This window comes from Paenibacillus sp. PK3_47 (genome assembly GCF_023520895.1).
In the GTDB taxonomy this organism is placed as follows: domain Bacteria; phylum Bacillota; class Bacilli; order Paenibacillales; family Paenibacillaceae; genus Paenibacillus_AQ.
Map to the genome: position 1 here is coordinate 6283749 of NZ_CP026029.1, position 57671 is coordinate 6341419.

39 protein-coding genes (1 of these 39 only partly in view) are annotated in these 57671 nt (G+C 49.1%); 28 read left to right on the forward strand and 11 right to left on the reverse strand.

Annotated elements, in window-relative coordinates; translation table 11 throughout:
- Positions 1–35, forward strand: partial view of a gamma-glutamyl-gamma-aminobutyrate hydrolase family protein gene (locus C2I18_RS27310; RefSeq protein WP_249898838.1) — the 3' end only. It extends 679 nt beyond the left edge of the window; 35 of the gene's 714 nt are visible here — the last part of the coding sequence; its start codon lies off the left edge, out of view; it ends in the stop codon at positions 33–35.
- A gap of 40 nt (positions 36–75) precedes the next feature.
- On the opposite strand, the gene C2I18_RS27315 is transcribed toward C2I18_RS27310, so the two are convergent.
- On the reverse strand, positions 76–1773 hold the full coding sequence (locus C2I18_RS27315; RefSeq protein WP_249898839.1) for a glycoside hydrolase family 13 protein: 1698 nt from the start codon (positions 1771–1773) through the stop codon (positions 76–78).
- Positions 1774–2008: 235 nt separating this feature from the next.
- Between C2I18_RS27315 and C2I18_RS27320 the strand changes: the two genes are divergently transcribed.
- The 4 genes from C2I18_RS27320 to C2I18_RS27335 all read left to right on the forward strand — a co-directional run bounded on the left by C2I18_RS27320 (position 2009) and on the right by C2I18_RS27335 (position 11642).
- Positions 2009–2158, forward strand: a complete 150-nt coding sequence (locus tag C2I18_RS27320) for a lmo0937 family membrane protein (protein WP_249898840.1) — start codon at positions 2009–2011, stop codon at positions 2156–2158.
- Positions 2159–2315: 157 nt separating this feature from the next.
- Positions 2316–3380, forward strand: coding sequence for a phosphotransferase enzyme family protein (locus C2I18_RS27325; protein WP_249898841.1), 1065 nt, complete (start codon positions 2316–2318; stop codon positions 3378–3380).
- Positions 3381–3413: 33 nt separating this feature from the next.
- Positions 3414–4394, forward strand: a complete 981-nt coding sequence (locus C2I18_RS27330; RefSeq protein ID WP_249898842.1) for an aldo/keto reductase — start codon at positions 3414–3416, stop codon at positions 4392–4394.
- 843 nt (positions 4395–5237) lie between these two features.
- Positions 5238–11642 (forward strand): rhamnogalacturonan lyase family protein, encoded by a 6405-nt coding sequence (locus C2I18_RS27335; RefSeq protein ID WP_249898843.1) that lies wholly within the window; start codon positions 5238–5240, stop codon positions 11640–11642.
- 81 nt (positions 11643–11723) lie between these two features.
- Here C2I18_RS27335 and C2I18_RS27340 read toward each other — a convergent pair whose 3' ends face one another.
- The gene (locus tag C2I18_RS27340; RefSeq protein WP_249898844.1) at positions 11724–12674 is read right to left on the reverse strand and encodes a helix-turn-helix transcriptional regulator; all 951 of its coding nucleotides are present in this window, start codon (positions 12672–12674) and stop codon (positions 11724–11726) included.
- A 109-nt stretch (positions 12675–12783) separates the two neighbouring features.
- Here C2I18_RS27340 and C2I18_RS27345 point away from each other — a divergent pair, with 109 nt between their 5' ends.
- Positions 12784–13266, forward strand: coding sequence for a GyrI-like domain-containing protein (locus C2I18_RS27345; protein WP_249902269.1), 483 nt, complete (start codon positions 12784–12786; stop codon positions 13264–13266).
- A gap of 93 nt (positions 13267–13359) precedes the next feature.
- On the opposite strand, the gene C2I18_RS27350 is transcribed toward C2I18_RS27345, so the two are convergent.
- Entirely contained in the window at positions 13360–14217 is an 858-nt protein-coding gene (locus C2I18_RS27350; protein WP_249898845.1) for a helix-turn-helix domain-containing protein, read from the reverse strand.
- Between the two features lie 103 nt (positions 14218–14320).
- Here C2I18_RS27350 and C2I18_RS27355 point away from each other — a divergent pair, with 103 nt between their 5' ends.
- The 5 genes from C2I18_RS27355 to C2I18_RS27375 all read left to right on the forward strand — a co-directional run bounded on the left by C2I18_RS27355 (position 14321) and on the right by C2I18_RS27375 (position 21302).
- A complete protein-coding gene (locus tag C2I18_RS27355; protein ID WP_249898846.1) occupies positions 14321–17179 on the forward strand; it encodes a sugar-binding domain-containing protein in 2859 nt (952 codons plus the stop codon).
- Positions 17180–17212: 33 nt separating this feature from the next.
- Positions 17213–17506 carry a discoidin domain-containing protein gene (locus C2I18_RS27360; protein WP_249902270.1) on the forward strand — a complete coding sequence of 98 codons (294 nt, stop codon included), beginning with the start codon at positions 17213–17215 and terminating at the stop codon, positions 17504–17506.
- A 218-nt stretch (positions 17507–17724) separates the two neighbouring features.
- Positions 17725–18996, forward strand: coding sequence for a BNR-4 repeat-containing protein (locus tag C2I18_RS27365; protein ID WP_249898847.1), 1272 nt, complete (start codon positions 17725–17727; stop codon positions 18994–18996).
- Between the two features lie 246 nt (positions 18997–19242).
- Positions 19243–19596 (forward strand): hypothetical protein, encoded by a 354-nt coding sequence (locus tag C2I18_RS27370; protein WP_249898848.1) that lies wholly within the window; start codon positions 19243–19245, stop codon positions 19594–19596.
- A gap of 599 nt (positions 19597–20195) precedes the next feature.
- On the forward strand, positions 20196–21302 hold the full coding sequence (locus C2I18_RS27375; RefSeq protein ID WP_249898849.1) for a hypothetical protein: 1107 nt from the start codon (positions 20196–20198) through the stop codon (positions 21300–21302).
- 27 nt (positions 21303–21329) lie between these two features.
- Here C2I18_RS27375 and C2I18_RS27380 read toward each other — a convergent pair whose 3' ends face one another.
- Entirely contained in the window at positions 21330–22859 is a 1530-nt protein-coding gene (locus C2I18_RS27380; RefSeq protein WP_249898850.1) for a glycosyltransferase, read from the reverse strand.
- 120 nt (positions 22860–22979) lie between these two features.
- On the opposite strand from C2I18_RS27380, the gene C2I18_RS27385 reads away from it, so the two are divergent.
- The 4 genes from C2I18_RS27385 to C2I18_RS27400 all read left to right on the forward strand — a co-directional run bounded on the left by C2I18_RS27385 (position 22980) and on the right by C2I18_RS27400 (position 26010).
- The gene (locus tag C2I18_RS27385) at positions 22980–23846 is read left to right on the forward strand and encodes a glycosyltransferase family 2 protein (protein ID WP_249898851.1); all 867 of its coding nucleotides are present in this window, start codon (positions 22980–22982) and stop codon (positions 23844–23846) included.
- A gap of 39 nt (positions 23847–23885) precedes the next feature.
- The gene (locus C2I18_RS27390) at positions 23886–25031 is read left to right on the forward strand and encodes a DegT/DnrJ/EryC1/StrS family aminotransferase (RefSeq protein ID WP_249898852.1); all 1146 of its coding nucleotides are present in this window, start codon (positions 23886–23888) and stop codon (positions 25029–25031) included.
- The gene (locus C2I18_RS27395; RefSeq protein WP_249898853.1) at positions 25028–25669 is read left to right on the forward strand and encodes an acetyltransferase; all 642 of its coding nucleotides are present in this window, start codon (positions 25028–25030) and stop codon (positions 25667–25669) included. The genes C2I18_RS27390 and C2I18_RS27395 overlap by 4 nt, the downstream gene beginning before the upstream one ends.
- 80 nt (positions 25670–25749) lie before the next feature.
- Positions 25750–26010 (forward strand): hypothetical protein, encoded by a 261-nt coding sequence (locus C2I18_RS27400; protein ID WP_249898854.1) that lies wholly within the window; start codon positions 25750–25752, stop codon positions 26008–26010.
- Between the two features lie 567 nt (positions 26011–26577).
- On the opposite strand, the gene C2I18_RS27405 is transcribed toward C2I18_RS27400, so the two are convergent.
- Complete coding sequence (locus C2I18_RS27405) at positions 26578–26913, reverse strand: winged helix-turn-helix transcriptional regulator (RefSeq protein WP_249898855.1); 336 nt, start codon at positions 26911–26913, stop codon at positions 26578–26580.
- Positions 26914–27035: 122 nt separating this feature from the next.
- Here C2I18_RS27405 and C2I18_RS27410 point away from each other — a divergent pair, with 122 nt between their 5' ends.
- Positions 27036–27950, forward strand: coding sequence for a DsbA family protein (locus C2I18_RS27410; RefSeq protein WP_249898856.1), 915 nt, complete (start codon positions 27036–27038; stop codon positions 27948–27950).
- A 100-nt stretch (positions 27951–28050) separates the two neighbouring features.
- On the opposite strand, the gene C2I18_RS27415 is transcribed toward C2I18_RS27410, so the two are convergent.
- Positions 28051–29304, reverse strand: a complete 1254-nt coding sequence (locus C2I18_RS27415) for an MFS transporter (RefSeq protein WP_249898857.1) — start codon at positions 29302–29304, stop codon at positions 28051–28053.
- A gap of 90 nt (positions 29305–29394) precedes the next feature.
- On the opposite strand from C2I18_RS27415, the gene C2I18_RS27420 reads away from it, so the two are divergent.
- From C2I18_RS27420 to C2I18_RS27430, 3 genes are all read left to right on the forward strand, one after another.
- Entirely contained in the window at positions 29395–30219 is an 825-nt protein-coding gene (locus C2I18_RS27420; RefSeq protein ID WP_249898858.1) for a MerR family transcriptional regulator, read from the forward strand.
- Positions 30220–30335: 116 nt separating this feature from the next.
- A complete protein-coding gene (locus tag C2I18_RS27425; RefSeq protein ID WP_249898859.1) occupies positions 30336–32399 on the forward strand; it encodes a beta-galactosidase in 2064 nt (687 codons plus the stop codon).
- Positions 32400–32610: 211 nt separating this feature from the next.
- Positions 32611–35904, forward strand: coding sequence for a chitobiase/beta-hexosaminidase C-terminal domain-containing protein (locus C2I18_RS27430; RefSeq protein WP_249898860.1), 3294 nt, complete (start codon positions 32611–32613; stop codon positions 35902–35904).
- Between the two features lie 316 nt (positions 35905–36220).
- Here C2I18_RS27430 and C2I18_RS27435 read toward each other — a convergent pair whose 3' ends face one another.
- The gene (locus tag C2I18_RS27435; RefSeq protein WP_249898861.1) at positions 36221–37573 is read right to left on the reverse strand and encodes an MATE family efflux transporter; all 1353 of its coding nucleotides are present in this window, start codon (positions 37571–37573) and stop codon (positions 36221–36223) included.
- A gap of 133 nt (positions 37574–37706) precedes the next feature.
- Between C2I18_RS27435 and C2I18_RS27440 the strand changes: the two genes are divergently transcribed.
- The 3 genes from C2I18_RS27440 (at position 37707) to C2I18_RS27450 (ending at position 40313) form a co-directional block, all read left to right on the forward strand.
- Positions 37707–38387: a TetR/AcrR family transcriptional regulator gene (locus C2I18_RS27440; protein ID WP_249898862.1), complete on the forward strand. Its 681-nt coding sequence runs from the start codon at positions 37707–37709 to the stop codon at positions 38385–38387.
- A 220-nt stretch (positions 38388–38607) separates the two neighbouring features.
- Positions 38608–39072 carry an RNA polymerase sigma factor gene (locus C2I18_RS27445; protein ID WP_249898863.1) on the forward strand — a complete coding sequence of 155 codons (465 nt, stop codon included), beginning with the start codon at positions 38608–38610 and terminating at the stop codon, positions 39070–39072.
- The gene (locus tag C2I18_RS27450) at positions 39036–40313 is read left to right on the forward strand and encodes a DUF4179 domain-containing protein (protein WP_249898864.1); all 1278 of its coding nucleotides are present in this window, start codon (positions 39036–39038) and stop codon (positions 40311–40313) included. The genes C2I18_RS27445 and C2I18_RS27450 overlap by 37 nt, the downstream gene beginning before the upstream one ends.
- 38 nt (positions 40314–40351) lie before the next feature.
- Here the strand turns inward: C2I18_RS27450 and C2I18_RS27455 are convergent, their stop codons facing one another.
- The gene (locus tag C2I18_RS27455; RefSeq protein WP_249898865.1) at positions 40352–41176 is read right to left on the reverse strand and encodes a cytochrome c oxidase assembly protein; all 825 of its coding nucleotides are present in this window, start codon (positions 41174–41176) and stop codon (positions 40352–40354) included.
- The gene (locus tag C2I18_RS27460; RefSeq protein ID WP_249898866.1) at positions 41169–41636 is read right to left on the reverse strand and encodes a DUF2243 domain-containing protein; all 468 of its coding nucleotides are present in this window, start codon (positions 41634–41636) and stop codon (positions 41169–41171) included. Before C2I18_RS27460 ends, C2I18_RS27455 begins: the two co-directional genes overlap by 8 nt.
- 205 nt (positions 41637–41841) lie before the next feature.
- Between C2I18_RS27460 and C2I18_RS27465 the strand changes: the two genes are divergently transcribed.
- Both C2I18_RS27465 and C2I18_RS27470 read left to right on the forward strand, forming a co-directional pair.
- Complete coding sequence (locus C2I18_RS27465; protein ID WP_249898867.1) at positions 41842–42030, forward strand: hypothetical protein; 189 nt, start codon at positions 41842–41844, stop codon at positions 42028–42030.
- A gap of 160 nt (positions 42031–42190) precedes the next feature.
- The gene (locus C2I18_RS27470; protein ID WP_249898868.1) at positions 42191–43597 is read left to right on the forward strand and encodes a right-handed parallel beta-helix repeat-containing protein; all 1407 of its coding nucleotides are present in this window, start codon (positions 42191–42193) and stop codon (positions 43595–43597) included.
- A gap of 339 nt (positions 43598–43936) precedes the next feature.
- On the opposite strand, the gene C2I18_RS27475 is transcribed toward C2I18_RS27470, so the two are convergent.
- Positions 43937–45055, reverse strand: a complete 1119-nt coding sequence (locus C2I18_RS27475) for an IS4 family transposase (protein ID WP_249898869.1) — start codon at positions 45053–45055, stop codon at positions 43937–43939.
- Between the two features lie 490 nt (positions 45056–45545).
- Entirely contained in the window at positions 45546–46439 is an 894-nt protein-coding gene (locus C2I18_RS27480; RefSeq protein ID WP_249898870.1) for a helix-turn-helix transcriptional regulator, read from the reverse strand.
- Between the two features lie 230 nt (positions 46440–46669).
- Here C2I18_RS27480 and C2I18_RS27485 point away from each other — a divergent pair, with 230 nt between their 5' ends.
- The 4 genes from C2I18_RS27485 (at position 46670) to C2I18_RS27500 (ending at position 57077) form a co-directional block, all read left to right on the forward strand.
- Positions 46670–48070 carry an ABC transporter substrate-binding protein gene (locus C2I18_RS27485; protein ID WP_249898871.1) on the forward strand — a complete coding sequence of 467 codons (1401 nt, stop codon included), beginning with the start codon at positions 46670–46672 and terminating at the stop codon, positions 48068–48070.
- 69 nt (positions 48071–48139) lie between these two features.
- Positions 48140–49063 (forward strand): carbohydrate ABC transporter permease, encoded by a 924-nt coding sequence (locus C2I18_RS27490; RefSeq protein WP_249898872.1) that lies wholly within the window; start codon positions 48140–48142, stop codon positions 49061–49063.
- A complete protein-coding gene (locus C2I18_RS27495; RefSeq protein WP_249898873.1) occupies positions 49060–49929 on the forward strand; it encodes a carbohydrate ABC transporter permease in 870 nt (289 codons plus the stop codon). The genes C2I18_RS27490 and C2I18_RS27495 overlap by 4 nt, the downstream gene beginning before the upstream one ends.
- 56 nt (positions 49930–49985) lie before the next feature.
- The gene (locus C2I18_RS27500) at positions 49986–57077 is read left to right on the forward strand and encodes a DUF5695 domain-containing protein (protein ID WP_249898874.1); all 7092 of its coding nucleotides are present in this window, start codon (positions 49986–49988) and stop codon (positions 57075–57077) included.
- Positions 57078–57671: the final 594 nt, after the last annotated feature.

Genomic DNA, 57671 nt, shown 5'->3' on the forward strand with positions numbered 1-57671 from the left:
TGTTCTCAGCGTTCGTTAACTCCTGTAAAAGTTAAGAATAAACAACGGACCCTTCTCAACGAAGGGTCCGTTTCTTTACTTATTACGGCGGTATACAAGACCCTCATAAGGCTTAAGCGTACCCGTCCGGTGGCATGGAGACTTGTTCTCCTCCGGATAACTTCCGAAGAGGAAGGACGCGCCTTCGAGACGTTCGGCATCTTTGTCCGGGAGCTCCCAGTGTGCTTCTTCTCCAGTGAAGTTAAGGAGAATCAGCCATTCCTCATCCCCGTCATAACGCAGATAAGCAAAGATTTGCTCATGCTCCTCCAGCAGCACGTCGAATTTCCCATAGACCATTACCGGGTGCTCTTTACGCAGCCGTATCAGCTTTTTATAAAACTGCAGCACCGAATCCGGATCTTCCTGCTGGGCTTTCACATTGACTTCGCGGTAGTCGGGATGTACCGGCAGCCAGGGCTTGCCTTCCGTGAAGCCGGCGTTCGGACTGTCATCCCACTGCATCGGTGTACGACCATGATCCCGTGATTTCCGGCGGATACGCTCCATAATGAGCTCCTCGGGTTCGCCGCGCTCTTTTACCATCACATCGTAATAGGCATGAGCCTGCTGTTCATTAAAATCCTCAATCCGGGTCAGGCCGGGATGATTAGTCATTCCAAGCTCTTCTCCCTGGAGGATAAATGGCGTACCCTTTAACGTATGCAGCATAATAGCCAGCATTTTGGCGGATTCCACACGGTATTCCCCCTGATCGCCAAAGGTGGCCACCATGCGGGGCTGATCATGATTGCTCAGATACAATCCGAACCAGCCGCCCGGATCGCCGACATCCTTTTGCCATTGCAGCATAACTTTCCGCAGGTCGCTTAAGTCCCATTCCTTGCTCTGCCACATGTCCTCCTCAACATCCGAGAGCTTTGCCGCTTCAGCCGACAGCACCATGCTCAACTCCCGGCGCTCCGGTTTTGTGTACATCAGCACATCATTGTCATCCACCTTAGAGGTCTCACCTGCTGTGAAAATAGGGTAGTTCGAGAAGACCTTATCATTCATTTCACGCAGGATTTCATGGATGCGCGGCCCGTTCTTGGTATAAGGCTCGCCGTTCGCCTGGAGTTTAGTCTCCTCAGTATCCGGAAAACGCTGGTCTTTGGAAATCGAGTTAACCGCATCGACCCGGAACCCGTCAATCCCTTTATCCAGCCAGAAGGTCATCATCTTGTGCATCTCGGCCCGCAGCTCCGGGTTGTCCCAGTTAAGATCAGGCTGCCTGGAGTTATATAAATGAAGATAATATTCGCCGCTCGCTTCGTCAAAGGTCCAGGCGGGCTTGCCGAGATAAGAGGTCCAGTTATTCGGAGGCCCGCCGTCTTCAGCTGCCGGGCGCCAGATATAGAAATCACGGTACCGGCTGTCCCGGGATTTCCTCGCATCCACGAACCAGGGGTGCTCGTCCGATGTATGATTCAGCACCAGATCCATAATCAGGCCTATACCGCGCTTATGCAGTTCTTCCAGCAGCAGCTCCCACTGCTCCATGGTTCCGTATTCCGGCTGTATCGCGTAATAATCTTTAATATCATAACCGTTATCTACATTAGGGGATAAATAGATGGGAGACAGCCACACTGCGTCAATCCCGAGTTCGGCCAAGTAGTCCGCTTTTGAGATCAGGCCGTTCAGATCACCGACCCCGTCTCCATCGCTGTCTTTGAAGCTTCGCAGATAGACTTCATAGATTACATTTTCTTTCCAGTGTGTTTTGTGCATGGTCTGCTCCTTCCGCTATCATTCTCGTAGTTCATTACCCAAAATAACCAGGTTAAACCTCCGGTTTGAACGGATGAATTGGTTCCTTTGTACTAATAGCCGGACAAGAGAGAAGCAGGGGAATGAAGTCAGACCTAGTGCCTGAATGGACAAGGCAAAGAAGCATAAGTTTGATTTTGCCTGCATACGGGTAAAATAGATACAAATACCCCTAAGAAGAAAGGTGGTAATTCTTATGCTATGGGGCTTAATCGGACTGGTCATTGTAGTATGGCTGTTAGGTTTTATCTTTGATGTTGTAGGCGGTTTGATTCATCTTTTGCTCATTGTCGCCGCGGTACTTTTCGTGATTAATCTGTTCCGGGGACGTTCGAGGAATTTATAGCTTTCTGCAGGCATAAACCAGGCAAGAAACCACAGTCCTTATGTATATAAGGGGCTGTGGTTCTTTTTTTCTATAATCATTTTCGCCCGTACAGGTATAAGGAGAATCTGGTAATCTGGTTATAGAACATTCACTTAGTGAACAAAGGGGAGATTGCATGACCAATAACGAAGCTGCAAAAATCATTGAAACTAACTTTCTTACAGTAATATGCGGACTGTTCGGGCTCGAAGGCTATGAATTTGCACGGATTAAACCGCATGCCGAAGGCCGGAATATCGTTTACAACTGCGAGAAAACCGGAGCGGACCCCAAAATAATCAGAATCGCCTTCTTGAACGACAGGAGCCGGGAAGACTTGCTGGCAGAAATTGAATATATGAGATATCTTTTCGGGAATGACGGCAGTGTACCGGAGATATTCCGCTCTAAGCAGGGGAATCTGCTGGAGGAGATTAGACATCATCATCAATCTTTTTACGTCTGTCTGTTTGCAAAGGCCATAGGTAATACGTTTGCAGACAATCATTATCAATACCGTGAAGGTGCTGATATCACCGAATATTATTATAATTGCGGAAAAACACTGGGAAAGCTGCACCAATTATCAAAAGAATATACACCTGCCCACCGCCGGTATGATTTTTTTGACATATATAATACCCGTACTCTTGAGACACTGCTCCCCGGATCATTCCCTCTGTTGAAAGAGAAGCTCCAGGCGCTGATAAAATCGTTAGAAGGGCTGGAGCGCAGCCGGGAAACTTATGGCATGATCCATTTAGATTACAATGACGGGAACTATATGATCGATTTCGATACCGGCCGGATCACTGTATATGATTTTGATAATTCATGCTTTGGCTGGTATATGTATGACCTGGCTGATCTATGGAGAAACGGAACAGGCTGGATAGCAGGGGAGCCTGATGCAGATAAACGCAGATCTTTTATGGCTGATTATTTTAAAACTGCGCTGGAAGGATATAAATCTGAAACCGGCATTGAAGAGACGGCGCTTCAGAATCTGCCGCTATTTATTAATGTACTTTTAATGGAACAAATCCTGGATCAATTTGAGTATGTGCGCAGGAATGGCGAAGAGTATGAGTGCGATGAGGAACTCTCCTATTACATAAAATGCCTGGAAGATGGCATCCCCTATATGGGATTCTTTCATGACATTTACTCTTGTGAGGAGCCTTTTGAGTATGAGGCATGATAGGTTACCTGTGATTGAATGGAGGTATATTTTGTGGAATACATCAAGTTTGGCAATACAGGTATGGATGTTTCGCGGATTTGCCTGGGCTGTATGAGCTTTGGAGAGGTGCTGCCGGGAGGGCATCAATGGGTGCTGAATGAAGAGAACAGCCGTCCGATTATCAAAAGAGCGCTGGAGCTCGGCATCAATTTTTTTGATACAGCGAATGTCTATGCAAATGGTACCAGTGAAGAAATTACCGGACGGGCTCTGAAGGACTACGCCAACCGGGATGAGATCGTCATCGCTACCAAGGTGTGGGGACGTATGCACCTAGGTCCGAACGGCGGGGGATTGTCCCGCAAAGCCATTATGGGTGAAATCGATAAAAGTCTGAAAAGACTGGGCACCGATTATGTAGACCTCTACATCATCCACCGCTGGGACTACAGCACGCCTATCGAAGAAACCATGGAAGCTCTGCACTATGTGGTGAAGTCCGGAAAAGCCCGGTATATCGGCGCTTCAGCGATGTATGCCTGGCAATTCCAGAAAGCCCTGCACGTGGCAGAACAGCATAATTGGACCCGCTTTGTGTCCATGCAGAACCACCTGAATCTTATCTACCGCGAAGAGGAAAGAGAGATGCTTCCGCTCTTAAAGGACCAGAAAATCGCTTCTACTCCTTATAGTCCGTTAGCCTCAGGCCGCCTGATCCGCGACTGGTCCGAAACGACACACCGTTCTGAAACCGATCAGATCCAAAAAGCCAAATACGACTCCACAGCTGAGGCAGACCGGCTGATAATTGAACGGGTTGCATCTCTTGCCGAGAAGCGCGGCGTCCCCCGTATTCACATTGCACTATCCTGGCTCCTGCAAAAGGAAACAGTTGCTGCCCCTATAATAGGTGCAACGAAGCTGTCCCAGCTTGAAGATGCGGCAGGTGCGCTGGATGTGAAGTTAACGCCTGAAGAGATTATTTTCCTCGAAGAACTGTATGTTCCGCATCCGGTGGTAGGCGCCCAATAGGTTAACAGTTGTTTTGCATAAACGGTCTGGATTAATCCGATGAGCCTTGAAGAAGGGCCTGCTGAAAGCAGGCTCTTTTTGTGCAACGTTGTGCCAGAGGATTGCGTGAACATATCATCAAAGCAATAGTTATAGTCTGGATCATACGATTTAGATGTGCCATTCCCTCTGCAATCACCTGAGCGGAGTACCGGGGACAAATAGTGACGTACAAACACCTCAGCAGTGATTACTGTAAGCACAATAATTATGTGAGCCAAATGTACTCGTTTTTTTACGTACATTAGGCCCGATTCCCTCCGCAGTGCCCCATTGTACTCGGTTTTTCATGTACATTAGGCTCGATTCCCGCCGCAGTGACCCATTGTACTCGGTTTTTCATGTACATCAGGCCCGTTTCCCTCCGCGGTGACCCATTGTACTCGGTTTTTCACGTACATTAGGCCCGATTCCCTCCGCGGTGACCCATTGTACTCGGTTTTTCACGTACATTAGGCCCGATTCCCTCCGCGGTGACCCATTATACTCGGTTTTTCATGTACATTAGGCCCGATTCCCTCCGCGGTGACCCATTAAACTCGGTTTTTCACGTACATTAGGCTCGTTTCCGTGTAAGGGGGCAAATTAATTATTTTAAAATTAAAAAAGTCGAATTTAGGTCTAAAATGGATTTTATTGCTAAGAATCTCGTACCATTATCTGATACACTCTGTGCATAAATTCGAGACGGGGGTTTTTAAGCAGCAGAACCCGCCCAGGAAAGGAGGAGCACTCCGCAAGCTTAACGATCTGTATTCCCTGATTTCTAAAATGAATTTTAGATCAAGAGGAGGAGTAATGTACATGGGTCTAAAAGCTGTGTCCTTCAAAAAATCTGTGCTGGCTTCCGTTTTATCATTTTTTATGGCGGCATCGCTTATCGTTCCGCCGGCTCCGGGATATGCGCAGTCACCGCAGGCTGCTGATCATCTCCCTGCACGCCAGGCGGAATATCTTGACCGCGGATTGGTTGCTGTTCTGACAGACGGCGGTGTGTTTTTGAGCTGGAGGTACTTAAATACGGATTCAGATGATACCGCTTTCAATGTCTACAAAAACGGATTTAAAGTGAATCCGGCGCCAATCAGCGGCTCCACAAATTATATTGATACAACGGGTGCAGACAGCTCACAGTACCAGATTTCCACCGTCATCGGCGGCAGGGAAGAAATGCAGCCGGAGACCGTTTCGGTGTGGCACAACAACTATCTGCCTATACCGCTGGATAAGCCGGCCGACGGCCGCACCAAAGACGGAGGCACCTATACTTACGCAGCCAGCGATGCTTCCACAGCAGATTTGGATGCCGACGGCGAACTTGAAATCGTTTACTTGTGGAACCCCAGCAATGCTAAAGACAATTCCCATGCCGGCTATACCGGCAATGTCTACATCGACGCCGTGAAACTGGACGGCACGAAGCTATGGCGGATTGATCTGGGCGTTAACATCCGTGCGGGAGCGCATTATACACAGCTGATGGTGTATGATCTCGACGGCAACGGGAAAGCCGAAGTTGTGGTCAAAACAGCGGACGGCACGCGCGACGGCCAAGGCATGGTAATCGGCGACGGCTCCAAAGACTACCGCAACGATGGCGGATATATCCTGACGGGGCCGGAATATCTTACACTGTTTAACGGAGAGACCGGAGCAGCCGTGTCCACCGTTGATTACGACCCGCCACGGGGCGATGTGAACGCATGGGGTGACGGATACGGCAACCGTGTAGACCGCTTCCTGGCCGGAATTGCCTATCTGGACGGAGTGACACCAAGTGTTGTCATGGCCCGCGGTTACTATACACGCACCGTTCTGGCAGCTTATGACTATATCGGCGGCCAACTGGTGAAGCGCTGGACGTTCGACACCAATGAAGCCGGCCAAGAGTATCAGGGACAAGGCAATCACAATTTGAGTGTGCTGGATGCAGACGGTGACGGTAAAGATGAAATTATGTACGGTGCACTAGCCATTGACGATAACGGCGAATTGCTGTACAGCACCGGACTTGGACACGGCGATGCGATGCACGCGGGCAAGCTCGATCCGAACCGGGACGGCTTCCAGATTGTCAGTGTACATGAACACACCAATGCCGAATACGGCCTGGAGATGCGGGATGCCGGCACAGGCGAAATCCTGTGGGGCCAATACACCGGCAAGGATACCGGACGCGGGATGTCGGCTGACATCGACCCGAACTATCCGGGGTATGAGTCCTGGGCTTCCACCATTGTCGACGGGCAAATGGCCCCGTTAACCCGCGTATATTCAGCCAGCGGAGAAGCCATTTATGAAGCAAGCGAAGTGCCGAAAAGTGCCAACTTTGCAATCTGGTGGGATGGAGACCTCCAGCGGGAGCTGTTCGATCATGAATGGGATAACAACGCGGCAAAAGGAATTCCGCTCATCTACAAATGGGATACTGTCAACAAGCAGCTGAAGGAGATTTTCCGGGCAAACGGCGCTTTGACCAACAATCACACCAAAGGAAACCCTGCCCTTCAGGCGGATATTCTTGGTGACTGGCGCGAGGAGCTGCTGCTGCGCAGCGAAGACAGCAGTGAGTATAGACTATATACCACAACAATCCCTACAGAATACCGTATTCCAGCACTGATGCAGGATCCCGTCTACCGACTGGGCATTGCCTGGCAGAATGTCGGCTACAACCAGCCGCCGCATACCGGATTTTATCTCGGTGAGGAAGCCGCTGAATTCCCCAAAGCCAATGTAACCTTAACCGGATCCAAAGAACTGCCTGAGCAGGTCTACCACTTTGATTTCGGTACAGACGCGGCAGCAGGCACCACTTCCGTGCAGGATACACTGTATGATCAAACAGCAGGGTACGGATTTGAAAGCACTGGCGGAATTACGGTCGGGGCAGGCAATGTTTCCCTGCCTGAGAATGCCAAGTTTGCTGTAGACCTGCCCAATGCCAATTACAAGGTAACCCTGAAGCTTGGCGATGAGACGCGGAACTCGAGTGTTGGCGTCAAATCCGAGTTTGTGCAAAAATTAGCTGTAACAAGCGTAAACGCAGGTGTACCGCGCGAGTTCTCCTATAATGTCGCACTGGTAGACGGACAGCTGGAGTTCATCTTCACCGGTACGGCCATTGACGTACAGGAGATAATTATCTCGAAATATCCTGAGAAAACAGCAGGAACAGGAACAACAATCTACATGGCCGGCGATTCCACCATGCAGTCCTACAGCAGTATCCAGGCTCCGCAGGAAGGCTGGGGACAGCAATTCGGCCGTTATTTTGCCAACGGCGTAACGGTCCAAAACGATTCGATCGGCGGCAGAAGCAGCAAATCCTTCATGGCGGACGGACGTCTGGATACCATTCTGCAGCGCATTAAGCCTGGGGACTTCTTCTTTATCTCCTTCGGGCACAATGATGCCAGTGCAGGCATTCCGGAAAGATATGCGTCGCCTGAGGATTATAAGACCTATTTAGCCCGTTATGTAAACGGTGCCAAACAGCGTGGAGCCACGCCGATTCTGCTGACTCCGGTAGGGCGCAGAGATTTTAATACGATCACCCAGGAGTTTAATGTAAGCTTCCCTGAGTATGTGCAGGCTGCCAAAGAAGCAGCCGAAGAGCTGAACGTCCAGCTGATTGATCTGAGCCAGCTGAGTATTGCGTACTACGATCAAATCGGTTTAGCTGCCAGTGAGAAGGTTTTCCTGTATGCTAATCCGGGTGAATTCCCAAAATACCCTAATGGTGTGAACGATAATACGCATTTCAGCAGCTACGGTGCACAGGTTATTGCCGGACTGGTTGCGGGAGCGGTTAAAGAGCTGGAGTTAAGCATCTCACCGTTCGTCATCGATCCCGACATCACTGAACCGGAACCGGAGCCGGAAATTCAGGTCTATGAGGAAGACTTCGAGGGCGATCCTGCCGCATTCGAATATGCGATGGTCAATGCCACGGGCATCGGCGGGCAGATGTCGGGAACAGTCGTCGACCAGAACGGAAATAAGGTATTATCCGTTGCCGGTTCCGGCTCCGGCCACCGGGCCAAAGTATTCCGTTTGTTCGATGCGGTCAACGGCGACATTGTTAATGTTAATTTTGACTGGCATTCCGGCAATGTGAGCGCGTTCCCGTCGGAAGGTCACTTGAGTCTTCAGGACGCGAACGAAAACATTATTTTGACTCTGGCTGCCAAAACCGGCACAACCGATCCGGGTACGAAAATTCATTATTATGCCGGTCCTTACACGCCTGATTACGGAACCGGCAGTACTGCCCTTCCGGAAGGCGGAACGGCTACCAGCATCTCCAAGAATCAGTGGGTCAATGTGGATGCCAATATTAACTTTGCCGAGAAAACCATTGACTTGACCTTAACAAGCCTGGCTAACCCTGGTGTTACACAGACGATTGAGGATATCCCAATGAGTCCGGGCGTCTATGCCAATAACGTAAGAGCACTGCGCTTTCTCGGAACGAGAAAAGGCGGAGGCGGCACGCTTAACTGGACCACGCAGATTGATAATGTGAAGCTTGAAGGCATGAAGCTTCCACCGGTTGCCGGCGATCAGACAGCGTTAATAACATTGCGCGATGAGGCCAAGGCCTTGGATCTGTCAGCTTACACTGAAGGTTCCATAGCTGTGCTTAACAAAGCATTGGCAGCTGTGGAGGCGGTTATCGGTACAGAAGCTACCCAGGCCCAGGTGGATCATGTCTTCAACATGCTGACGGTTGCCAAGAACTCTCTGACCAGTGAGCCGGCTGGCGATATCAGCGAATACCTTTTTGACTTTGGCTCCGGAAGTGCAGCTGAAGGATATGCGAAGGTTGATGCCACGCGGGCATACGTGGAAGGGAACGGTTATGGATTCAGTGATACCGCACTGGTTAAGGATGAGAACCGTGAGACCGGGGATGACCTCACAGAGGACTTCACCAGCATGAACGGCAGCTCCTTCCTGGTAGAAATGGAACCCGCTAACTACCGGGTAACGATGACCATCGGCGATGCCCAGGAATCCACTAACGCAGGCGTTACAGTTGAACAAATGCCTAAATTACCGGCCACAACAGTGGCTAAGGGTGAATTCAAAGAAATATCTTATGACATTGCGCTGATTGACGGCATCTTCAACTTTGAATTTGCCGGCAGCACACCGAAGATTAATGTTCTGAAGATCGAGCGCCTGCCGGGCAACGGTGCAGGTCAAGAACCGGTCATTTATCTGGCGAGCGATTCTACAGTTGCCAATTACGCAGAAGGTTACCGCCCGCAGGCCGGATGGGGCGAGACCCTGGGCAGTTACTTCGACCTGGAACAGATCAGTATCGATAATCGTGCAGTGAGCGGTTTAAGCAGCAAAACATTCCTGGTGGGCGGATATCTCAACGACATTCTGCTGGATATCCATGAAGGGGATTACCTGTTCATGCAGTGGTCCCATAATGATTCCACGCCTTCCCGTCCGGAACGTTATCTGACACCGGAGCAATTCAAGGTGTATCTGAAGGATTATATTAACGGCACTGTGCAGCGGGGAGCAACCCCGGTGCTGGTTACACCGGTGAACAGACGCGACTTTACCGGAGAAGTATTGAATAAGAGCTTCCCGGAATATGTACAGGCAATGAAGGATACCGCGCAGGAGACCGGAACCTTGCTGGTAGATTTGAACCAGGCCAGCTGGGAATATTTCCAGGAGCTCGGTCCGGAAGGAACCAAGGACATCTTCATGTGGGTAGGTACGACGGAAGACAACACGCATCTGCAGATGAACGGGGCAATCAAGGTATCCGAGATGGTGGCAAAGCTGGTACAGGAGCTGAATATTCCGCTGTCTGCCTTGGTTACACTGGACGGCGGGCCTTCCGGCGAGGAAGCACCGCGTACAACTGCAGAAGTGAAGGGAGAATTGCGTAACGGCTGGTATACTTCTGCCGCAGAAGTACTATTTACCGCAACAGATGAAGCTCCTGGAGTCGATGCAACCTATTATCAGGTTAACGGCGGCGAGATTGCGGGCGGCACGAAGCTTTCATTAAGCGAAGAGGGTACACACCATGTGGCGTACTGGAGCGTAGATCTGGACGGCAACAAAGAAGCGGAACAGACACTTACCGTGCAGATTGATCTTGCACCGCCGACCATTGATATCCAAGGACAGACGGAATACACCATTGATCAGCAGGTGGCTATAAGCTATTCTGCTTCTGATACAGTCTCCGGTGTGGCACAACCCAACGGTGAATTGCTCAACGCTCCGGCTTATACTTTAGAACCCGGGCTGCATGAGGTGAACGCGAAAGTCTCTGACCTGGCAGGGCATGAGAGCAGTGCTCAATTCAGCTTCGGAGTTACGGCCACCTTCGCAAGCCTGGCTGAACTGACACGGGCCTTTGCGGCTGAATCCGCCGATCCGGGCGCAGGTGCGCTTGCCGAGCAGCTCGGTGCGAAGCTGCAGCAGGCTGAACAAGCGGCCGCGGCGCATGAAGGTGCCAAGGCACGTCAGGCGCTTGCTGCATACGGCAATGAGGTCAATGCCGCTAACGGTACAGTATTTACGGCTGAACAAGCGGCTGCGCTGGGCAAGTGGGCATCATGGCTCAGCCAGGCAACACCGCTGGCAGGCAGCGCTCCAGGTACTCCGGTGCTGTCCGATAATAACGGGCATGACACAGGCCTGAGAGACGGAGATTACACCATTACGATGAATCTGTGGTGGGGCAATAACGGCACACAATTCAAGCTGTATGAGAACGGTGAGCTGATCCAGGAGATTCCTTTGGCTGACCAGTCTCCATCCGCACAGTCTGTCCAAATAGACATTGCCGGCAGAAAGAACGGCACTTATGTCTATACCGGCGAGCTGATCAATTCGCTGGGCATAACCAAGAGCGCGCCTTTAACTGTTGCTGTAACGGATGCCTCTCCGGGTAAAGCGGTATTGTCGAACGATAACTGGGACGGAGACGGCAGCTTTCAAGTCAGCATGAATCTGTGGTGGGGGACAAATGCCAGCGAATATGAGCTTTATGAGAACGGGGTTCTGGTAGATACACAAGCGCTCCAGGCGCGTACGCCTGGCGCACAGTCTGCGGTTACAAGCATCTCCGGCAAGGCCGCGGGAACCTACGAATATGAAGCTGTATTACGCAATCATGCAGGAGAAACCAAATCGCAGAAGATGGTAGTTACCGTACGCAAATAAACCGGATTAGAGAGCATCAACTTACCAGGCAGTCAGCAAAGAAGCCCAATGCAGCGGCCGTGCCGTCTCATTGGGCTTTTTTTATAGACCGTAGAGACCAAGCCTTGCTTGTAAAGCTGCCAAAATTTCATCAGGCATTCTCTTAATCTTGACATCATCACCAAGGAACAGCAGCCAATTGACCAATTCAGCTACCTCTTCAGGGTTATTCACATCGGTAAAGGATCTTAAGCGTGCTGCAGTCTGGTAAGGATTTGTATAGGAAAGCGGCACTTTGACAGGATGGTACTTTTTAAACTGGGCAATCGCTTTCGGGCCAAGCTCAAGTTCAAGATTGATGATTTCTTTCTGATTACCCAGTTTTTCTAAAATCTTTTTGCGGCTTAATCTCGTTTTTGCCGGGCAGGGGATCACATCGGTGAGATGGTCGACAGGATAAATCCGCTTTTGCTCTTCCTCTAAATCAAAACCTTCAATCAGCCAGACACTTTTTTCACGGTATAGATGCAAGAGGTATATGGAGTACACCTTCTCATTAACGGTAATTGATAAGTATCTGTCCGCAAGAAGGAGTTGAATCAGCTTTTCCAGCATGGAATGGGGAAGGTCAGAAAGATCAAGCAGATCGGGGTTATAGGGATTGGTCCCTTCAAAAAGCAAAATTTGATTCAACAGAAACAGATCATCCTGCTGATTTTCGGAAATAAGGCCCAGGAGCTTCTCCGTTAGGGACTGGCGGCTCTTCAGGTAAGGAAGCTGCTGATTTCTGGTGGCCATAAAGGCAATGAACAGCGCTTTGAGCTCATTATCTGTAAAGTGGACGACCGGAAGAACCGAGTTGCGCATGACAAAATAACCGCCGTCTCTGCCAACCTCAGCTACCAGCGGCATTCCCAAGGATTCAATTTCCCGGATGTCCCTGATCGCTGTGGAACGGGAGATGCTGAATTCCCGCATGATTTCAGTGATCGTAAAATGGGCACGATTATTGATGTACCGCATGATGATGTTAATCCGCTCAACTTTTTTCATCGCCGCTCCTAAACAGTATCATTTTTTGACATGGTTTAAAGTTATCATAGCCTTAGCAAGTGAAAAAGACAAAGCATTAAACAAATTAATGTTAAAGGAGTTTTTGAACATGGCAGCGTACACGTTGGAGCAGAAAGAGAGTTTTACAGTTATTGGTTTAGGTACAGAGCTTAAGAGCGATTATACGGACTATGCCGGTATCAACAAGGAAAAGGCCGATTTCTGGCAGGCCGCCAGCCAAGATGGAAGGCTTGATTATTTAAAAAGCATTGCCGCGAATGACTACATTTTTGCAGTAAATGAAGCGGTGAACAACAAGATGATGCACTATGCCGGCGTAATGTCCGGAGCGGCTGCGCCGGAAGAAGCGAGAGTCATCCAGTTCCCCAAGGGCGAATATCTGGTCGTAAAAGGTGAGGCGCAGACAGCTGGTGAATTGAACAATATCCTTGCCGGAATTGCCTTTGGTCAAGCCTTGCCGGAAGCAACGGATGTCGCTTATGTCGGAGGGCCGAATGCTTCTGTTGAGATGGGGAAGAGGGACGGACTGGTGTACGGGGAAATGTGGATTCCAGTTGTAAGGAACAGCTAGAAGAAGGGACAGGCGCTAAAGCTTTGATTGATTTAAATAAGAAGAAGCCGGACAAATCCGGTTTCTTTTTTTGCGTTTCAAAGGCGATATCAGCTAGTTGACTCTGTCCCTTTGCTGTTTGCGGTAGTTCGAGGGGTTGCTTCCGAAATAACCGGTGAACTTCTTTGTGAAATAGTCCGGGGTGTTAAAACCGACGGCGAGAGCAATCTCAGTGATCGGGCGCACCGTATATTTGATCAGCTTCTCGGCCTGGTTTAACCGGTATTTGATCAGGGTTTCAATAATGGAGTCGCCAACCTGCTGTTTAAACAAATGGGAAAGCCTTGAAGGAGAGAGGCAGACTTTAGCGGCCAGGTCTTCGACTGCATGTTCTTCCATGTAATTTTCGGCAAGCATGTCCAGCACTTCGCTGATGCGGGGGTCCAGCTCCTTCTTCCGGAGATTCTGGCTGGCAACCAGAAGAATGATCTCCTCAAGGGCATTCAGGGTGAGTTCGTCCCGCAGCAGCACATCCCTGTACAGCCTGTAAGAAAGCACTCTCCGGAAAGCCGACTCAATGGCAAGACTGGTGTTGTCATCCTCAATTTTCAGTTGAAAAACAGGACCCTGCGTATTGCTGGAAGGCAGCCAGTCCATCCAGTTCAGCCGCGGCAGGAAGTGTGCCCAAAGCTTCTCCCACGTATAGCCCACTTCCATAAAATAATCCTGGGGTGTTCCGGGTGACACAATCGTCAGCATCCGTTCTGTACAGGCAAGATATTCACCATTTCCATTATATATGGAGCCTTTACCGGATAAAGTATACATGATCAGCCAATCCTTGGTCCCTTCCGGCCTGTAGCAGGTATATCCGTAAGGTTCGCTGTAGTAATCCGATACAAGGATGCCGGCGGGATGCGTATACTGGGTGTCTGCTGCCTGTATAGCAGAATAGTTAGGGTTTTCAGCCATATCCTCATTCCTCCCAGAAGCGCAGTGACTTACAATTGTATACGAGTCTATCATAACACGAAAGCGTTTACTAGCCATTTGACATTGAAGAAGGAGCGGCAGGATGACAAATATGACAAATACACTTCAGGCAAACACGCTTAATCTGGAGGGGATATGGAAATACGCTCTCGATCCTGGGGACAAGGGGGAGACAGAGCGTTGGTATGCTCCTCAACTGTTCCAGACTCAGGGAAATGTGAGGCTTCCAGGTACGTTGACTTTGAACGGGATAGGAGATGTACAAGAGTGGAGCGATGAGATGAACAGGGAATCTGTCCGCTCTTTGCGCCAGCGCTATGCCTACTATGGTGCTGCATGGTACGAATACGAAACGTCAGTCCCGGAAGAATGGGCAGGCAGGCAGTTCAGGCTGTTTCTGGAAAGGGTCATGTTTCAATCTACGTTATGGGTCAATGGACAGCTTGTCAGCCAGCAGGATAGTCTGTCTGTTCCGCATGAGTTTGATGTGACCGGATACATTCAGACGGGAGTGGCCAACCGGTTCACCATCCGGGTAGATAACCGGGATATACAGAATCTTGGCACCTACCCCAGCGCCTACACAGAAGAAACTCAATCCATCTGGAACGGAATTGTCGGGCGAATTGAACTGCAGGCTCTGGAGCCGTTCCTGATTACGGATCTGCAAATCTATCCCCAGCAGGGGCTGCGCTCAGTCATCATTAAAGGCGCTTGTCATAACACAACTGATACCGAGATGTCGGGAACATTAGATGTATCCGCTGCTGTCTGCCACGGCAAAAATCAGCATAGTGCTCCAGCTATCCGGCAAACTTTGCGGCTTCCCGCTTTCTCCTCGGAGTCCTTCGAATGGTTATATGGAATGGGAGATGAACCGCTGTTATGGGATGAGTTCCATCCCAACATATATGAGATGAAAATAGAAGGAAAAGTTACTGCTGGCAGGCTGCAGACCGGTGTGGATACCAGGCAAACGTTCGGTTTGCGGAGTTTTCAAAGAAACGGAAACGTACTGGAGATCAATAACCGGCCGGTTTTTTTACGGGGAACCCTGGAATGCTGTATCTTCCCTTTAACAGGTCATCCTCCAATGGATGTGGCAGCCTGGCTTAACCTTTTCGGAACAGCTAAGGATTACGGATTGAATCATATCCGCTTTCATTCCTGGTGCCCGCCGGAAAGTGCTTTTGAAGCCGCTGACCGGTTGGGTATATATCTGCAGGTTGAATGTCCGATGTGGATGGATACATGGAACTCACCGGTCGGGGCCTATCCCGAACACTACACGTATCTGCCTCAGGAAGCACGGCGTATAGTAACTAAGTACGGGAATCACCCTTCTTTCTGTATTTACAGTAACGGGAATGAACTGAACGGTGATTTTGACTTGCTTCAGCGCATAGTTTCGGAATTAAAGGTTCTCGATAATAGACATTTGTATACGCTGACAACAAATTGGGACCGGCCGCTGGATCCGGCAGATGATCTGTTCTGTGCCCAGACAATAGATGAAGCCGGAGCACGCGGACAGTATTTTCTTGATGAGCTGACCCATTCCACGCTTATTGACTTTCGTGATGCAATAGCCAGAAGACCTGTTCCCGTAGTTACTCACGAAGTAGGACAATATACTGTTTATCCGGATGTCGAAGAGATCGGTCTCTATCACGGAGCCTTGCGCCCGGTCAATCTGGAGGTCATCCGGGCAGATCTGGACCAACGCGGAATGCTCAGCGATATCCGTAAACTGGTTCACGGCTCAGGCATGCTTGCGCTCCAATTGTACCGGGATGAAATCGAAGCAGCGCTGCGGACCCCTGAGCTGGGCGGGTTCCAGCTGCTGGATCTGCATGACTTTCCAGGCCAAAGCACAGCTACTGTCGGTATATTAAATGCATTCTGGGAGTCCAAGGGGCTGATTGAACCACAGCAATTCCGTAATTTCTGTAGCGCTACCGTATTACTTCTGAGGATGCCAAAGCGGATATATACTACCGGGGATTCCTATTCAGCAGACATAAATATTGCACATTTTGGCCAGAGCGAGCTGACAGAGGCCCGTATGAAATGGAGTATTACGGATGAGGAAGGGAACCTTCTCGATCATGGTTTTGCAGAAGCAGAAAAGATCCCCTTTGGTTCCGGCATTGCGCTTGGACAATTCACGACAGAAGCGCTGAGACAAATCCGCATCAGCAGCCGGCTGACTGTTTCATTGGAATTGCTGGGTACGGAAATCCGTAACGAATGGCCAATCTGGGTATACACACCTGCAGAGGAGCGGACGGATCTTGAGCCGGGCATTACAATTACAAGCACGCTGGATGATGATCTGCTGCATAAGCTGGCAGGCGGGGAGCGGGTTCTGTTCCTGCTCAAAGAGGAGGAGTTAGAACATACGGCCAGAGGAAAGTTCCACCCGGTCTTCTGGAGTCCGGTACACTTTGCAACAGAGAACCCATGCGGGATTATCGTGAATCCTGTTCATCCGGCACTTAAAGGATTTCCGACAAGGGAGTATGCAGAACATCAATGGAAGGATTTGCTCGATCATTCCGTCTCACTTATAATTAATCATGATCTGCCCTTCGAACCGGTCGTCCAGGTTATTCCTAACTTCTATCATAACCGGAAGCTGACTAATCTGGCAGAGTACAAAATCGGCAGGGGGAAGCTGCTCCTCTGCGGCATTAACATTGAGGACGCATTGGAGAATAGGCCTGCAGCAGCACAGCTCCGCGCAAGCCTGATTGAATATATGTCCACTGATGCATTTGAACCCACTTTATCCCTGGAGACTGGCGAACTCCGCGAGCTGCTGAAGAAGAAAGAAACTAACTTGTCTTCAGAAACAGCTCTGCCTCCTCAAGGACAAGAGCTGGCTTTGGGGAAACCATCGACCTGTGATAGTGCAAAAGATAACAGTCACGAAGCTTAAAAAGGCAACGACGGTATAGGCCATACATATTGGCTGGCCGGGGATGATCTCGCGGGACATTGGTGGCAGGTCGATCTGGGAAGGGAACAGTCTCTTACAGGCATCCGGGTGAAGTTTTATCAGGAAGGGAATTTCCTCTATGTCATTCAAACCTCTGTTAACGGGATGGACTGGAATGTAGCCTCGAATCAGACGGGTCAAACTTTGACTGATCAGATCCGGACCGACCGGTTCAATGCCGGCGCAAGGTATGTAAGAATAGTCTACAACGGATTACCCAAGGGCTTGAGTGCGGGGCATTATTCATTTGAAGTCTACGGAAATTAATCCGGTATTACTCAAGCCCGATCCGGGCTTTTTTTTATTGCAGTAAAATATCTCATATGCTCTCCAGTACAGCAATCCTGCAATAGTACAGTAACAATTCCGCCTGCAGCATGCTATTCTTGGGCCTGCGGGACCTTATAAACAGATAGGAAAGGAGGAAAGGCTGAGTAGTTTTGAATACGTTTACAAAAAAGTGGATATCTAAGGAGGCGGAACGAATGAAGGGAATAAACAAATGGAAGCTCAGTTTGGTAATGCTGGCACTGATGACACTGCTGCCGGCAGGAACGGGGAGCGCTGCCGCCGTGCTGGAAGAGGTACCCTTTCCGATGGATGCCAGCAACCAGGCCGGATGGTGGTCTCCTCTTGATACTTACGGGCAGGGCTTCGAATATGCTTATATGGCCTATAATGCACCGGGCATTACATCCACCAATAAACATACAATCGCTATAGCAAGACGGGACAACGACGGCAACTGGAGCAAGCTTCCGCTTATGAACGGCACCACTCCTGCAGAATATATTAACGATCTCGGCCATAATCAGCCCTCCATGGCCAGAGACGGCAGCGGACGGTTCCATGTGTTCGCCTCCATGCACAGTAATGAATGGCGGTATTTCCGCTCGGATACAGTCGGCGGGATTCCCCAGAATCACTCGGATGAACTGCCTCAAGGGATGACTGTAACCTATCCGGTGGTGACTACCGCACCGAACGGTGATTTATACCTTATGGTCCGTGCAGACAAAGATCCGGCAGGCAAAAGGGAAGCCGTACTGTTCCGCTGGAATAATGCCGATTCTGTATGGAGTCAGGTCAAAGTCATTGCCGCCCACCTTAACCGTTCGGTTTACCCTGACGAGCTGGTTTTCGATGGTAACGGTGATCTGCATATCTTGTTCGAATGGGCACATTTTGCCGCCAGCCCCCTCAGGCACCAGTTATCCTATCTGAAATACAGCCCTTCCACACAGGTATTTACCAAAGCGGACGGAACGCCTGTATCCCCGCCTGTGTCACTGACTACTGCAGATATTGTACAGCCTTTGGCTCCTGGAGAAACTTATGTGCAAAGCGGCAGTGATCCGGGCGGACCAGGTGTGCAAAGCGCCAAGATGACGGTGGATTCCGCGAACAGCCCGGTTATCGCTTACCGCTACCGCGAAGAGGGCAGTAACATTTTCTCGGTGAAGCAGGCTACTTATGGAACAGGCGGCTGGTCATTGCAGACTGTCTATAATACCGCTCCGACCAATGCAGCTATCGATGTGACCTGGACAGGCGAGTCTTCGAGAATTTATTATGTCAAAAGCAGCGGAACCGACCGGGCATTTATGGCAGTAAACAGCGGCGGCGGCTGGACAGAAACTTCACTTGCCCCTGGCATTCCGGTCGAGCGGCTTGCAGTGGACCGCAGTCCCAAGAACATTGATATTTTGTATTTGGTGGATGTAATGAATAAGAAGCTTTACTATGGGCGGAACTGAGCGGAACTGAGCAGAATATGGGAATTTAAGTGGTGAGATTCATAAAAAGCACTCCTGACTGATAGTGATGGTGTGCTTTTTTTATGTTTTTACAGACCAACAATGCCTATTCAAAGAATATTCCATACAGGTAAACAAACAAGCATACATAATACGTTATTAATATAATACATAGAAATAGCCAGTAATCTTTTTTATAACCGGCATTAAATTTATTGAAAATTATAGTAAAGGAGGGTTGGATGAATGGCATTGTTATCCACTGGGCCTGTTGCTAACGATCCGGTTAACGGGATAAGACAAATTCAACAAGTTACTGTTAAAATCGTTAACCGTGATTCTGCAAATGCTACTGCAATTTTGATTCAAGGGTATATTTTAGACGGCGTAAGAACCCTTTATGTACTGGAAGAATTAGTTGTAGCCCCCAATGCTGTGATTACAAGAAATTATGGAGCAAACTTCAATGCATATGAATTCGTGTTTACAACAAGCGGTTCAGCAGAAGCCAGTACTGATGTTTCAGTCTGGGGTAGAAGCGGAAGCGGAGAAATCATTGATGTTCAGCGTATTGTTGCAGAAGAACAGCTGGAATTTTAAAATCAGCAGGCGTGCAGAGGACATGACCACAATCATATCAACAGTTGATAAATAGAATATTGGGAGCAGAGTTCAATTCAAAGAATTTTCTGTTCACTTTAAAAAATCAGATTTACATTAATGCTGAAAGGAGGGATGCTTAGTGCCATTATTATCAACAGGACCCATTGCAAACGAACCAGTTAGCGGAGTCAGACCTACTCAAACCGTTCTGATTAAAATGGATAACCGTAGTGCTGCGAATTCTTCTTTCGTTTTGATCCAGGGTTACACTTTGGATGGTACCAGAACACTTTATGTCCAAGAATTAGTCTCCTTGGAACCTAACGAAGTTTTAACCAGGAGCTATTTTGCCAGTTTCAATGGATTCGAATTTAACTTTACCACAAGCGGTGCAGCTGAAAGTGAGACTCAAATATCTGTTTGGGGCAGAGATGCAGCCGGGGCATTGGTGCCTGCCCACCGGTTAGTGTCTGATGAACTTTTAGGAACTGAGACAGCAGGGCCTCAAGGCGATCCCGGACCTCAAGGGGATCAAGGGCCTCAAGGCACACAAGGACCTCAAGGCCAGGGCACACAAGGACCTCAAGGCTTCCAGGGTGTACAAGGACCTCAAGGCTTCCAGGGTGCACAAGGACCTCAAGGCTTCCAGGGTGCACAAGGACCTCAAGGCGTTCAGGGTGTCCAAGGGCCTCAAGGATTCCAGGGTGCACAAGGACCTCAAGGCATTCAGGGTGTCCAAGGGCCTCAAGGATTCCAGGGTGCACAAGGACCTCAAGGCTTCCAAGGTGACCAAGGACCTCAAGGCGTTCAGGGCGAGCAAGGACCTCAAGGATTCCAAGGTGAGCAAGGACCTCAAGGCGTTCAGGGCGAGCAAGGACCTCAGGGCGTTCAAGGCGAACAAGGGCCTCAAGGATTCCAAGGTGCGCAAGGATCTCAGGGTGTTCAAGGCGAACAAGGACCTCAAGGATTCCAAGGTGCACAAGGACCTCAAGGCGTTCAGGGCGAGCAAGGACCTCAAGGATTCCAAGGTGCGCAAGGATCTCAGGGCGTTCAGGGTGAGCAAGGACCTCAAGGTTTCCAAGGTGCACAAGGACCTCAGGGCGTTCAGGGTGAGCAAGGACCTCAAGGATTCCAAGGCGAGCAAGGACCTCAGGGCGTTCAGGGTGAGCAAGGAACCCAGGGCTTCCAAGGTGACCAAGGACCTCAAGGATTCCAAGGTAACCAAGGACCTCAGGGCGTTCAAGGCGAACAAGGGCCTCAAGGATTCCAAGGTGAGCAAGGACCTCAAGGCGTTCAGGGTGAGCAAGGACCTCAGGGCTTCCAAGGTGAGCAAGGACCTCAAGGATTCCAAGGTGCACAAGGACCTCAGGGCGTTCAGGGCGAGCAAGGACCTCAAGGATTCCAAGGTGCACAAGGACCTCAGGGTGTTCAAGGCGAACAAGGGCCTCAAGGATTCCAAGGTGAGCAAGGACCTCAGGGCGTTCAGGGCGAGCAAGGACCTCAAGGATTCCAAGGTGCACAAGGACCTCAAGGCGTTCAAGGTGAGCAAGGACCTCAGGGCTTCCAAGGCGAGCAAGGACCTCAGGGCGTTCAGGGCGAGCAAGGACCAGCTTAAGAAATACTTCGATGACTCAAAGGTTATATATAACTTTTGGGTCATTTTTTCAGAGCTGAAAAAACCTTTGCCGAAACCCGTAAAATAACCAGGAACTTCAGCAAAAGCTCTTGATTCAAGGCAGCACAACCACTTTTTCCTTACAGGAGGCAATATATTTGGCATATTGGATACAGGTTTCGATCGAATCCTCCTGCTCCATCGGCCACCAGCGGATGGCACCTGTAGGAGCTTTGGAGGCATAGGCCTCAAGGTACTGCGGGATTCTCCCGACAACCACAACCTCAATCTCCTTAAAATTGTTTTCAAGTCCCTTTTGAAGCGTTTTTAGTAATTGAGTGTTCTCTTGTTCAGGGGAGTCATAGGAGACAGGGAAGAGGAATGAAGAACGGGAAGCATCTTCCTGTATCACATGAGCAGTTTTTCTGGCAGGATCATCCGGAGAAGTCATCCATATACGGTTATACGGTAATTGCTCCGGCAGACCAAGCTCCTTGAGCCTCACAGAAATTCTTTGCAGATACGATCTGTACAACTCCCTGACCAGAACCTGAATCTGTTTATTTCTAAGGAACGTAGTGTTATTTCCATTTTCATTTCGATATTGGATATACAGTAAATCAGGGATATTAACAAATTTGGTACAAAGAAACGTCCGTACCAGCAAATCGTAATCATCTGCGACCAATAATTCAGTCCGATGTCCTCCGATCAGGTGATAGCAGTCACTTGTCCACGCCCGGGGGTGATTAGGCAACCCGACAAGGTGTGAAATGGTTTTCGCGTTGAGGGTTGTATGTTTATGTGCATTTTGCCACCTGTTCATATCATGCAGCCAGACCCGGTAATGTACACTGTACCCGAAACCGCAATCCCAGCCGTACCAATGTGCATGATTGCTCTCTGCATACACCTCTGTACAATCGCCATATACAAATCCGCATTCCGGATTCTGCTGAAATGCACGTACAATCTTCTCCAGACAATCAGGTCTTAGCTCATCATCATGATCGACTTCAACCAAAATTTCTCCCCGGCAGAGCCCTGCCGCATATCTTTTGATGGCACCGATATAACCATTACGGGAATCCTGACGGTACCTGCGGACCCTGTGGTCCTTCAGCGGAAGCAAATATTTCGTATAGGTCTCATCTTCGTCGCCGGAGTCATCCACTATTACCCATTCCCAATTCGCGTAGGTCTGTTTTAATAAGGACTGATAAGGACGTTCTATTTTTTCTTTGGACCTGTAGGTTGCAGTAAAGACGGATATCAAGGGAGTGTCTGAAGAAAAACGGGAAGATGGAATCAGCCGATTCTCCGGGAGAGGGTTCGTGGCATGGAGCCAGCAGAAAAACAAATGGGAAGGTTGGATTTCATTTGCTGCAAGGAAATGCAGCCAGCGTATTTTTTCGTGATGTGGCAGACTGGTTAATGCTGAAAATTCCCGCCACTCCTCACCGATTGAAACGTATACACGCGGCTGACCAAAGCTGTTCTCCTGCAAGGAATGCTCTGTTTCGTACAGGTTAACCGTGATATGGCCTTTTTCCAGGCGTTCTATCAATTCTTCCACATCTTCTTTTAACACAGTCTTGGATACAAACAGATGCGTTGTCAGCAGTGGCGTGAAATTGAGTGACATGATCATTCCCCTTTACTGGTTGTGAGCATATTTTTATCAACATTTCTACGAATAAATAATATATATGTATGTACGTGTTCAATTGTATGTGCAGTACCCAGACCAGAAAGGTGGAGTCGTGTGGAATGCCCATTAGTGAGTGTAGTAATACCAGCCTATAACCGGCCAGGTACCCTCCAAACCGCCATCGACAGTGTCCTGAAGCAGACTTACCCGAATATCGAAATTATCATCTGCGATGACAGCAGCAATACCGGCGTACAGGAGATGATGGACCCTCTTTTACGCACCTTTCCGCAAATCCGGTATTATAAAAATGACCGAAATCTCTTTCTTGAAAACTGGCATAAATGTTTCGACCTGGCAACCGGGGAATATATCAATTATTTAATGGATGACGACCTGTTTCATAGAGAAAAAATAGCGAAAATGCTTTATTTTTATCAAAACTTTGAGGATGTTACGCTGGTTACCTCTTATAGACAGACCATTAATGAAAACGGGGAGATAATTCCGCCGCTGTATGCAACAAAAAAATTATATGAAGAGACACGGGTTATGGATGGAAAGATGCTCGGAAATATTGTATTAAGCCGGTGCTTAAACATGATCGGAGAACCCACTACCGTGTTATTTAAAAAAGCAGATCTTACCGAGAAATTTGGAGTCTATCAGGGAAAACAGTACTCTCTGCTCAATGATTTGGCGTCCTGGCTGAACTTATTGTCCAAAGGGAAAGCCGTTTACATTGCTGAAGCGTTAAGCTTTTTCCGCATCCACCCTAACCAGAATAATCAAACCCTTGGGCTGACAGCATTCAGTGAATGGTTAGATATCGTAATTGCCTCAAGAGAAAATGGATTTCTAGCATCTGACGGTGTATATAAATCTGCACTGCTGTCCTATTACGAGCGTGTAAAAGGCAAACCGGCATTCACTGCAGATATTCAACGCATAGAACGGATATTACAAACGTTGGACGGGTAAATTTGGCTCTGTACATTATAAGTCTGAAGGGGGATGAACATGTTTGAGATTCCTTTCTTGCGTCCAAAATTGGTGAAAAAGGACCGGTTCCTTCCTTATTATGACCAAATCGAAGCTGCCCGGATCTACTCCAATTACGGCCCCTTAAACAGCCTGTTTGAAGAACGCGTCATTACACGTATGTTCGGCGGTGCCGGTTCTTCCGTGACCGTTCATAACGCTACCATCGGACTCATGCTCGCCATTTCTCAATCCAAACGATCTAAGGGTAAATATGCGATTATGCCAAGCTTCACTTTTGCAGCCACACCGCTGGCGGCCAAGTGGTGCGGACTCGAACCCTACTTCCTGGATATTGAGCCGGGCAATTGGCAGATGAACAGGGAACAGCTGGAATGGATTGTTAAAAAACTGGGGGATGAGATTGCCGTTATCATTCCATACGCTACATTCGGTTCTTCAATGGATTTATCCGTATATAACCAGCTTCTTCAGCAGGGGATTCCTGTAGTCATTGATGCCGCTTCCAGCTTTGGTACATTAACTTCGGAGGGGGCAGAAGCCACTCACTTTGGCAGAGGTTTTGAAGGAGCCGTGGTCTTCAGCTTTCATGCTACTAAGTCATTCGGAGTGGGCGAAGGCGGGCTGGTTTACAGTATGGACGACGGGCTGATCAAGCGTATCCGCCAGAGTGGAAACTTTGGTTTTTCGAGCAGCAGAGAGTCGGTTCTTCAAGGGCTCAACAGCAAAATGTCCGAATATACTGCGGCTATTGCATTGGCGACGCTGGACCAATTTGACAGGGTACAGAAGAATCGGAAAATAATCTATGAATGTTATCTGCGGGAGCTTCAGCAAGCCGGTTTATTACAGCGCGGATGGCTGATGCAGCAGTTACAAGGATCTGTTGTTCATCAATTTATATCCATCAGCAGCCCGGATTCCATCAGCAACCTCGAAGTGCTTGATGCTTTAGCAACCTGTTCGATTGAAGCCAAAACTTATTTTTCCCCCGCCTGCCATCAGCAGCAGCAATTTTCAGGCTGCCATTACTCGCCACTTGGGGTTACAGAATATTTTGCCCAACATATTGTCAGCTTGCCTTTGTGGGAGGAGCTGGACGAGACCCATATCCGTAGGATTGTAAAAGTGCTAAACAGCCTGGGAGGAGAAACAAGCGGATGAGGAAAATTGTTATTTGGGGTTCGGGAGGGCATGCCCGAGAGGTTCATTGGCTATGTGAAGAATTAGAAATTCATGTCGAAGGATTTTTAGACGAGCGGCCGGAGATGAAAGGCCAAATGGTCGATGGCGTTCCTGTTCTGGGGACACTCGATGATATTAAGCTGTTAAAAAATGAGGTGGAGCTGGTATGCAGCGGAGTGGGTGATCCGGCTTTAAAAAAGCGGTTCGTTATCACAACTTTAAAATCAGGTTTCCGTATTTCATCTCCGCTGGTACACCCCCTTGTACAAATATCCCGCAGAAACAGTATCGGAGAAGGCAGCATCATTTTTGAGGGAGCACTCCTGTCCGGCAATATAAAGATTGGACAGCACGTCAATATCAACCGGGGAGCCAGCCTAAGCCATGATGTGGTAATTGGTAATTATGTCAGCATAGCCCCTGGCGTCCGTTTGGCCGGAAATGTAACTGTAGATGAAGGAGCTTTTATTGGAATTGCAGCTTCTGTAAGGGAGAAACGCCATATCGGCTGCTGGTCTACTATTGGCGGGGGAGCCTTTGTCAAAGAAGACATACCAGCGTTTACCCTTGCAGCTGGTGTACCCGCAGTTATTAAAAAAATTTACCGTGTTCACTGAGCTGCGTTTTGATTCTTTTTTCGCATTTACCGAGAGTTATTTATAAACATATAATAGTATGCAGTAAAGGTGAGGAGGAATTGGACCTGGCATACTTCATAGCATTTTTATTGACTGCCTTTCTTAGTGTAGGTATCCAGAGGTACTTGAAGAAGGAATATGGAACGTCTGCAGCAATACTATTGCTGCGAAAAATGCGAAAACTGCCTAAAGATACGGCTGCCAGAAAGAAGCTGATCAGGGATATTGTCTTTTCGAATGCAATCGGTTTGGCTGGTTTGATTCTGCTGTTGTTTTCTCTCGCAGCTTTTTGGGATGCGCTTAAAACGATTGGCCCCTAATTCAGGTTTGTAAAAGAAGATGCCTGATTGGTGCCGCAGCACTGTTTCATACTTTTGATAACGAAAAATTGAAGTAATCGGATAAACAGGAATGAAAAGCCGCAATATCATTTGCGGTCAAGGTGATAAGAAACCCAGCTCTTTTAATGATCTTGGGTTTCTTTGCTGTGTTTCCATGTCTGCGTACGCTGCAACCGCTATATTCCTCGTCCTCTTTCAGACGCTAACGGACACTGCGTCCGTTATTTGCCGAGAATCGCCCTCATCTTTTCGCTAACGGACCGTAGTTCCTTTATTCTGCTAAATGGTGGGTACATTAAGCCCTTTCGAATGAAATAACGGATCTAGGGTCCGTTAGGATTTCAAAACACACCTCTAGCGCAAAATAACGGATCTGGGGTCCGTTAGCATTAGCATTTCCAAGGAATTATAGGTTCTGGTGTTGAAGCAAATAAAGAAATCAATACGATGCTGACTCTTACAATCTTCTTCATGACTGATACCCTCTGGACGCTGTTTTCATGGGCATATACTATATATTAACAGTTGAAGGGGTGTTTTTAAAATTCACTTGTTGAGTAAATGCACATTCTTTTCTCCCCAGGCTACGATGGCTTCAATGAGGGGGACCAGCTCTTTTCCGGACGGTGTGAGTGAATATTCGACCCGCGGAGGCACCTCGTTATATTGCTCCCGGTGGACGATACCGTTATCTATTAGATCTTTCAGGCAATTGGTTAATGTCGTCCCGGTGATGCCGTTCAGCTTTCTTTTTAATTCGTTGTACCGGATAGAGTCTGCCTCGCTTAGAAATGCAAGAATCGGCAGATTCCACTTCCCGCCAATTACCTGAAAGGCAAAGGTTGCGGGACAAAGCTGCTCCAGATTCAATTCATATTTCATTTTGACTCCTCCAAAAGTATCATTTATATACCAGGTATTAAAAATAATAGTACTTGTCGATTTATTTATACATTTTATAATCATACTATACCGGATTTCAATAGGAAAGGCAGGCAAAAGACATGAGCAGTCAAAACATGATGTGTGATCTGGAAACAGGAGTATGCGGGGTTGCAGATGCTAAACCTATAGAAGCAGTGGATCTGAATCAGACAGAGAAGAAAGTTACTTTATATTATTTTACAGATCCGATTTGTTCCCATTGCTGGGCCTTAGAGCCTGTTCTGAACCGCTTCATTCAAGAATATGGCCAATACTTTGATTTAAAAGTGAATATGGGCGGCTTGCTGGCAGGCTGGAATGGATTCTCTGACGGGAGCAACGGAATTCAAAAGCCTTCTGACGTGGCCGGGCATTGGAGAGAAGTCGGGGGCCACTCCCGAATGCCGATAGACGGGTCATTGTGGATTACTAATCCAATCCTGTCATCATACCCTCCATCAAGAGTATTTAAGGTGATCCAAAGTAATCAGCCGGGCAAAGAACATGAATTTTTAAGACGCGCACGTGAAGCTGTGTTCGCCTTCAATCAAAATATCGGTGAAGAGGCAGTATTGACGGAAATTGTGAACCAAATGGGCCTGGATGGCGAAAAAATCGTTGAGGATTCCGCAACGCCTGCTGCCCAGGAAATGCTGGAGGAAGATTTTCAGCTGGCCTCACGCCTGGGTGTACGGGGATTCCCGACCCTCATTATGGTCAATGAAGACCAAAAAGGGGTTAAAATTGTAGGCACCAGATCTCTGGATACCTATAGAGAAGGTCTTCAGCAAATCGTTAATAACGGACTTAGACCGCGGCGCGCGGCAAACTTAGCGAAAGTTCTTGAAGAAGGGCATATTCTTTTTGCCAAAGAAATTGAGGTTATGTATGATATCGAACAAAATGAAGTAAAAGCTTTCATTGAAGCAGAGCTGCCTCAACATGCTTACCGCTCAGGAAAGATATTGAACGAGCTGTATATTCAAAGTCATTAAGAACAGCGTGCTATGCTCCGGATTGTTTATTCATAAGGCCACACTTAGGCGGCATCCCTTTTGTCATCGGGAGCGAAGCCTGGGTGCGGCCTTTTCATTGTTATCTTAACTCGGATTCAGGAGCTAAGCTATCTTTCATAGACACGGCAGCCTGAGCATTCCCGGTGCGGCCCAGCTTCAACCGAAGCGTCAGGATACAGCAGGATAGAATCAGAAGCGCCGACAGACCGTAAACGGTAAACAGTGAAAAATGATTCATAAGCAGGCCGGAGGCCGCCGTACCCAGCAGCATGCCCGCCATCATTACCGGAATCATGACACCGTTCGTCCGCCCGATATACTCTTTACGAACCTCCTGGATCATAAAAGCGCTGAAAATAACCTGGAAGAAGGCGGTGCACAGTCCGGATAAAATGCGGGCACCCGCCGTCAGCAGCGGCCAGACGGACAGCACCTCGATGAACGTGAGCACCGCCCAAATGAGCATAATCCCCGTCATCACCTCACGGCGGTAGCGCCCGACCCAGGCGGCGCAGGCCGCAGCAAGCAGGCCGCCCGCAAGCATGCCGATACCTTCTGAAGCGGTAAGCCACTGAACGCTTTCTTTGGGAAGGCCCAGCCGCTGCATAGCGACGAAGACATCCAGCGGCTGGGTTAGTCCGATGGACAGCCCGCTGATCAGAAAAAGCGCAGCGGTCAGGCGGAGATTGGAGCTGTCCCATACGTAACGCAGCCCATCCTTCAGATCCTCCCAGGGTGAAGTCTGTTCCGTGCGGGCTTCCCGGCTCGAACCCGGCAGCAGCAGCTGGATCGCCGCAGCCGCCAGGAAGACAAGCATGAGTGCGATCAGTGAAGCATAGAGACCAAGCTGCGTGTAGATGAATGTGCCAAGGATTGGACCTAAGATTGTAAATACCGCCATCATACTTTGTGTAATACCGACGGCTGTGCCCACCTGGTTCTCCGGCACATGCTGCCGGAACAGAACCGAAGATGAAGGCTGGGAGAACTGGCTGACGATGGCTGACACGACGGTGGCGACAAATACGGCCTGCCAAAGACCTGCATGCACCAGCAGCAGAATCAGCAGAATCGAGACGGCGCTCAGCGTATCACCGGCGATTACTGTTTTCTTCGGTTCCCACCTGTCAGCAAAGGTGCCTCCGATTAGGGAGAACAAGAAGATGGGCAGATACTCCAGCGTAGTGAGCAGAGAGACGGCTACAGGATCGTTGCCGCTCTGCTCCATGATGTAGAACAGCAGCGCCATATTCCGGATCCAGATTCCGGCCTGCTGAAGCAGATCGGCGCCTGCAACAATTAAGAACACACGGTTTTTGAATAATGGGGTCATGGTTGATTCTCCTATGGGTATGATTATGGGTTGTAAGACAATATGGTATAGAATAGGGTATACCGTAACCGGATAGTCAAGGAGGCCCTAATGGACAAGAACAAAACAGAGGTTTATCTGACCACTGGAGAATTTGCAAGGCTCTGTGATGTGAACAAGCGGACACTGTTTCATTACGATGAGATCGGTCTGCTGAAGCCTGCCTTAACGAACGAAAAAGGCTACCGTTATTATTCGCACCGGCAGTTGGATGTTTTTTTACTCATCCAAATTCTGAAGGATCTGAAAATGCCGCTCAAGGAAATCCGCAGCTATCTGGATAACCGGACGGCCGGACGGATGATTGAAATGGCGAAACAAGAAATTCTTCATATTGATAAGGAAATCGCGAAGCTGCAGGAGAACCGGCAGGTGCTGGAAGAGACGATTACCTTTGCCGAGGAAGGTCTGGCTGCCAGGCATGGGGAATTTCGGCTGGAGGACCAGGAGGAGGAGCGGCTGATCCGGAGCGGAGTCATTGCGGACGGCGATCCGCGAGCAGGATATCTGGAATGGAGTAATGACTTTCGTAAATTTGATCAGCTTACACAGTTTGATGCTTCCTCTTTTATCGGTACGATGGTTGAAATCCGGAATTTATTGACGCAAGACGGCTCTGCTGTGTATTACTTCGTGAAAACCAATAGTAACAGCACGAACCTGAAAACATTCACCAAGCCGAAAGGCAGGTACGCAGTCGGATACCATCACGGGTGCTACGATAAGCTGGACGAGACCTATATCCAAATGTTCAATTATATCGGTGAACTGGGTTTAACACAGGGAGAATATGCTTACGAGGAGTACCTGATCGACGATGTGGCTGTCAAAAATCCGGAGGATTATGTAACGCGGATTACGCTGGAGGTAAGATAAATGTTCATTTTGTACTGTTTTTTCTACATCTTAATCCTAACAGCCTGAATGCCCGGTGAGTTACAATGGCGACATAAGATAAGGATAGCCTAAGCTAAGAGAGAGGAAGACAGTATATGTACAAATTCAAAGAGTTTAAGCAGCCGGTCATTCTGAAGAATCATTTAAATCTCGGAGGAGAAAACCCGGCGGGAGACCGGCTTGACGTAGAAAGCCTATATATTACCCGCAGCGGAAAACCGCAAGTGCCGGTAATGGGAGAGTTTCATTTCTCCAGATATGACCGGAACTACTGGTACGAAGAGCTCTGCAAAATGAAAGCAGGCGGCATTACAGTCGTCTCTACTTATTTATTCTGGATTTATCACGAGGAGATTGAAGGGGAGTTCAACTTCTCCGGTGACAATGATATTCGCGCCTTTGTTCTGGAATGCCGGAAGGCCGAACTGGAAGTCGTAATCCGCATTGGCCCTTGGGCACATGGAGAATGCCGGAACGGCGGTTATCCGGATTGGCTGCTGATTAAACCTTACAAGCTTCGCGAGAATAATCCGGAGTACCTTAATAAAACGCGTATTTACTACGGAAAAATTGCTGAACAGGTGCAGGGTCTTTTCTATAAGGACGGTGGCAACATCATCGCTGTTCAGTTGGACAATGAGCTGACAAATGATGCCGAACATCTGGCCACTTTAAAAGAAATCGCCATAGAATGCGGAATGATTGCTCCTATTTATACAGTAACAGGCTGGAATGCTGTAGCCGGCGCCAAAATTCCGGTGGATGAGGTGGTTCCTGTATTCGGAGGCTACTGCGATGCGCCATGGGAGGAGCATACGAACCCGCTTCCGCCTTCTCCCCATTATTTCTTTACCGGATTGCGGAATGATACAGGAATCGGTACGGATCTCCTGCCAAGCCACACAGCAGAAGACGGAGAATGGCAGCTTCCGTATGAAAGATATCCTTTTGCAACCTGTGAACTGGGAGGAGGTCTTCAATCGACCCATCACCGCAGATATATTGTGGAGGGAATGGACATTTATGCTGTTTCGCTCGTAAAGCTCGGGGACGGCAACAACCTGATCGGCTATTATGTGTACCATGGCGGAACCAATCAGATCGGTAAGCTGTCCACATTCCAGGAATCCAAAGCCACCGGCTATCCGAATGACTATCCGATACTTTCCTATGACTATCAGACAGCTTTGTCGGAGTATGGAGAGGTAAGAGAGCAGTACAGATTGCTGAATCTTCTGCATTTATTTGTCCAGGATTTCCAGGAATCGTTTGCTCCGATGGTCAGAGTGGAGGCTGCTCATTCCTTAAAACAGGATGACACCGCGTCCCTCCGGTACGTAATGCGTACAGACGGTACAAGCGGATATGTATTCGTGAACCATTACCAGAGGCTGTCAAAGCTTGAAGATATACGCGGTGCTGTAATCGATACAGGGTCCGTAGTGTTCCCGCCCATTGATGTAAGTGGAGATGTCAGCTTCTTTATGCCGTTCAAAATGGACCTGTCCGGAAACATGCTGGATTATGCAACGGCACAGCCGCTATGCAGACAGGAAGACAATTATTTCTTTGTGCAAATTCCGGGTATAGCAGCGGAATACCAATTCGCGGATGGACAGAGCTTTACCCCTGCGACGGGGAGGAAGTCGGCATTCCGGGTGAATGGTGTCACCATAATTACACTTTCCTGGGATGAGGCCAGATATGTACGCAGACTGGACGGAGAGCTGTACCTTGGCGACAAATGCGACTTGTACGAGGCGAATGACGAAATCTGCTCCGCCCGCGAAGGCGATTTTAACTATTGGTACTGGAACGGCGAGGATTTTGAATACAGATCTGTCCTGCAGTCTTACACAGAGCCGGCCGCAGCTTTCACGGATGTGGATCACCTTCCTTTCGAACCGGGACATACTGAAGAACTTCATCTCGGCGGTGAGCGCAAGGTTACGTGGCGGAAAATTTCAGTTACAGGAAATCAGGGCTTTATCAATATTGATTACTACGGTGATGCCGCACAGATCTACGCTGATGGTAAGCTGATTGCCGACAGTTACTACTATGGAAAGGTATGGAGAGTACCGGCAAGGCTGCTGGAAGGAAAAGAATGCTATCTTGCGGTTTCCGAAATGCGGGATGATTTCTATAAAGAGTTCTAATAGGGAAAGGCACTAAATGACATAGGCCATTTTATTCATAATCATTCCCATCATTCGGCTGTTTTTCCCGGTCTTGTAGGCCAAAAGTATAATTTTACAGCAGTTTACAAAAACCGGTGTTTTTCTTAATCCTTGCGAGCTAGGATATTAGACGTCAAGCAGGCGGCTGTTCTTGAATAGTCTGCCAGTCTATTTCCTGAGGAGGAAGGATATGAAGAAGAAGCATTCAGGTTGGAAAAAGAGGCTGATGAACAGTACAGTTGCAGCGGCGGTAGCTGTACCGCTCCAGCTGTTCGCGTTCGGAGCCGGCTCTCCGGTATATGCTGACGGGCCAAACGATCCGGCACCGTTTATTGAAGCCAAGGTGGTTAATGAGCATGCGGGCCAGAAGATCCTATTCGATAACACGCATGAACAGACTGCCGGAGCGGCTGACTGGGTCATCAACGGCGCTTTTTCCGACTTTGGTAATGCGCTTGCACAGGAAGGTTACTATGTCAAAGAATTGCGGAAGACCACTCCGATTACTCTCAGTGATCTTGCGGATTATGACGTCTTCATCGTAGCCGAGGCTAACAATCCCTACAAAGCCAGCGAACAGCAGGCGATGGCGGATTATGTAGAGAACGGCGGCAGCATCTTCTTCATCGGTGATCATTACAACGCGGACCGCAACAAGAACCGCTGGGACGGCAACGAAGCATTTAACGGCTTCCGCCGCGGAGCCTGGGATAATCCGGCCAAAGGCATGAGCGCCGAAGAAGCGGCTTCCGATGCGATGCAGGGCGTGGTCAGCTCAGACTGGCTGGCGGATGAGTTCGGCGTGCGGTTCCGTTACAATGCGCTGGGCAACATTAATGCTACCAACATTGTAGCTCCCGATCAGGCTTTTGGCATTACTACGGGAGTATCCGCGGTAGCGATGCATGCCGGCTCCACACTGGCGATCCTGGACCCTGCCCAAGCTAAGGGAATTGTGTATCTGCCAAAGACAAATGAGGCTTGGGGCAACGCGGTGGACCAGGGTGTGTATAACGGCGGCGGTGTGGCAGAAGGCCCTTATGTGGCAGTTGCCAAAAAAGGCGCCGGTAAAGCTGCTTTTATCGGCGACTCGTCTCCGGTTGAGGATGCGACGCCGAAATATGTGCGCCAGGATACAGGCGCCAAGAAAACAACCTACGACGGCTTTAAGGAAGCAGACGATGCCACGCTGCTGGTGAATACCGTCAATTGGCTTGCCGAGCAGGAGGATTACACGGACTTTACCCAGGTGAGCGGACTGGCACTGGATCAGCCTACGGCACTGCTGCCGTTCGAGGAGCCGGCGTTGTCAACTGAACCGCAGCCTGAACCATGGGCCGCCCCGAATGCCGGTTACAAATGGTATGACCGCAGCACCTTTAAACCGGGTTCATACGGAGGGCCTGCCGCAACCGCAGGTGCGGAATACAGCTTCACGCACCAGGCGGTACTTCCGAATGCGCAGAATTTCCAGATCCGCGTCAGTGCGGATAATCTTCCTGCCGGTAGCACTGTATCCGGCTTCCAGCTGGGCATTTATCAGGTGAGCGGCGGCGCCCAGGTTGCCAAGTTTCAGAACAGTGACGGGACCTGGCCGGCCAGCTACGGATACAGCACCGCTTTCAGCCTGACAGCAGACCAGAAAGGACATGCCTACAGGGATTTGACGGTTCAGATTAAGCCGGGGACTACGGCTGCATCCAATCTGCGCCTGCGCCAGAACGGCACGAACCTGAAGACAGCGCCGGTAACACTCGGCAACGTTCCGGCTGAGCCGCTTCCGGCAGAGGAAGATCCGATTCCGGCAGGAATTACCGTTCAGGAAGCCCGGTCCAAGGCTGCCGGAACACTGGTGACTGTGGAAGGGACTGTGACTACCGAGCCGGGAATTTTCGGTGGACAAGCCTTTTACCTCCAGGATGAAACCGGCGGGGTGTATGTCTACCAGAGCCAGAGCGGCTTCCATGCCGGTGATACCGTTAAAATCACAGCATCCACAGCCCTGTACAATACAGAGCTGGAGCTGACAGAAGTGGTGCAGATCGAGAAGACCGGCACAGCGGAGCTGCCGCAGCCGGTTACAGCGGCAGCGGTGAATGATGCTAACCAGGGCCAGCTGCTGCGGCTGGATCAAGTGACAGTAACAAATATCATCGGCGCTTCCCCGAGCGGTTCGTTTGAATTTGACGCCATTCATGCAGACGGCACCAGCAATCATGTCCGTGTGGATGTCCGGACAGGCATCACGATGGACAGCTTTCCGTATGCAGAAGGACAGCGCCTGAATATTACAGGTATTGCGGCAATTTTTAAAGGCGCCTATCAGCTTAAACCGAGAAGTTTGGCGGATTTCACCCTAGTGCAAGAAGAGCCGGCTCCGGTAACGACTGCTTTGCTGTCAGCCGAGCCTAATGCTTCCGGATGGCTGAATCAGCCTGTCAAGGTTACACTGCAGGCGGACCCTGAGACAGCGGCCATTTTCTACACACTGAATAACAGTGCAGAAGCTGTATACAGCGAACCACTGACCGTCACTGAGGACGGCCGGTATGAGCTGTCATACCATGCGGTATCAGAGAATGGTAAGACAGAAGAAGCCAAAACCCTGGGCCTTAATCTCGACACGGCTCCTCCAGCCGCTGAGCTTACTGAATCCGGCCAGCCGGTCGGAGATGTGGAAGAAGGAGCGCAGCTTCATTTTGAACTTGCTGCCAGTGATGCCCTGTCAGGTATTGCTTCCAAACAGCTTCTGCTGGATGGCCAGCCGCTTGCCGAAGGTCAGAGCTTGAGTGCAGCGGATATTGGCAGCGGGCCACATACTGTGGGGTACATTGTAACTGACGCTGCCGGCAATTCTGCCGAGAAGAGCTATACCTTCCAGATCACAGACGGTGACGTACTCGCAACAGGCAAGCCTGGCCAGCCGGTACTGTCCTCCAACAGCGGCCATGCCACTGGTCTCAGCGACGGCAGTTATACGGTCACCATGAATCTGTGGTGGGGCAACAATGGTACAAGCTACAAGCTCTACGAGAACGGCACTCTGATCGACAGCAAGTCACTGAAGGATGTGTCTCCGTCAGCCCAGAGCACGGGAACGGAGATTCACGGCAAGCCGAACGGCACCTATGTGTATACGGCAGAGCTGACCAATAAATACGGTACCACTAAGAGCAGTGAGCTTACGGTGACCGTCCGCAACGCTGCTCCAGGCAAACCGGTAATCTCCAATGACAACTGGGATGGAGACGGTTCCTATAAGCTGACTATGAATCTGTGGTGGGGTACCAATGCCACGGAATACCGCTTATATGAAAACGGTGTGCTGATCGACACACAGCCGCTGAACGCCAATACACCTTCAGCCCAAACCGCTGAAACTTCCGTAACCGGCCGTGCTTCCGGTGTGTACGAATACCGGGCAGAGCTTGTTAATGCAGCGGGAGTGACCGCCAGTGACACGGTTAAAGTAACCGTGAAGTAAACAGTTTTCACAAAAGCTCTCCCGGTCCCGGGGGAGCTGAGTTCATTAATGCGCAGTTTCTCCTTTTGCAGGGGACAATTATACTCGGTTTTTCGCGTACATTATGACCGTTTACCCTCGCAGTGGTCCGATATACTCGATTTTTCGCGTACATTTGGCTCCTTTACCCCCGCAGCAGCCAGTTATACTCGATTTTTCACGTACAATGTCTCATTTCCCTCTGAAGCGGGCAATTATACCCGGTATTTCGAGTATATTTAGCCCGGTTACCTCGCAGCAGCCAAATATGCTCGGTTTTTCTTTTACAGCAATCACGCTACTGTACCAACTGCTCCAAATCAGGCTGCAATTTGTTCCGCAGAATGTACAGCATGAGCGCACCCACAATGAATGTAACGGCATCTGCGATGACGAGCGACCATACCACCCCGTGGAAGCCGTTCATCCGATTGGCAATAAAGAGCACAGGAATCAGCGCAGCCCCTTGAATAACTGACATAACCAATGCAGCGGTACCTTGAGCAGTTGCCTGAAAAATCCCTGTGAACAGTGAAGTCATTCCGGAAATGAACAGGGACAAGAAGGTCACCTGCAGAATGTAGCTGCCCATCTCAATTAATTGCGGATCATTCGTGAACAAGCCAATCAGGTGGCCGGAAATCAGATAGACGATGATGCCGAAGACGATAGCTAACACCAGGATGGTTTTGATGGTAAATTGAATCGTATGCTTCATACGCAGTTTATTTGCTGTAAAGGAGAAGGCAATCAGCGGCACAACGCCCTCGCATAACCCCATCAGAATGAACTCCGGAAATTGCAATAAACGGGATGATATCCCGTAAGCCGCCACAGCCTGGTCTCCATATTCAATCAGGAAATGGTTGAAAATGAGTGACATCGCCCCCAAAAAGATGCTCATTACAAATACGGGAACGCCGATTTTGAACACATTGCCCAGAATCTCTTTGGTAGCTTTGAACCATTTTACGGAAACCGTCAGGAACTGGCTCTTGAACCCTATATAGAAGGCAAAATAGACGCTTGCCACCAGATTTGAAACCACCGTAGCAGACGCAACTCCGATTACGCCCCAATGAAAGACAAAGATGACCAGCGCATCGAGAACAATATTCACGGCAACACTGAGAATCATCCCGGTCATCGATGTGACAGCGGCGCCTTCCGAACGGACGATATTTTCCAGCGTGAAAAACAAAACGACAAACGGCGAACCGAGCAGCATAACTGTGACATAGTCTTTGGTGAATCCGAAGGACTCCGGCGTTGCTCCCAGGCTGTGGACAATAGAATCGATTAACGGAAGTACGGCGGCCATTACTATAAGACCGAGAACTATACTGCTGTAAAAGGCAAAAGAGGACACATGCTTGACATCATCATATCTTTTCTCACCCAGCAGACGGGAGATAAACGCGCCGCCGCCTATCCCGATCAGGTTGCCCAGTGCCATAATAACCGCAAATAGCGGCAAGGTTAGAGCAAGTGCCGTTAACATCGCCGTATTGTGCAGTGTGCCAAGAAAAAATGCGTTCAAAATCGAATAAATAACACTCATTGATGTGCCTAACATCATCGGTACAGCGAAGTGCGCTACTGCTTTTGTAACCGGGGCTTTTTCAAAATAATGGAGATTCTGTGCTTCCATGCGGGTCACCACTTTCTCTAAACTCAAAATTATCTAACGGTGTTAGATTGTGCCTTACAGTGTTAGATGGTATCATGAGGTTATGGATCTGTAAAGGATAAACTTACACTGTTAGATAAAAGGACGGAGATCATTGAAAAAGCAGCAGCCGCAAATTTCAGAAGAACGGATTTTGGAGGCATCATGGGAGCTTCTGGGGGAAGAGGACATTGAGAAATTCAGTATGAGGCGGTTAGCCGACCGGCTGGGGATTCAGGCTCCTTCACTTTATTGGTATTTTAAAAGCAAGCAGGCCCTATACCAGCGCCTCGCTAACCAGGTATCAAAAATCATTTTGGAGGAGTTTCACTCCGGGGGGGACTGGAGGGAGCAGCTGGGCGCGCTGGCTGTTACAATCCGCAATGTGCTCCGCAGGTATCCTTGCTCTACGCAGCTCATGATGATGACACTGCCTCATGAACCGGACATCATCCGGTTTACCAACCGTATGCTGCTCTGCGTCGAACAGACGCCGCTTAAGGAGGAGCAGAAACTGCAGGCCATTCTTACACTTACGAACTATGTCTTCTACTTCGTACTGGATGATTACCAGCATCAGCGGAGTGTCTCCGCGATTTTTAAGAATCAGGAGGAAATGCCGGCCGGGGAAATGATAAGCCTGCTGGACTCCATGAGCGAGAGTGATGCGGGTTTGTTCCGGAGCATGTTCAAGAGCGGATTATTCGAACTGATGGGGAGTGACGGGTCGTTCGATTTTGGCTTGAAGCTGATTCTGTCAGGGATTGAGCAGGTGATTAAGGAGCAGGAGAGGTAGAACGTGCAATAGCGCTCATCCGGTGACCCATTCAACTCCTGATCCTGTCGGGAGTTTTTTCTTTTTCCTGAAACCTGAACTTCTCCTGCAGTATCTAATGAATGGTTTCTATTTGGAGTGGAAAGGAGATTACCGGGTGTATGGTGTAAAAGAAGTGATAAAAGCACAGCGTGGAAATCACAAAGCCTTTGAAAGCTTAATTTTGTCTCATCAGGTAGTAATGTACCGTGTTGCAAAATCCATGCTGAACCGGGAGGAAGACTGTGCAGATGCCATTCAGGAATCGATCCTGAAGGCTTACCAGAACATCGGCAAACTGAGAGAGCCGAAATTTTTCAAGACATGGTTAATCCGCATCGTAATCAACGAATGTAATCGTATTCTCATTGGACGCAAAAAAATAATCCCGATTCATTCGTGGACTGAGCCTGCATCGTATGAGAATGCATTTGTACAGGTAGAAGTAGAGCAGCTGTTAGAATCTTTGCCGGAAGAACAGAGCCAGCTGCTGAAGCTGTATCATATTGACGATATTTCCATACAAGATTTAGCCCAAATTTATGAAATTCCAGAGAGCACCATCAAAACAAGACTGCGCAGAGCACGTGAAAAAGCAAAAGAAATCTTAACGGCTGAGGAGGAATCCACGTGGAAGCATGGGAACAGGAAATCAAAAGAGCAGTAAACCCGGCGCTGCCGGGCGAAATAGAGCAACAGATACACCATACTCTGGCTCAGATTCCACGTAAGGATCGTAAAGTGAAAATGTTTTATGCGGTTCCGGCTGTCGCTTTAGCTGGATTTCTGCTGTTCGGCGCAACTTCGATCTCACCTGTAATAGCTGAAACTGTAAGTACAATTCCGGTTCTTGGGTCCATTTTTGAGACGATAGGAACTATTGGTGAGAAAAAGGCGAGCGAACTGGGCCTTCCTGCCCGGTTAAACCAACAGGTCCATATTGATGGGCAGACCGTTACCTTTACTGAGAGCCTTTATGACGGTTCCGGTATTATTCACATCGGCTATGTTAGACAATCCGGCAGCTCAGACTTCTTGAACAATATACAGGTTACAATAGACGGTAAGCGTCTTACAGACTATAATGGCGGAGCAAGCGGAGAAAGATTTGATAACGGAACTTTTGCCGGCATTTACACCATCGAGACTTCTGAAAAGCTAGAGGACTCGTTCAATCTTAGATTAAGCTCTCCTGACCTATCCTGGTCTGTTGAACTCCCTGTGAAGAGGCAAGGAAGCACAACCGCGCATACTATTCATGAGACAAAAAAATGGCAGAACAGATCCATGATTTATGAACAGATCGGTCTTTATCCCAGTGCAACTATACTCTCCGTCCGCTGGCTAATGAATGAATACACAGACGGATATACACTGTTGAATTACCAGATCTTCGATGACCAAGGACGGGTTCTGCAACCTTTTGGTAATCGAGCATCCGGACAACCTGCTGAAGACGGCAAGTACCAGGTTAAGTCCTATTTCACCTATGAACCGTTAGAGGATGTTCCAAAATCTTTAACGATCAGGCCCTATTTGGGAAACGGTTCTGCAACTGGTTCAGAGACGAAGAAGCTGTGGAATGGAAAAGAGATTGAGCTGTCCCAAGGTAAAGCCGGTTCTATCAAGATTCAACAGGTTTACCAAAAGAACAACCGCCTTACGCTAACTTACGAAGTCAATGGAGAACTAACTTACCAGCGGTCTTCGCGGATATGGCTTGAAAACCAGGATGGAGAAAGATATGAGACCCTCATACAGCCGCACCGGGTCGAAGGCTCCGTTAGACAATACCAGGCAGCTTTTGCAGTAAAAGACCAGAATGATAAAATCATCATTGGGACAGGCCACTTTGAGCCTATCAAGTATCTGGATGAGCTGGAAATCAGCCTGGATTTTAATGAATAACGACACTGAAATCTCAATGCTAATCTCTAATGTTTATCCTATCCGGGATTGCCGCCGACCTGTTTCCTTTTTCCAGAGCGATGCAACACTGAAGAAGAAGCACGGTACCACTGGAGACAGAAAATAAAAATCAGCACCAGATCGATAAAATCGCCGCCATAGTACATTAATAAGCCCCCAGCTTCCCCTTGATCCTGAGGTATTCCTTCCGGGGGTGCAGCATAAATCAGCTTGGACAATATTCCGTGTCCGGCGAACGCAAGGACCATGGTAATGGCACGCAGCATATAGCTGGTCCGGTGCGGAGCAGGGTCGGTGTAGATGATGGAAGCTGTGAACAGGTAGCCCGCGGCAAACACATGAAAATGAACCAGAATATGAAGAAGCATATGCTGCTGCATCGCAGAATACAGTCCTGTCATATAGATCAGCCACAGTCCGCCGATATTTAAGACGGCCGCTGTAACGGGATAAGAAATCCACAATACGGGTTTGGACCGGAGTATGCGGCTGACACGCCTTGCCCATTGCACTTTTAGGGTCCGGAGAGCAAGAGTTACGGGGAAAGACAATACAATCAGCAGCGGTCCCAGCATGCCTAACAGAAGATGGCCCAGCATATGTACTCTAAAATCGTTGTGTGCCAAGTGGGCAAGCGGACCTGTAACCGCAGACGCTGAGCATAATATTCCCGTCAAAAAGCACCAGTAACGGTAGATCGGCCACTGCCGGTAGCGCTGATTGGAAGACTGGGCAGCATAAAAATACAGCGCAAATACCGCCGCAGTAATAAAAAATGAAGGAAGGATAGTGCTCCACCCGATAGCTGCACTGTGTGAATGATCCATAGGGTGGTTATTCATACCGGGCAGATCCTTCCGGGGCCATACGCTTTGGGCTGGTCCGCAGGGTCATTACAATTCCGGCAATTAACAAAGCGAGAGCGGTAATATTCCAGACCCAGTCATAGGGAGCGATGTCCACATTATATCGGATCTGGTGCAGCCGCATCAGCTTATGCTGGACAATGCCGTCGTACAGCTGAAAAAAGCCGGCTCCCAGCAGAATACCTCCAATCCATCTGCGCAGCAGAAAAGCAGCCCGGCGCCGAAGGTCAGCCAGCATGAATAACGAGCCTACCGTAGCAAAAAAACTAAACGCATGAAAGAGGCCGTCAGAGATCAGGCCGGCGCTGGTGGTCGATTTATCATAAAAGTGATGCCAATGCAGCAGCTGATGGAACACAGCTTCGTCTATAAAGGCAATGGCGCCGATACCGAATAAAATGCCTGACCCCAGATTGCGGGCAGAGAAGTTCACCATTTTACCGCTCTCCTTGTTATATGTATGGTTTAGCTTGAATTGCCGACCTGCTTATTCATAGTCTTACCCTCAGGAATTTACAGCAAACCATCGTCTAACCGATAATTAGAGAGCAGGCGGCTTTTTGATTTTCTTGCATAAGCAGGACTCTGTTATGGAAAACTTCTGGAGAATAAACAGCATGATTCCAATGGAGGTTATCCTTATGACAACTCAGGATCCGCAAGAGCTTCTAAAGCTAAAACATGAGATGGATGAGCAGAAAAGGCAGTTTACCAATTTTGCCCGGAGTGTCAGCGCCGGCGGTGAAGTAGAGGCAGGCCAGGAATTCAGTAATGACCGGCTGCCGGATGATCAGAACCGGATGAAATCGGTTGAGAATAAACGCGATTAAATAAAATCAAGTGATACCTGTGAGTAAGCCGGTCCCTTCAGGGACCGGTTTAGCAACAGCTGAAAGGAATACATATATGCTTAAAGGGTACAGTCTCCAACTGGCTGTTTGGCTTTGTCTGGCAGTATTATGGGGATGCTCCAGTTCCAAGAGTCCGAACGTGCCGTTAGCAGACCAAACTTCAAAGTTAAATACAGCTCCGGGGTCCATCACAAGCTCTAAACCGAATGAGGTTAACGTCTATTACGTAGCTGCAGATGGAAATGACAACAATCAGGGAACCCTTGATTCACCCTGGGCGACACTGCAGCACGCCGCAGATAACGCTATGCCGGGCAGTCATATTTATCTTCGCGGAGGCGTGTATCACCAGAAGCTGCACATTACAAGCGGTGGTTCAGAAGGAGCCGGTTCAATGGTCTTTGCCGGCTATCCGAAGGAGACAGCTATCCTTGACGGTGAAGGCCTGCCGGTGGACGGGCTGGAAGGACTGATAGAGATTGAAAATGCAAGCTATGTGACGATCTCGGAGCTGGAAATCCGCAATTACAAAACATCAGCCAAAGATGAAGTACCCGCAGGCATCTATATTCATGGTGCCGGGAAATCAATTTCTTTACTGAATAACCGCATTCATTCCATAGCCAATACCGCACCGCTTAATGAGGATGATCTCTCGGGCAGGGATGCCCACGGAATAGCCGTATACGGAACCGAAGCGGATGAAGCCCTGTCTCACCTGAAAATTGCCGGCAATGAAGTGTATGATCTGGTGCTCGGTTCAAGTGAGGCGGTGGCCGTGAACGGGAATGTGGATAGTTTTGAAATTACAGACAATATCATTCATGATAATGATAACATCGGGATCGACATCATCGGTTACGAAGGAACTGCTGGGGTAGAGACAGTGGACCAGGCCCGGAACGGAACGGTTAAAGGCAACTTAGTATACGGGATTTCATCTAATTATAATCCGTCATACGGGACTTCACTGCCCAACGACAGCCACTCGGCGGGCGGGATTTACATCGACGGAGGCAGGTCAATCCTCGTTGAGCAGAACCGCGTATACGATAATGACATAGGCATTGAGCTGGCGTCCGAGCATAAGGGAAAGCTGACCCGGGATATAACGGTACGGAATAATCTGGTGTACCTCAACCGGCTGACCGGCATTGCCATGGGCGGGTACGACGAGGACCGCGGAGGCACGAGTGAGAGTACGATTGCTTTTAATACACTTTATATGAACGACTTGCTCGGCGCCGGTAACGGGCAGCTCTTTTTGCAGGCTAACCTAAGCGGTAATACCCTAACGGACAATATTGTCGTGGCCAGCGGTTCCGGCGTCCTGATCAGTAACGAATATACTAGCAACATTATGAATACAGTAGACCGGAATCTATACTTCGCGGAAGCTGGTGAGGAGGAGGCATTCTGGTTATGGAAAAAGAACGAGTATACCGGCTTCGCCGCTTATCAGCACGGAACAGGTAACGACTTCAACTCGAAGTTTGCTGATCCCAAGTTTAAGGACGCCGCCCGTGGTGATTTTCGCCTGCAATAAAACTTGTTTTCGCGAATTCGAAGGAGACATTCATCGGATTAGATAACGTTACACCAGGCACTCAAACGTATCAAAACATGCTTGCGGACGTAAATAACTGCTGCCGGGTCGTTACTTTGTTCAGCAGCGCTTACAACTACAGACCCGCCGGCACCAAAATCAAACAAGCTCCCTTGTTGAAGAACTTGAATGCTTGTTTGATATATGTTGTGGGCAGTCTAGGTCTCTGTTGATTAACTACATCTGTCTCTGGAGTTGCAAGGATTGTGGCAAAATCTCCTTCAGCGTGATGAGCGTGCTGCAAAGCTTAGTTGGATTTTCTCTAGGCCTGTTGATTATCTATATTCTGGTAATTATATCCGCGGCATCGGCTAAGTAAATCCTCCACTCCAGCGGTAATGTTTGCAATGTAAATAACCGGTCAAAGTCGGCAAATGTTAATTTAGCGCTAAAATGTACGGTAGCGTTTCCTTGTTCAAACAGAAATTTAAGCAAAACATAAACCAATAAAGCCATGTACAACTGTCCATACACTGCGTTTTCCGTCGTTCCAAATAGTCTCGGAATGTTTAAATGCTGCTTTATCCAACGAAAAAAGACTTCAATTTGCCAACGTTTTTTATAAATATTTGCGATCCCTTCAGGGGAGTACCAGTGCAGATTTGTAGCAAGAATAACCGGCTTTCCTTTGGGATCTTTAAGAATGACCACCCGAAACCGGTTCTCGGAAAGAGCCTTCTTTTTGCCCAATTGGCAGGTTAAATCCTGCTCAATACTTCCGGAAAATGGACGCTTTCGGTGTCGGGAAATCGGATTCGTAAATGTAGTATTATTGTGAAGCCGAATCACAAAGTATTGTCTATCCTCCCGTGCTTGGTACAGGTCAAACAACTTGTGTTTACCGTAAGAGCGGTCTGCAACTAAAATATATTGGCTATCCAGCAAGTCTTTGCAACTATTCAAATCATGCTCTTTACCTGTCGTTTCGGTGACTTTGTGCAGCTCCATCCGGTCGCCAATGATTCCTGCATGTAGCTTAACGCCGGCTTTTTCGCCTTTAATCGGAGCCCAAGGCAGCCGGCCCAGACCTACAGAAATGGTAGTGGAATCAACGATGAGCAGTTCCTTTGGAATGCCGAGTTTACGCTTCGTTTTTCGGTTACACAGTCCAATCATTACATTCAGCAAACGCTTGAATAATTCATAAGGAACGTCTTTGGCTTTTTTGGAAAGGGTGGAGTGATTCACAGAACTTAGCCCGCTAAGAGCCATTCGTTGTACCCCATCCCGGTATCCCTTCCACTGCTGGAAGGCAGCTTCGCCCAAGAAGAGAAGTAAATCATAGACCGTAAATTTTCGTCCCACATCGACATAATTTAATTCTTCGAGGATGGGACGTAATTTTTCTTCAGGAATCACTAATTGCAGAATATTCGATAATGAAGTAGACTTTTTCATGAGGTCGCCTCGTTTCGGATGGTTTGTAGGGGTACAAACACTTTACCGAATGAGCGGCCTTTTTGCTACCTTTTTTTGGTTAATCAACAGGCCTAGATTTTCTCCATATAATCCTGTCCTTTTTCATCTTTTATGAGTTTTAGTTGGAAATTCTCCAGCTATTTCAATAGAAATATGCCTTTGGAGCCTCATCTGGTACATTTAAGTGGAGTTTTTCCAACTAGTATTGAAGTACCGGTAATTTTCGGAGAATTAGATGGAGAAATTCCACTTAACATTTAGCCTGTGATCGATAAACCTCTTTGAAACAGTTCCCCCAACCTAAACCCCGCACTTTATCAACTGCCGCCACTCCTCGTACCCCAAAAGGTTGTAAATCTTAAAAAACAGAGTGAATATGTTGCTTTATAAACCCGTCAACTAAAGATATCATATTTCTTGTAAGCGATTGCTTAAAGGTTGTGAATTTAAAAATAGCGTTGCAGCAGCACTAACGCTCCTTCGCAAATTTGCTGCGGAACACCGAAGGGGAGAGGCCTTCTTTTTTGGAGAAGCAGGAGGAATAATGCGAGACATGGCGGAAGCCGACTTCCTCGGCGATACGTGCCACAGGCCAGGAGGTCTGGAGCAGCAAACGCTTGGATTGCTCGATCCGGTACACCTGCAGGTAGGCCATCGGCGTCATTCCGTAGACCTTCAGCATACTTTTGGCTAAATAATTCGGGTGGTAATTCAGTTCTTTCTGCAGAACGGAGTTGGTGAGATCATTCATGTAATTATTGCGGATGTACAGCTCGATCTGTTCAGCCAGATGGATGGCAGTCGCATCACTCGGCGAAGCCAGATCCCGGTCCAAATGCTGAAGGAAGGACTGAAAAACAGCCTGACGCCGCCAGTTACGCAGCGACCTCGGCTCCGATTCCTGTTCAAAGAATAGCTCCAGCAGTTCCATCGCTTTGACGGAAATGTTCAGATACTTCGGAATAAAAATGGAGCAGACATCTGTGTGGTTAACATAAGCTTTAGTTTTGTGCTCCTCAATCAGCATCTGCTGATTGGCAAGGCATTCGCTCATATCGGCACATTCCTGCCAGCTGCCAAAGGTCTGAAAATGAATCCAGATGATTTCCGTTGGCGCAGTGCAGGGGGCGAAGCCATAATGATGGGCATCCGGCAGAAGAATCATCCCCTCACCTTCACCTATTTCCTTCAGCACTCCGTTCTCACCTACCGGCAGGATCCCTTTGACAACAACGATCAAATCGAACACTCCGATGCAATTACGGTCTATATGGTAATCGCCAATCCCGTACGAGGCATGACCGCAGTCTACGAAATAGGGAATCGGAGGCGAAATAAAATGCAGGATGGGTGCATTCATCATTTATGAACTCCTCCAAAGGTTGGAAATTTGAAAAATCAGGTTGAAACCTTGAGTTTTTTTAATGGTATATCATGTCATATCATTAGTAAAGCGCTTTCTTAGGGAGTGTAATCCTATCATTTTTGAAGATTTGCGGCATTTTTTCTAAACGTTTAACTTAGACTTTAGTGGTCCGGGTTAAATGGTTAGACATACAAACCTGAAGCTATTTTGAAAGGGGATCAGCGGCAATGAAAACAGGAAAGACACTCGGAGCAGGCCTTATTCTGGCTGGCTCGATACTGGGCGCTGTCGGATGCGGAAACCATAACGGGACTAATTCGGCCTCACCGTCACCGGAATCAGAAGCTGCCACAACATCTGAAGCCTCTGCGGAAAAAGTAAAAATTATTTACACGATGTGGGGAAGTGCGGCGGAAGGGAATACGACCCAGACGGTGGCGGACCGGTTCAATGCTTCCCAGGACAGAATAGAAGTGGAAGTACAGGCAATTCCCTGGGAGAATTACATGACAAAATTGAATACGCTCGCAACAGCTGGCCAATTGCCGGACACAGGAATGCTTAAGGAGGATGGGGTCATCCAGTGGTCCTCTGAAGGCATGCTGAATGATGTCAGTGCCATGTATGAGGGAAGTGACAGCAAGCCGCTGGATAGCCTGGCCTATAAACACAAGGGCAACACTGTAGCCTATGCGGCTGCCAATGAAATTTTGCTGCTGTATTACAACAAAGACATGTTCGACAAAGCGAATGTCCCGTATCCTCCTTCTGCACTGGATCAGGCATGGACCTGGGACGAATTTGTAGACACGGCCAAGAAACTGACGATAGACAAGAACGGCAAACATCCCGGCGAGGATGGTTTTAATGCACAGAGCATCGTTCAATATGGCGCATCCGTCGAGAATCTGCCGTGGCAGCTCGAAACATGGGCACTCAGCAATGGCGGCGGGTTCTATTCCGAAGACGGGTCTGAGGTCAGAATCGGGGAAGACTCCAGCATGGAAGCGATTCAGAGAGTGGCTGATTTGTATTTAAAAGACCACGTTGCCCCGCTGTCTGTCGGGCAGACCGATGACGGCATTCAGCGCACCATCATTGCCGGCACGGTGGCCATGGCGACAAACGGCCAATGGAATGTAGGCACCAGCCTGAATACCGCCAAGGAGGAAGGCTTGAACTACGGCGTAGCCGTCCTGCCTTATATGAAGGATAAAGTGACGATCAGCACAGGCGGCGCCAATGTCGTATTCTCACAGACCAAGCATCCGAAGGAAGCAATGGAATGGCTGAAATGGTATAACTCTGAGGAAAATAATTGGGAGCTTATCTCCTCCGGCATTTGGATGCCTACTCTCGATAAGTGGTATAAGGATGAGACGCTCACCCGCAAATGGGTGGAAAATCCGAATTTTCCTCCATACGAGGAATACAAGTCAGCAGTTGTTGATTACGCCCAATCCTCTGCTGCAAGACCTGCCGCCTGGTTCTATACGAACTATACAACAGACTTTAATACACTGCTCGGCTCGGTTCTGGGAGATGTCTGGACTGGTAAAACTACCGCGAAAGAAGCGATTACCAAAAATCTAGAAGCTCTGAAAGCTATTCATGCAGGCAATCAATAAAAGATAGAAGGGATGGCCGCCTGTAAACTCATATGGCGGTCATCCTCTAATCGTGGGGGAGAGCGAGATATGGAAACCATCCGTAAACTGCAGAAACACCGTTCCCGCATTCATTCCAGCGAGGCGCGTGTCGCTTATATATGTCTGATTCCCGCTTTTTTAGGCTTAATCTTCCTGACTTATCTGCCGCTTGCCGGAGTGCTCGGGATCAGCCTGACCAATTGGACGGGGCTCAAGAGCCCGGAGTTCATCGGAATTGATAATTATATCAAGCTGTTCACCACCGATCCTTATATTAAGGATTCCATTTTCGCTACGATCTATTTTGCAGCTTTATCTGTGGCCGGAAGCATGATTTACTCTTTGTTTATTGCCATGCTGCTTAACCGTAAAATTCCGGCGAGAGGTTTTTTCAGAGCGGTATTCTATGTACCGTATGTTCTGCCGGCAGCAGCGATTTATGTAGGATGGTCCTGGCTGTACGAAGGGAATTTCGGTTTTTTTAACTATCTCCTGTCCGAAATGGGACTGAATAAAATTCTTTTTATCGCAGATTCCAGTTATGTTGTTCCTTCGCTTTCACTAATATCCGTATGGCTTTCGGGGAATTTGATCGTTATCTTTTTGGCGGGGCTGCAGAATGTTCCGGGTGTATACCATGAAGCGGCTGAAATGGACGGAGCGAACGGATGGCAGCGCTTCCTGCATATTACCCTGCCTTGCATGACACCGATTATTTTCTATAACCTCCTGATGAGTCTGATTGCCAATCTCCAGGTCGTTACACCGGCGCTTGCTTTAACCAATGGCGGTCCGGGCAATTCGTCGCGCTTCCTGACGTATCTGATGTATGACCAGGCCTTTGTCAATTACAAGCTGGGTTATGCCTGCGCAACTACCCTGATTATCTTTGCCATTCTTGCCGTCTTTACTGCCGTGTTATTCAAGACGTCGAACTTATGGATCTACAATGAAGGAGGCGACGACCATTGAGCACAGCCGCATACAGCAGACTAAGAAGCAAGAAACGCAGAAACAGGGTCATGAACATGGTAACGTTCGCCGCTGTCATTTTGTTCGCTTTGCTGGCTGTCTTCCCGATCTGGTGGATTTTTCGCACATCGCTCATGTCTAACTCAGAAATCTATCAATATCCGCCTTCGCTGGTGCCGCAGAACTGGCTGTTTTCCAACTATGAAAAAACGCTGGAGGTCTTTAAATTCTGGAAGTACCTCTGGAATACGATGGTGATCATCACTCCGTCCTGTCTGGCGGGTACATTCACGGCTACCTTATGCGGATATGCTTTTGCAAGGCTGCGCTTCCGGGGGAAAGGTCTGATCTGGGCGCTGTGCGTCGGTTCGATGCTTCTGCCGGCCATGGTTACGCTGATTCCGCTGTACATAGGCTGGACGCGCGGCCTGGGATTTAACGACAGCTATTGGCCGCTCATTCTGCCGTATTTCTGCGGCGGAGGTGCTTTCAACATTTTTCTGATCCGCCAGTTTATCATGTCTATCCCCAGAGAGCTTGACCAGGCGGCCACGATTGACGGAGCGGGTTACTTCCGGATTCTGTTCAGTATCATCATGCCGGCGATCCGGCCTGCAATGATTGTGGTTGCACTGTTTATCTTCATCGGGCTGTGGAATGATCTGCTCCAGCAGATGATCTATATCAATTCCAGTGATAAATACACGATCGCCCTCGGTTTAACGAACTTTAGAGGACAGCTGAAAAGTGACTGGTCGCTGACGATGGCCGCAACCTGTCTTTCCTTTGCTCCCGGTGTCATCTTTTACCTGATCGGCCAGAGGTATTTTGTTGAGGGGATTACGCTTACCGGATTGAAAAATTGACTTACAGCCTTGGGGAAGACCGCTCTAAAATGTGGAAACAGGGAGGTTATGATTGAATGATGACCAAAAAGCTCAAGCCGCTGGCAATGGCCCTGCTGCTGCTTTTTCAGACAGTGCCCCTGGAAGTCAGCGCCGCATCAGCCGCAGTTAATAACGGTATTTCCAATGCCAGCCTTTCTGCTAAAGTCGGTGATCTGGGACAAATTGAAGAGCTGTATATCAATAATAACCCTGCCAATAAAAACGGTGAGCCGATTAATTTTGTCCTGCCTAACGATACCTCGCCGCAGAATGACGTCCAGCACCAGTGGATGGGGGAGATGATTTTTTCATACCGTACCGGCGACAGTGAACAATTCCCTGACCACAGGGACGGCTTTGCTGAGGTGGATACGAATAAAACATTGGCGGCCGGCGGATCAGCCAAAGCTTCCAGCATCAATCCTGATAACCCCTATTTTAAAAAGACGGCTTCAGCAGACGGTAAAAAAGTAGAAATCAATTTTATCGGTCAGAATCTGGAGTCCACAGCCCAGCGGGCGATGAAAGGCTTTGATGTAAAATCTGTGTTTGATATGGATACGGAAGACGGCTCCATGCTGTGGGAAATTACCGTGAAGAACAAAAGCAGCAAATATATTGAATTCGGTGATATCGGCTTGCCTATGCCCTGGAATAACAAATACCGCACATTATCCGACACCTATGACGACCGTGTTACTGTGCATAATTTTGCCGGCGCCGACAGCGGGTATGCCTATGCCATCCGTACCAGCGGTGAAGGGAATTTCATGCTGTTTACCCCTGTACCGGAAAGCGGTGCGCGCATCGAATATGTAGACTACTGGATGCATGAAGCAGGGGAGCTGCGTGCCGGAAATACATTCTCGAACTGGACCGGTGACAGCGGAGGCTGGTATCCGGGGCTGAATGTTCTGTATATTCATTCCAAGGATATCCAGAAAACAGGGCGCGGCTATTTTACGGATGCTTCCAGCCTGGTTTTGGGGCCGGATCAGGAGAAGACTTACAAGTTCAAATTCTCAGCGGTACGCGGAGGCGATAACAAGCCGCAGGACAATGCCCAAAGCCCTAATAACCGATCAACTTCAATGGAAGACCGTGAAGCCAATCTCCGGTCTATCCTGTACCGGTCGGGTATGATCGATGCAGTAGCGGTACCTGGCTTTCAGACAGCGATCAATATGCCTGTCAAGCTGGATCTGCACTATGACGACAGCCTTATCGATGTAGAGTCCATTGACATTCAGAGTGTTCATGAGAATGATCCGTTTGACGAAAAACATATTCCGGACATCAAGCCCGGCAAAACCAGGGAAGAAATGGTGAACAATTCCCGCACCGGCCGCGGACTTTCTGACGGAAATCCGGGATATACGGAATCTTACGAATTCGTGGAAACCAAAATCGTAAACGGTGAACAGCATCATATCTATTCACTCCAATTCGGCGCGATCGGCAATAACAGTGTCCGTGTGAAATACAAGCTGAAGTCCGGTGATGAATGGGTCGATAAATTCACCCAGCTGGAGTTCAATGTTCTGGCTGAGCTGGACGCTACATCGGAAGCCCACTCTGAATTTATGGTGGAGCAGACACAGGATAAGAATCCGGAAAGTCCTACTTACGGCAACTATTTAGACTGGTATCTCTCAGGCGGCCTGGATCAGAACACCAGCCACTGGGGAGATGACTGGAGCCACGATAACATCAACTTCATGACCATGAAGAACTATCTTCATCCCGATCCGGATGAAATCCGGTCGATTGAAACTTACCTGATCGATTTCATGTGGGAACGGTTTATGAAGAATACACAGGATAGTTATATGGTCGCGAACTGGCTCAGGGATTCCGGAGCTTTTACAGATAAAGATAAACCGTATACACGGGCGTTCTCTGAAATTATGGAAGCCACCGGCTTTTTCAACATGTACCGCATCCAGAAGGCGTATCCCAATCTGATGGAGTACCGCGAATCCCCGCAGTATTATCTGGAAAAAGCCTATGGCATCTACTATAACCGTGTCTCCAGCGGTGCCATCGGATTCTATGGTGAGCAGCAGATTCCTGAGATGATTGAAGCGCTGAAGGAAGAGGGAATGCAGACCGAATCGGCAAATCTGCAAAAGAAATTTGCCCTGGATAAAGGCCGGAACATGACCTACGCCAATTATCCTTACGGTTCCGAATTTGAGTATGATAATACCGGCGAGGAGGGGGCTTATGCTGCCGCCAAAGCGCTGCGTACCTATTATCCGGAAGACGGGCGTGCAGCCGCAGCCGTGAAGAGCATGGAGATGGCCGACTGGAAGACACGTGCCATGCGCGGCATCCAGCCCACCTGGTTCCATTATTCCGTACCGGTATTCCGCGGAGGAGAAGGCTGGTGGAATTTCCAATATACGGCTTCTTTAGCGGGATACATTATGGATGACTGGCTCCGCTACGAGAACGACGGGAGGTCAGGGGACCAGACTGCTGTCGCACAGCAGCGCAACTATGCGGCTAAGATATCAAATTTCAACGCCGTAAATATGGGACAGATTTCAGCCCAGTCTGTAGGCAGTACCTCCTGGAGATATTCCATGTATAAGGGAGGCACCGGCACCAAGGATGTATTCGACGGCGGCTCCCGTGTGATGAACAACGGCTGGAATGACTTTTCCGGTGAAGCGGAGGAAGGCCTGTACGGTTCCCTGCTCAGCATCAGCTCCGATATCGTGACTGATCCTGTATTCGGTCTGTTCGGGTATGGCGCACTGGTCAGAGACGAAGGGGGCAGTTACAAGATCACGCCCAAAGACGGCTTCGGCAAACGGATTAATTTGATCAATGAGCAGATCTACCTGGAATCTGATAACGATAAGATAACAAGCGCAAACATAAGGAAAGACGGCAAAGGCTTTACCCTGCAGCTGTTGAACACTGCCGGGAAAGAGCATGCTTCGAGGATCACCTTTGACGGTGCGGGAACCGGAAACGGCTACTATGAGCTCAAGCTGAATGGGGCAGAAGCCGGACAGTTCTATGTGCATAATCATAAAGGTACCGCCATGTTCCAGATGGACAGTGCACCTGCAGCTGAACTGGCCATTGAAAAGAAGGATACCGGTGAGAATGAAGCTCCACAGGTTAAGGCGGAGACCGCATCGCAGCAGCCGCAGGCACTGATTCCCTTTATGCTGAACGGCATCGTGACCGATGACGGAGCGCCGGATGGCAATCTTACCTACCAATGGGAGGTTGTCAGCACTCCTGAAGGAGGCAAGCTAAACTTCAGCTACCCTAAAGCAAGCCTTACAAAGGTTACCGGTAATAAAGAAGGTTCTTATACAGTCCGGCTTACCGCAAATGACGGACAGAAGAGCGGTTCTGGAGAGGTGACCTTCCAGCTGGCTGCGCCGCCCGACAAGCTGCCGCCGGAGATTAGCCAGGTGACTGTGACACAGGATGCAGCGAACAACAGCATTCTGGTATTATCCGGCGAGGCAGTTCCTGATCCTGTGCACAGCGCAGCCTTTGAACCTGAGCTGACGTATGCATGGACTGTAAAGCAAAAACCGGACGGTACAGGGGATATTTCCTTTGTAGGCGGTGACAAAGCCACTGCATATGCGCGCGTAAGTAAAGCAGGGACTTATGTTTTTACCTTTACAGCGGCAGACGGAGACAAGAAGGCCAGCAAAGAAGCCACGATTGAGATCAAGGAAGACACAACTGACACCTACCGTGCACTAAGCGTAGTGACCCGAAAGGACGCAGCTCCGGCACTTCCCGGACAGGTGAATGTTCTGTCAGATGACGGATATAGCGAAAAGCATATCGTATGGGATACCATCGATCCGGCCAGCTATGGAAATACGGGAGTATTTGAAGCCAGGGGAACCGTCAAAGACAGTGATATCGAAGTGCTCGCCACCATTTATGTCGTTAACGTTCAGCCGCAGAATGCCGCGCAGACAGCCAAACCGTCTGCCAGCTTCTCGGGCGGTGACGGCTATCCTGAAGCGATGAATAATGGTGTTGATCCCAAAAGCTCAGGAGATTTCTCACCAAACCGCACTGCACCGAACAGCGCATGGCATAACTGGGGAAGAGAAGGGGATCCGGCCTGGGTCATATATGAATGGGATCAGCCGTTCCTCGCCTCTTCCATGGACGTCTATGTCTTCCAGGACGGCGGCGGAAACTTCCGGCCGAAGGATATGCAGCTTATGCTCCGCGATGAAGCCGGCAAATGGTATACTCCAAGAGCTGTAAAAGGACTTGGAAATGAGCTGAACAAATACAACACCACTACTTTCGAGCCTGCTTATATCACAGGTGTACGTATTGATATGAAGCCAACCGCCAACGGCTCGGGAATTCTGGAATGGAAGGTATACGGCTATACAGGGGCGGTAGATAAGTCAGAACTGATCAAGGTTTATAACTATGTTAATACGTTGAACGCCGCGAACTTTAACGAACCGGGTCTTGCCCCGGTCGCAGCAGCGAAGGCTGAAGCTTCCGCAGTAATTCAGAATATGAATGCTGCTGATGAAGAGATTGCCCGGGCGCTTGAAAAGCTGCTGGCCGACCTGCAGCTGCTCCATCCTCGTGATGGCAATATGGCTTACCTGGCCAGCATTTCTTCCAGCTACACCTCACCATGGGAGAACCTGGCAGCGGTTAATGACGGCAAAAAGACGGGCAGCAACCTTCTGCACTGGGGCACCTGGGGCAATGCCGGGGCAGAGGAATGGGTGCAGTATGAATGGCCGCAAGGCGCTGTAATCCAAAGCTCGAATCTGGTGTTATGGTCAGATGCAGGCGGGATCAAGCCTCCGTCCAAGTATGTGTATTCTTATATTCCGCTAAACAGCGTGACCAATGAATGGGTAACAGCGGCAACCGTAACCGAAGGGATCAAGGTAATAGACCATACACCGGCAGAATCGGTGAACAGTTACGGGTTTGAACCCTCCCTGGAAGTTAAAGCGCTTAGGGTTACAATGACAAAACAGTCGCCGGCTGGTGACAATGGTGTCGGCTTGTGGGAATGGGAGGTCATCCGTCCAGTCTCCAAGCAGGAGCAGAGTCCGCCGTCTGACACAGTGGTTAAGGGGATAAATGTCACTGTGAGCGGTGCCGCGGACGGAATAATCACTGGCGTGGACGAAACGATGGAATTCCAGAAGCGGGAAGATGATTCCGGCAGCTGGACGGCGGTTTCAGGCACTGAGATAACAGGACTGGACACCGGAATCTATTATGTAAGATATAAGGAAACGGAAACGCATCTTGCCAGTCCTGCCTTGACCATTAGTATAGATAATCCGGCCGATCCTGAGCTTCAGGAGGTGACAGATGCTGAAGTCAAAACCGGTGACGGCATGTTGACTCTTACCTGGACCAATCCGTCATCTGAAGACTTTGACCATGTCCTGTTAACCGGAGAAGGGATCACAGCGCAGACCATCGGTGGAGGAGCAAGCAGTGCAGCCATCACCGGGCTTGTTAACGGAACAGCTTATACAATGAAGCTGCAGACGGTTGATACAGCAGGCAGGGTATCAGCAGGTATCAATGTAAGCGGAACGCCTGCAGGTCCAGAGCCTACAACGACACCAACACCAACGCCGGAGCCAACTGCCACACCAGAACCGACATCGGATCCAACACCAACACCTAAGCCTGAGCCAACAGGAACGCCAACACCAACACCTAAGCCTGAGCCGACACCAATACCAGAACCATCAACGGATCCAACGCCAACACCGACGGCGGAGCCAACTGCCTCACCAACGCCAATACCTACAGCGACACCTGTACCAGAGCCAACAGCTGCACCGACGCTGGAACCAACTTCTGCACCGGAACCTGCACCATCGTCATTCCCGGGATCTCCGCCGTCAACAGCGTACACCCCACCACTGGTTCCTGTAAGTGTCAAAGTTGAAGGCAATCTGATTAAGGTCGGTCCGCTGAAAATGGATACATTGACCGGCATTGCTTCAGGGTCTCCGATCAGACAGGAGGATATTAACAAAGCACTGGCAAACGCACAAGCAGACAACAGTGGTGTTAAGACCGTAAGAGTCGAAATGCCGGCAGCTGAAGGAGCACATGCATATACTGTCGTACTTCCCGCTTCTGCACTGCACGCCGTTACGGCAACTATGAGAGTGGAAGTGGTAACAGAAACCGGAACCATCACAATTCCTTCCAATGTGCTGAAAACAGCCGCCAAGGACGTTAAGATTGTTGTACTGACTATCGGGAGAGCTGACACTTCAGCACTTGACCCGGACACCTTTGTTGCTGCGGTTGGCAGCAGACCCGTATTGGATTTTAGCGTCAAAATAGATGGAGTGCCGGCAGCTGCGGATACCTTGAATGCACCGTTTGGGATTAATATACCTTATACACCTGCTGCAGAAGAACTTGTGAACTACGAATATCTCTCAATATGGTCTGTTGATGCCAACGGTAAGCCTGTCCGGATCAAGGATGCTGAATATGACACTGCTCAAAAAACCATCGTATTTACAGCCGTTCAGTCCGGCAAATACGGAGTAGTGTACACCAAGAAGAGCTTCAGTGACGTACCACAGAATTCCTGGTATGCAACCTCAGTTGTAACCATGGCTTCTAAGGGCTTTATAGACGGTACCTCGCCGACGACCTTTAGTCCGGATGACAAGGTGACGAGAAGTGAATATTTGGCCTGGCTTGTAAGAACACTTGAGCTCACTGCCGAATTCAGCACTAACTTCACGGATATTCAGGTAACCGACAAGTATTATGAGGAGATTGGAACTGCCAGAGCGCTTGGAATATCGGTTGGCTTTAAAAACACTTTCAATGGTGATGACGAAATCACAAGGCAGGACATGGCCGTGATGACGATGAGAGCTTTGCGTGTAGCCTATCCGGCCGTGCAGACCGGCAGCGCGGAAGACTTGAAGAGATTTGCAGATGCCGGCCAAACAGCACCATACGCAACGGAAGACATGGCTGCAATGGTTAAGACGGGTTTTATTAACGGCCGGGGCCCTACGATCCTCAGTCCAATGGGTGTGACAACCCGAGCTGAAGCTGCACAGGTTCTGTATAAGATCCGTAAAATGTACACTGAATAGTCTCTCTCAAGTTCAGAGGAGCATCACGGAAAGTGATGCTCTTTTTTTGTGCTTTAGCCAATGGAGTGTGTGAGACGTGCGAAACAAAACTGCCTGATATGAGGTGAAGGGAATAGAAGGGACCCTATGACCTTTCCGATCGGATGGAGATGTTCAGGCTGGACGATGATTATGGTCATTAGTTGGCAACCATAACAATAGTCAGAATTACGCCGGCTTTACTTCGCAGCGGTCCATTTTACTCAGTTTTTCAAGTACATTGGGTTCGTTTCCCCTCGCAGCGGCCCAATGTACTCGGTTTTTCGCGTACAATAGGCCCGTTTTCCCTCACAGCGGCCCAATGTACTCGGTTTTTCGAGTACAATAGGCCCGTTTCCCCTCGCAGCGACCAAATGTACTCGGTTTTTCGAGTACATTGGGCCCGTTTCCCCTCGCAGCGTTCCAATGTACTTGGTTTTTCGAGTACAATGGACCCGTTTCCCTTCGCAGCGTCTCAATGTACTCGGTTTTTCGAGTACATTGGGCCCGTTTCCCCTCGCAGCGGCCCAATGTACTCGGTTTTTCGCGTACATTGGGCCCGTTTCCCCTCACAGC

Coding starts and splice junctions, on each gene's coding strand:
- C2I18_RS27405 (WP_249898855.1), bottom strand. CDS start 26,913: ATGAAATATGAATTGAATCTGGAGCAGCTTTGTCCCGCAACCTTTGCC.
- C2I18_RS27410 (WP_249898856.1), top strand. CDS start 27,036: ATGAGCAGTCAAAACATGATGTGTGATCTGGAAACAGGAGTATGCGGG.
- C2I18_RS27460 (WP_249898866.1), bottom strand. CDS start 41,636: ATGGTGAACTTCTCTGCCCGCAATCTGGGGTCAGGCATTTTATTCGGT.
- C2I18_RS27340 (WP_249898844.1), bottom strand. CDS start 12,674: ATGAAAAAAGTTGAGCGGATTAACATCATCATGCGGTACATCAATAAT.
- C2I18_RS27435 (WP_249898861.1), bottom strand. CDS start 37,573: ATGGAAGCACAGAATCTCCATTATTTTGAAAAAGCCCCGGTTACAAAA.
- C2I18_RS27415 (WP_249898857.1), bottom strand. CDS start 29,304: ATGACCCCATTATTCAAAAACCGTGTGTTCTTAATTGTTGCAGGCGCC.
- C2I18_RS27430 (WP_249898860.1), top strand. CDS start 32,611: ATGAAGAAGAAGCATTCAGGTTGGAAAAAGAGGCTGATGAACAGTACA.
- C2I18_RS27500 (WP_249898874.1), top strand. CDS start 49,986: ATGATGACCAAAAAGCTCAAGCCGCTGGCAATGGCCCTGCTGCTGCTT.
- C2I18_RS27390 (WP_249898852.1), top strand. CDS start 23,886: ATGTTTGAGATTCCTTTCTTGCGTCCAAAATTGGTGAAAAAGGACCGG.
- C2I18_RS27475 (WP_249898869.1), bottom strand. CDS start 45,055: ATGAAAAAGTCTACTTCATTATCGAATATTCTGCAATTAGTGATTCCT.
- C2I18_RS27485 (WP_249898871.1), top strand. CDS start 46,670: ATGAAAACAGGAAAGACACTCGGAGCAGGCCTTATTCTGGCTGGCTCG.
- C2I18_RS27380 (WP_249898850.1), bottom strand. CDS start 22,859: ATGTCACTCAATTTCACGCCACTGCTGACAACGCATCTGTTTGTATCC.
- C2I18_RS27420 (WP_249898858.1), top strand. CDS start 29,395: ATGGACAAGAACAAAACAGAGGTTTATCTGACCACTGGAGAATTTGCA.
- C2I18_RS27480 (WP_249898870.1), bottom strand. CDS start 46,439: ATGATGAATGCACCCATCCTGCATTTTATTTCGCCTCCGATTCCCTAT.
- C2I18_RS27425 (WP_249898859.1), top strand. CDS start 30,336: ATGTACAAATTCAAAGAGTTTAAGCAGCCGGTCATTCTGAAGAATCAT.
- C2I18_RS27370 (WP_249898848.1), top strand. CDS start 19,243: ATGGCATTGTTATCCACTGGGCCTGTTGCTAACGATCCGGTTAACGGG.
- C2I18_RS27325 (WP_249898841.1), top strand. CDS start 2,316: ATGACCAATAACGAAGCTGCAAAAATCATTGAAACTAACTTTCTTACA.
- C2I18_RS27465 (WP_249898867.1), top strand. CDS start 41,842: ATGACAACTCAGGATCCGCAAGAGCTTCTAAAGCTAAAACATGAGATG.
- C2I18_RS27490 (WP_249898872.1), top strand. CDS start 48,140: ATGGAAACCATCCGTAAACTGCAGAAACACCGTTCCCGCATTCATTCC.
- C2I18_RS27350 (WP_249898845.1), bottom strand. CDS start 14,217: ATGGCTGAAAACCCTAACTATTCTGCTATACAGGCAGCAGACACCCAG.
- C2I18_RS27315 (WP_249898839.1), bottom strand. CDS start 1,773: ATGCACAAAACACACTGGAAAGAAAATGTAATCTATGAAGTCTATCTG.
- C2I18_RS27365 (WP_249898847.1), top strand. CDS start 17,725: ATGAAGGGAATAAACAAATGGAAGCTCAGTTTGGTAATGCTGGCACTG.
- C2I18_RS27320 (WP_249898840.1), top strand. CDS start 2,009: ATGCTATGGGGCTTAATCGGACTGGTCATTGTAGTATGGCTGTTAGGT.
- C2I18_RS27455 (WP_249898865.1), bottom strand. CDS start 41,176: ATGAATAACCACCCTATGGATCATTCACACAGTGCAGCTATCGGGTGG.
- C2I18_RS27445 (WP_249898863.1), top strand. CDS start 38,608: ATGTACCGTGTTGCAAAATCCATGCTGAACCGGGAGGAAGACTGTGCA.
- C2I18_RS27335 (WP_249898843.1), top strand. CDS start 5,238: ATGGGTCTAAAAGCTGTGTCCTTCAAAAAATCTGTGCTGGCTTCCGTT.
- C2I18_RS27345 (WP_249902269.1), top strand. CDS start 12,784: ATGGCAGCGTACACGTTGGAGCAGAAAGAGAGTTTTACAGTTATTGGT.
- C2I18_RS27395 (WP_249898853.1), top strand. CDS start 25,028: ATGAGGAAAATTGTTATTTGGGGTTCGGGAGGGCATGCCCGAGAGGTT.
- C2I18_RS27355 (WP_249898846.1), top strand. CDS start 14,321: ATGACAAATATGACAAATACACTTCAGGCAAACACGCTTAATCTGGAG.